Origin of the sequence: Nonomuraea sp. NPDC050680, assembly GCF_040654555.1 — a bacterium.
GTDB lineage: Bacteria > Actinomycetota > Actinomycetes > Streptosporangiales > Streptosporangiaceae > Nonomuraea.
The window spans coordinates 1370071-1426009 of record NZ_JBFAIF010000001.1 but is presented as its reverse complement, the minus strand read 5'-3'; the positions used below and the strand labels follow the sequence as shown (position 1 = coordinate 1426009).

The following is a 55939-nucleotide window of genomic DNA, read 5'->3' as shown; positions in this document are numbered from 1 at the left end:
GAGACCAGCACCGGGATCCCTGAGACTCCCGAGGCGGTGAGGGGCACGCTGATCGGCGCGCCGTCCAGCAGCCGCCGCCATTGGGCCACGTCGACGGCGATGACCTCGGCCCGCTCGCCGCCGTAGCCGATCTGCGCGGTGGCGGTCTGCGCGGGCACGAGCAGGCGTACGCCGGGCACCTTCCGCACCCGCTCGATGGCGTCTGGCGGCAGCTCCACGGGCGAGGTCAGCTTGATCGGCGCGCCGACACTCTGCCAGGACGCCAGGCGCTGCGTGGTGGACAGCTCACCGGAGATCACCGACCCGAACACCGACACGGCCAGCGCGGGCAGCAGGATCAGCACCGGCAGCACGCTGGCTGATCTGGCCCGGGCCGCCCTGGTCAGGCCCAGGAAGGGCACGGCGAGGCGGCCGCGTGCGGCCAGGCGTACGAGCAGCTTGAGGGGGAGGGGATAGCAGCGGATGGTGATCAGTGCGGCGGCGACCGTCAGCGCTACTGGCACGAGCAGCAGGAACGGGTCCTGGCCGCCGGTGGTCAGACCGCGGGTGCGCAGCAGGTACGCGCCGGCCAGCGCCAGGCCGACGACCAGCACCTCCAGGGTGATCCGCCGGGCCGACGGGCGGGCGGCGGCCACGTCGTCGCGGCGCTCGTGCAGAGGCGTGCGGTGCGTCACGGCCAGCCGCGCGGCCGCGTAGCCGACGGCGGTGAGAGGCACGAGGACGGGCCCCACATGGGCGATCCACGGCACCGGCCCCGGCACGAGAAAGGCCAGCCCCCACCCGGCCAGCGCGGCGGGCACCACCGCGATCGCCACGAGCGCCGCACCGGCACCCGCCACCTGCCGCAGCGATCCGCCGCGCGCCCGCGCCAGCGCGAGCGGGTGATCGATCCGCTCGGCCAGCAGTTGTACGGCCAGCACGAGCACCCCCAGGGCCACGACCAGCAGGCCGCCGAGCACCAGGAACATCACGGTCTGCGCGGTGCCCAGTGCGGTCCCGAACCTGTCCAGCAGCCCCGGCAGCTCCGTCTCCAGCCGGTACTGGCTGTCGGCGCCCGCCGGTTGCAGGGTGACCACGTGCCCGTAGTCCTCGATGGCGGCACGCAGCTCGGGCAGGTCGAGAGAGGCGGCCGCGGTGGGATCGACCGGCAGGACCCAGCTGTAGATCAGGTTGCGGTCGGCGCCGCTCAGGGCGGCCAGGCCGGCGGCCGGGATCAGCGCGGTCGTGCGCCTCTCCAGCTCCAGCTTGCCGGGCGGCTGGACCTGCGTGACGTGCAGGACGTCGGTGTCGTGGCTCCAGTAGCGGGCGCCGGGGTCCTTCGCCCTGAACACGCCCACGATCTTGACGGCGGCGTAGTCGCTCTCACCGAGGATCCGCACGTCGCCGATCTTCAGCGGCATCGTGGTGCGGGCCTCCTCCACGATGCCGACCTCGAACAGCGGGATCTCCGTCCCGCTCCAGCGCAGGGTCCCCGGCTTGCCCGGCGCCCGGCCGTCGACCCACTCGATCCGCCGCTCGCTGTCCGACAGCCAGGCGAGGTTGATGTAGGTTTGCCCGCCCGACAGGTGGACCGGCGTGTCGTACGTCTTCGCGCTCATCTGGCCGGGGGCCGAGACGAGCGGCCGCAGCTGTGGTGGCACGAGCGAGCGGAGCCGGGCGTCCCTGGAGGCGAACTGGCCGGGCTCGTGCAGGTCGTTCTCCGATCCGCGCGACCTCGTCTGTACGGTCAGGTCGGCCTGCTGCGCGGACGCGTCCTGGAGGGCCCGGTGGAGCGCTTCGTCGTAGGAGCCCTGCAACACTCGCGGCAGCCCCGCCACGAGCAGGCAGGCGCTCAACGTCAGCAGGGACAGCATGGCCATCGCGCCCAGATACACCTGGGCCAGGCGCGGGATCCTCACAGGTCCTCCTGACGCTGGCCGCGCAGGCCGCGGGCCAGTGCGGCGACGATGCCGAGCAGGACCGCGGCCACCAGCGCCAGCATGGCCGCGGTCGCCGCCCACGGGATGTCGAGCAGCACGTCCGGCGTGACGGCCGCGGCCTGCCCGGTGAGCACGATGTGCGGCACGACCAGGACGCCCACGACGACCGCCAGCGCAGTGCCCGCCACCAGCGACAGCCCGATGACGAACGCCTGTTCGACCGCCAGCAGCCCGAACACCTGGCGGTGGCTCACCCCGAGCGCCCGCAGGATCGTGAACTCGGCCATCCGTTCCCGCGCCGCGACGGTGGCGTTCACCACGAAGCCGAGCGCCGCGAACGCCAGCGCCGCCGCGAAGCCCAGGATCAGCGCCCCCTGCAGCCCGCTGGCCAGCGGGTCGTCCCGCAGCCGCTCGGCGAGCTCGCGCTGGTCGACCGCGGTGACGTCCCACTCCGGCCGCTTCTGCAGCGCCGCGAGCGCGGGTCCGGTGTCGCCGTCGTGGGCGGCGAGCCACCATTCGGTGGCCGGTCTGGGGATCTCTCCCGCCGCCAGCCCGTACGCCTGCAAGGTGGCCCAGTCGGCCAGTACGGCGGGCTGGTCCGCGGCGGTCGTCGGCATCCGGTCGACCAGGCCCGCGACCTTGACCTCGACGATCCGCCGATCCAGGTTGACCCGGCCCACCTGGCCCGCCGAGAGCTTGAGCGAGGCGGCCAGGTCGGTGGTGAGCACCACCGGCAGCGGGCCGGACAACTCGCCGAAGGAGACCGCGACCGGCTGTGATCCGGTCGCCTTAAGCGAGATCGTGCGATTCGCGCTCAGACCGGTCACCGTGACCTGCGCGCTGCCGCTCTCGGGCGGATTGGCGACCAGGCCGCGGACCGACAGCGGGTAGGCGATCTTCCCGGTCCGCCCGGCCGCCTCCGTGAGGTCGAGGTCGATCTGGTTGTCGCCCGGATGGAGCAGGCCCAGGGACAGCTCGCGCCAAACGCCGAGCGCGTCCGAGACCATGATCCGCACCGCCACCGCGGCGTCGGTGCGGGCCCCCAAGGTGAGCGTCGTGGGCCGGCCCGGCAGCTCCAGCGGGGCGCCTCGCGGCCGGCCCGAGCCGAGCACCCGCGCCATCTCCGCGACCGATCGCGCCGACAGGTCGGGCCGCAGCTGGAAGATCCGGTCGAGCTTGCCGGCGTCGAGGCCGAGCAGGACCGCGCCCTCGCCGCTGAGCTGGACCGGGCCACGGAAGGCAGGTGAGGCCGTCGTGACGCCCGGCAGCGCGCCGAACGCGGTGCCGCGCCCGAACGTGCCCAGCTCGGGACCGTCAGGCGGCCCGGAGAGCCGCAGGTCGGCCCCGGCCTGATGGCGGGCCTGGTCCTGCTGGGAGCCGCGCCAGGTGGCGGCCGTGGCCATGGACACGATGCCGATCGCGATGGCCATGGTCAGCAGCAGCGCGGGCCCCGCGTACTTGAGGGGTCGCCGGCTGACCTGCCAGACGCCGAGCGCCGGAGCGAGCGTGGGCCGCCTGGTGGTGATCCGCTCGGCCAGCTTCGAGACGCGCGGTACCAGGCGCAGGCCCAGCATGCCGCCGGTGAGCAGCGCCAGGGCCGGGCCCGAGACGATGAGCGGGTCGATGCCGAGGTCGCCGGCGGCGGTCGCGGTGACGGGCGCGCCGTAGCGCCGCAGTTGCCAGATGGCCAGCCCCGCGACCACCAGCAGCGCCAGGTCCGCCCCGGCCCGCTCGATCAGCCCTCGCCCGCTGCTCCGGCCGCGCGTCGACTGCTCCTCCACGTAGGTACGCCGGGCGCCCGCGAGGGCCGGGAGCATGAGGAGTACGGCCGAGGCCAGGGCCACGCCGATCGAGACCGCGAAGGTGCCCAGGTCGGGCGAGGGCGCCAGCCGTACACCGGAGGCCCTGATCCAGGGCAGCGCGTTGACCAGGGCCAGCAGCGGCGGGCCGAGGAAGGGCGCGACGATCGCGCACGGGACGGCCACCAGCAGCGCCTCGCCGCCCGCCAGCGCGGCCAGCCGCAGCGTGCCGGCGCCGCGCGAGCGCAGCAGCGCCACCTCCATGCGGCGGTGGTCGGCGAGCAGGCGGGCGGTGAGCATGAGCGCGTACGCGGCCAGCAGCAGCAACTGCAGGACCGGGATCAGCATGGTGGAGCGGGCGACCAGGGCGGCGGTGCCGAGCTGGGCGAGCATCTCCGGCAGGCGGCTGGTGGCGGTGCAGCTCGGGCAGCCGTTCGCGCGGAGCCGGTCGCGCAGCTCGGTCACCCGGCCGGCGAACGGCCGCAGCTGCTCCGGCGACAGCGTGCGCAGGTCGGGGACGGCGGTCCAGGTGGCGTTGACGTTCGTGGCGAAGCGGCTCAGGAACGTCTCGCGGGAGACCATCAGCGGGCCGTAGGTGGTGAACTCGCCGGTCTCGACACCCCTGGTGAGCAGCTGCTCGCCGGTCCAGCGGTCGCCGAAGGGGTCGTTGAGCTGGAAGATGCCGGTGATGCGGACGCTGACCGCCTTGTGGTCGAGGCGGCCTTCGGTGGTGATCTCCTGACCCGCCTTGACGCCGGTCGCCGTGGCCGCCGACAGGGAGATCGCGGCCTCGACCTTCTTGGCTTCGGTGGCGCTCGGCCAGGTGCCGGAGATCAGCCTGGCGTGGGTGTCGAGGCCGTCATAGCTGCCGAACCTGAGCAGTTCGGGCCTCTTGCGGCTCTCCTGGCCCGGCCGGACGTAGGAGTCGGAGCGGAAGACGGTCGTGATGGCGGCGGGCGCGCCCGCGTAGGCCCTGGCGAGTTCGGCGCGGATCGCCCGGTCCAGCGCCGGGAAGGTCTCGCCGGTGACGGGCGCGGCGATGGTCGCGGCCACCTGGCCCAGTGGCGCGGTCTCCATCGTGCGGCGCACGCCCACCTCGGCGATGGTGGAGGCGTACATGGTCAGCGCGACCAGGGTCGTGGTGGCCAGCAGGATCGACCCGAACGCGGCCAGCAACAGCAGCGGCTCGCTGAACGCCCGTTTGACGACCAACGGCCCCCGCATGTGCCCCCCTTGCCCCGTTTAGTGAACCTTTGGGCATTCAGCTGGGGGAGGGCAAGGTGATCTTCGCAACGGTGACAGACCTGAGACGGCGGTGTGATATCGAAATCGTGACACAAAAAACGCCGCACCCCTTGACGGCGGTGCGGCGCTCTGGTGCCCTGCTCTTCAGTCGAGCCTGGCTTGGCCTTGCGGGGCCTTACTTGGCTGCCAGGGTGGCGGCCTGCTTGGCGATCGCCGACTTGCGGTTGGCGGCCTGGTTCTTGTGGATGACGCCCTTGCTGACGGCCTTGTCGAGCTGACGGGCGGCGGCCCGCTGCAGCTCGGCGGCCTGCTGGGCGTCGCCCTGCTCGGCGGCCTCGCGGAACTTGCGCACGGCCGTCTTCAGCGAAGACTTGACCGCCTTGTTGCGCAGGCGAGCCTTCTCGTTCTGCTTGTTGCGCTTGATCTGGGACTTGATGTTCGCCACGAAGAAGCCTCGGTAAAGTCTGAGTGATGGATGGGGCGCGCGGGCTCGTGAGAGGGGCGCGCCACACGCAGTTGAACAGGTTACCAATAACCCAGAGGGCAGCTCAAATCAACACCCTGGGAATTGGAGTCTCAGACCAGTGTACGGCCTCAGGAGAGCCACTCGGTGGTGTATTCGCGCCAATCCTCCTCCGTCGCGGCGAAATCGACGTACAGGGCCAGGCCGAACCGCTCCCGCCTGCCGTGCTCCGACAGGGCCAGCTTGGCGCCCTGGGCAGCCATGGCGACGCTCTCGGCGGCGTCGCTCCACCCGATGCCGTGGTCGTGGTAGGCGGGGGCGCCCATGAGGACCAGGGTCGTGTCCGGGACCAGATCGAGGGCGAGAGTAGCCTGCCGTACGACATAGCCCCCGTAAAGCGACTGCAGGGGAGTGAAGGAGTCGTACGTCATGATGGCCACCTGGTCGACGCGGCCGGCGGCCTGCCTGAAGTAGCCGCTCGACCAGTACTTGTCGTGGCCGATGACCGCGCGGGCGGGCAGGCGGATCAGGGGGTACGGCTCGATCTGGGGCGTCGAGATCGACAGCAGCTTGGTGTACTGGCGGGTTCTGTCGAGGAGGTCGAGGAACTCGCGGTCACCGTCACCGATCGGCTCGAAGTTGTAGTGGATGCCGTCGAAGCCGGTCTTCATGATGGCGGCGACTCCGGCAAGCACGTTCTCACGGGACCTGGCGTCGTCGAGGTCGAGGAAGCCGTCGACCTTCTGGCCGAGCCAGGCGGAGATGCGGACGCCGGGGAGGTACTGCCGCCCCCATTGAACGAAATTTCTTGCGCTGGGGTATTTATCGGGATTTAGGTGGCCATCCTTGTCGAACGGGCCCGCGTGGACGTACAGGTCCTTGATGCCCGTGGCGCGCAGGCGTACCGCCAGCCGCTCCACATCCTTCTCCGTACGACGGCCGTCGACCCAGGCGTGGCCGAGCCAGAGAGCGTCGTTACCCGTGCTCTTCGCCCAGGCCGCCGGGGCACCGGTAAACTGGAGGCGGAGCGCGCCGGCGAGGAGGCCGATCAGCGCGACGACGATGGCCAGGGCCAGCGCGACAAGGCGCAGGCCACGGCGAATGGCGGTTCGGGCAATCACCCGGGCATGTCACCATGAAAGACGCTTGACCTCAACCCTGTCGAAACGGACTTCGGTGCGCACTCAGCCTGGCCAGACCGACCCCGCGTTGATCCGCAACTTCTGCATCATCGCGCATATCGACCATGGCAAGTCGACCCTTGCCGATCGGATGCTGCAGATCACCGGCGTGGTCGACGACCGCTCCATGCGTGCCCAATACCTCGACAGGATGGACATCGAGCGGGAGCGCGGCATCACGATCAAGTCGCAGGCCGTGCGGCTGCCCTGGGACGGCCACGTCCTCAACATGATCGACACCCCGGGCCACGTCGACTTCACCTACGAGGTGTCCCGGTCGCTGCAGGCATGCGAGGGCGCGGTCCTCCTGGTCGACGCAGCTCAGGGCATCGAGGCCCAGACGCTGGCCAACCTCTACCTGGCCATGAACAACGACCTGCACATCATCCCGGTGCTCAACAAGATCGACCTGCCCGCCGCGCAGCCGGAGAAGTTCGCCGAGGAGCTCGCTGGCCTGATCGGCTGCGATCCGTCCGACGTGCTCAGGGTCTCGGGCAAGACCGGCGTGGGTGTGAGCGAGCTGCTCGACCACGTGGTGCAGACCATCCCCGCGCCCGTGGGCAAGGCCGACGAGGCCGCCCGCGCGCTGATCTTCGACTCGGTCTACGACACCTACCGGGGCGTCGTCACCTATGTCCGGGTCTTCGACGGCCACCTGGGCAAGCGCGAGCGCATCCTGATGATGTCGACCCAAGCCGCCCACGAGACACTGGAGATCGGCGTCATCTCGCCCGAGCCCAAGGTGTCGGAGCTGGGACTGGGCGTCGGCGAGGTGGGCTACCTGATCACCGGCGTCAAGGACGTGCGCCAGTCGCGCGTCGGTGACACCGTCACCTCGGTCGCCAAGGGCGCCACCGAGATGCTGGCAGGCTACGAGCACCCCAAGCCGATGGTGTTCTCCGGCCTCTATCCCATCGACGGCGACCAATATCCCGAGCTGCGCGAGGCCCTCGACAAGCTCCAGCTCAACGACGCCGCGCTGATCTACGAGCCGGAGACCTCGGCCGCGCTCGGCTTCGGCTTCCGCGTCGGCTTCCTCGGCCTGCTCCACATGGAGATCGTCCGCGAACGGCTGGAGCGCGAGTTCGGCCTGTCGCTGATCTCCACCGCGCCCAACGTCGTCTACCGGGTGGTCATGGAGGACGGCTCCGAGCTGACCGTCACCAACCCGTCGGAGTTCCCCACCGGCGGCAAGATCTCGCAGGTCTTCGAGCCGGTGACCAAGTCGACCATCCTGGCCCCGGCCGAGTTCATCGGCGTGATCATGGAGATCTGCCAGGGGCGGCGCGGTCAGCTCCGCGGCATGGACTACCTGTCGGAAGACCGGGTCGAGATCCGCTACACGCTGCCACTCGGCGAGATCATCTTCGACTTCTTCGACCAGCTCAAGTCGCGCACCCGCGGCTACGCCTCGCTCGACTACGAGCCCGACGGGGAGCTGGAGTCGGAGCTGGTCAAGGTCGACATCCTGCTCCAGGGCGAGGCCGTCGACGCCTTCAGCGCCATCGTCCACAAGGACAAGGCCTATGCCTACGGCGTCGACATGGCCAAGAAGCTGCGTGAGCTGATCCCCAGGCAGCAGTTCGAGGTGCCGATCCAGGCGGCCATCGGCGCCCGCGTCATCGCCCGCGAGAACATCCGCGCCATCCGCAAGGACGTCCTGGCCAAGTGCTACGGCGGCGACATCACGCGTAAGCGCAAGCTGCTGGAGAAGCAGAAGGAAGGCAAGAAGCGGATGAAGATGGTCGGGCGGGTCGAGGTGCCGCAGGAGGCGTTCGTCGCGGCGCTGTCGACCGACTCGAGCGCCGACAAGGCCAAGAAGTAGCTTTTCGGAAGCCCCGCACCCGTTTGTAGGTGCGGGGCTTTCGCATGTCCGCTTGCCTGCTGGCTGAACAGCTGTTTATAGTACTAAACATGTGTTCAGCATCTTCTGATCTGACCGCCCAGGCGAAGATCCGCAATGCGGCCATCACCCACTTCGCCCGCGACGGCTTCCGGAAGACCAACCTGCGGGCCGTCGCCGCCACGGCGGGGGTGAGCGCCGGTCTGGTCATCCACCACTTCGGCAGCAAGGACAAGCTCCGTGCCGTCTGCGACGAGCACGTCCTGCGGACGCTGGCCCGCAAGGGACGCGCCGGCCTGCAGAATTTGGCGCACGAATACCTGGCGGACCCGGCGGAGTACCACCTGTATGTGCGGTACATGGGCCGCGCCATCGAGGACGACTCGCCCGCCGGCGCCACGTTCGTGACCACGATGGTGGAGGAGACGGAGGCGACTCTGCGGTCCGGGATCGCCGACGGCTCCATGCGCCCCTCGTCCGACGTGCGGGCGCTGGCCGTGTTCAGCGTGCTGACCAGCCTCGCCACGCTCACCATGGCGCCGTCACTGGCGCGCGCCCTCGGCTACGAGACCTTCGGCCCGGAGGCCCTGCGGCGGCTCGCGCTGCCGACGCTCGAGGTCTACACGCACGGCTTGTACGCCGACGATTCCCTGCTCAAGGCGGCCCGTGACGCACTGACCGACCCGCGATGGGAAGACGCGCCGACCGACAGCCGACGGGAAAACTCGCCGACTGCCACCCGATGGGAAGAGGACTGACCCATGCCCCCAGAGACCCTTCCGGCGCTCACGCCGCTCCAGGAGACCCTGTGGCTGACGCTGTGCGGCCGGGCCCTCGACAACCGCTTGCCCCGCCCCATCCTCGGCGACAAGATGGCCGACGAGATCGTGCGCGAGGTCGGCTATGACTACAAGAAGTTCGGCCTCATCCCGAGCGCCGCGATCAACATCGCGCACCGGGCCAAGAAGCTGGACGAGGTGGCACAGCGGTTCTTCGCCCGCCACCCCGACGGGGTCGGCCTCGACCTCGGAGCCGGCCTGGACAGCCGGGTGCTGCGCATCTCCCCACCACCCACGGCCGACTGGTACGACATCGACTTCCCCGAGGTCATCGCCGCCCGGCGGCAACTGCTGCCTGCCCGCGCCACACCCCATGGCATCTCCGCCGACCTGACCGACCCCACGTGGCTGGACGCCCTGCCCGCCGACCGGCCCGCGGTGATCGTCGCCGACGGACTGATCGCGTTCCTCTCCCTGGAGGAGATGATCGCCTTGGTGGGCCGCCTCATCGGCCACTTCCCAAGCGGGGAGATAGCCTTCAACGGCTACCGCAGGTTCCACGTCTGGGCCCAGCAGCACCTTCCCATGGGCGCCACCAAAGCCGTCAGGGACATCACCAAGTTCTCCGGCCTCGACGATCCCCGGGACGCCGAACGCTGGCACCCCAAGCTGAAGCTGGTCAGGGAGATCCTGTGCACCAGGGAGCCCGAGGTCGCCCGGTTCCCGCCGGTCCTTCGCTGGTGGACCCGGCTGTGCGCGCCGAGCGCGGCCCTTTCCCGCCGGGGCAACGTCGTACTCCACTACCGTTTTTAGAGACCTTGAGCGTCAACAGCCCCGCGCACATCCCCTGTCCGCGCCCTCTACAGCCCTCGCGTCCTCTACCCATATCGAACACATCCTCTACAGACCGAGCACATCCGGGGTGCCGGCCAGGGCGCGCCAGCGGGCCGCCGGGTCATCCACCAGGCGGCGGGCCGCCAGATCGAGCAGCCCGCCCACGCTGGTCATCTCGGCCGCCAGCCGCCCGTCGGCATGCCTGAACTCCTGCGCGATCCTGAACGTCTTCCCCTCACCCCACAGAAACGCGCACGTCACCTCCACCTCGTCGCCGCCGCGCAGCTCACCGAGGTAGCGGATGGTGTTCTCCAGGGTCACCGGGCCCACGCCCGAACCCAGCATGTCGTCGACCGAGATGCCCGCCGCGCGCAGGCACTCCCAGCGGGCGTGGTCGCCGTACTGGTGATAAACGGCGCTGTTGACATGGCCCTGCGAGTCAAGCTCATAGCCGCGTACGGCGATGCGCACGGAAAAGGTCATGCCCGATCCTCCAGCCAGGTGTGCGACTTCGCGGTGAGGTAACGCAGACCGTCGTCGCGGATCTCGACCCAGTCGCCCCGCGCCCACCCGCCGGTCGTCTGGGGGGCGAACCCATGCCGCTGGAACAGCGCCGACGCCTCCTTCTGCGTCAACCCTCGCCGCCCCCACTCCTCGATGACCCGAGCCGTCCGCTCGTCCTCCCCGGCCTCCTCCTGCGCCTCGCCGAGGGCGGCGGCGAGCTCCTCGAACCCACGAGCGATCAGCCGGAGCGCGGCCTGCGTACGTGCGACATCCATCTCACATCGCCTACCAATCGATTGCGATTGCTAGCCGATCCTATCCGCAAGCTCCGCCGAGCGCCCCCCCACAAGGGGCCTCCGCTTCGCTCCGGGCGTTCTTCTCCCCGCCCGTTACCCGATTCGGTGGTTGGCCGTCTGATGCCCGCCCGCCCCCAACGGCCCTCCGCTACGCTACGGACGTCCTCCCAGCCGGGCTTACGCCCGACCCCTGAAGGGCCTCGCTGCGCTCGGACCGCCTTCCCAGGAACGCTTCGCCGGGTCGGCTGAATGGACTGACCTTGGCGGCAACATCATCGGGACTGGCACCGACTCCTACCGCCTGGCCAAGGCCCGCGCACCGTGTTTGGTCCAACCGAAACCATGTGGCTCTCTTCGCCCGGGCTGCCGCTTCCAGCGCTGCCCCGCAGGCTTTTCCGCACCCCGCCTGAGATTCGTGCTGCCGTTACGGCACATCAGGCCCGTCGGCGTGCTCGTACATGGGCATGAGCTGCCAAATTCGCTTACCCGACCAGAGGTGTGGTTGCGAACTACCTTCGGGGGAATCAGGTGAGCGCTCAGTTCCAGTGCGGCGGGCGGTGGTAGACGGCATCTCCCAGGCCGCTCACCACATCGGGGAACTGGGAGCGCCGCACAATGGCCCCCCCGATGGGGAACCACGCGTCGCTGCACCTGCGCAGGCCGTCCGCGCTTTTGCCAGGCGGGAATACGGCGACGACCCTCGTCTTGGTGCCACGGAACCCGTCGATCTCCCGGATCTTTTCGACCGCCCCGCAGAGATCCGAATCGGCCGACACGAGCATGACGACATCTACCTGCTTGAGGGCGACGTCAGCGACCATGGCGCTCGCGATGGCGACGTCGGTCTTCTTCTCCTCGTAGGACCGCCAGGTGGCGCCGCACTTCCGGCATTTCCTCAGCTGCTCCTGGAACCGGCCGAGCACCACATCGGTCCCGTGAGCCTTCAGCGCGGCCAGGTAGGCTCGCTGTCGTTCGACGGCGGGCGGGTCGGCGCGGACCAGCGTGGTGAAATACATGACCCGCTCCAGCCGTTGCCCGGACCTCAGCAGGTCCTGGGCCATCTTCACCAGGTCGAGCCATAGGTCCCGGCGCCCGCTCAGGGACTTGAGACCGTAATAGAGGTTGAAGCCGTCGACATACACCCCGACGCGCGCTGTTTCGCTGTTTGACTTGTCACCCACGGTAACCTTCCCTAACATGAAGTCATGCAACGCCTGGGGCTACGTTCCCGGGCTCTACGGCCCCCGGCGACGGGGGTCGTTTCTTTTTCGCTCTCATGTTCGAGAATAGTAAACGGTAAGTAACATGGCGATGGCTTTCCGTGACTTCAATGCATTCGGATCGAGAGCCCCTTCCCCGTCGCCCCCTGCCCCGCCTGGATCTTGCACGTCTTGCGGAGCTCCACCTCCCCGTCCGCCGAGGCGAGCTCCTCAGTGACCAGGTGTTTGGCCATGCCGCCCGTCTCCGTAACCCCGCAGTACTTCAGCGGGTCACACAGCGCGATGAAGTCGGAGCGCAGTTCGAAGTCCACGACCGCTCGCCGTCGATGCCCCGCATGCGCGGCACATGCAGGGCAAGTGTCAGGTTGGGGCGGCGCCGGGGCATTCCAGTCAGTCGAACAAGTGGATGTAGAACTGGTCGCTACGGACCACGCGATTGTTCTGCCCCATTGAGTTGGGTTGGCTTCGACGTTAATGCGATGTGCGGACATAGGGATCTATGGGTCATATTTCATCTGACGTGACCGAAAAGCAGGGCGACCCACACGTCATTTGCTGCATGGAGGGACCAGCGATCACTCTCGTGAATGACGGTCTGCCCGGCCCAGAGAGCCGTCCGACGAATGAACCGCAACCCGCCGAGCGTGATCATTTCGTAAACGACCTCGTCGCACTCGCAGGTCCACCGCACAACCCGGCCGCCCGGCTCGCCCCGGCGTGGAGAGTGCCACGTCAGCTGGTCGTAGTGCGGCCGCACGGTTGGCACGTGCGGTGCCGTGCAATGAGAGGGACACCGCCAGTGGCCCACCACCCAGCTCACCTCTTCACCTCCCATCCTCTGGACGCGACCCCGCCACCATGCCTTCTCCGAAGAAGACAGACACGGCCGCACCGGTGAACGCTTCCGCCCAGACCGCGCGCTGCCCCGCACCCAGCAGGCGCACGCCCCACGTGAGCGAGATCTGCTTGACCAGCCACAGACCGCGCCCGTGACAGTCGTCATTGCCGGACACACGCGAGTGGGGAACTGTGTTCGCCCCGTCATCGGTCACCTCAACGCGAACGATCTCGGCATCAACGGCGATGACCTCCACTGTGACCACCCCGCCATGCAGCCCGGAGGCAGTGTGGACCAGCGCGTTGGTGGCCAACTCGCTGACGATCAGCAGCGCATTCTCCACGTCCCGGTGCCCTGCCGCCGCCAGCATCTCCCCGACGCAGTGACGAGCCACCGCCACCGAATGCGCCACCCCCGGCAACACGACTTCGCCCAGAAACCGCTCGTTCACCGCGTCTCCTCCCGGACCTGTGTAACCGCATCCTCGTCGTACGCAGCCACCCACTGACCACGACCATGACCCCATGTGAAGACCCAGCCGTCGCCCCTCGGCGCGGCACACACCCGAAAAGCCCTCCGCGCCCGAGGAAGAGAAATGAACGGCTGGTCCCTTCGAGGCCACCGCACCGCCGGCGCCACCCTGAGCTGAGACAGATTCCACGCCAATCGCATTAAGTGCGCGAATAGCTCCTTATTGTTATCGGAAAATGGCATGTATGGACCTCCCTCACATATCGGGCAGGAGACTCTCCTCGGGATCTCATTCGATTGCCTGTCCCTGATACCTCAACCAGAACGGGCGAGAAGCGGCCTGTGATCACCTGAGGAGGTATCTTCAACAAGCTACAGCCATGATGCATCCAGCCGTATGCAAGTGGCAATATCCAAAATGGATGCAGCAATTTGCTCGTTCATCGCGGGTGCGCAACCCTCAGAGGACTTGCGACCTTGAGGCCGACATCTCTACAGCTTGAGGTGGACAAATGACAGGTGACAGCGGAAGCAGCCCCACGGTGAGGCGGCGCCGATTGGCGGCCGAACTGAGGCGGCTACGCAAGGAATCCGGCCTCACTACCGAGCAGGTTGCTAAACGACTTGAAGTCGCACAGTCATCGGTCAGTCGCATCGAAAGCGGTCGGCGAGGCATAAAAGCGTCCGATCTCCGGCTACTTCTGGAGATCTATGGTGTTGACGGCGAAAAGGTAGAGGAACTGCTCACTCTCGCGCGCCAGTCCCGCCAGCGGGGATGGTGGCACACCTACGGAGACGTTGTTCCAGAGTGGTTTCAAGTCTTGATCGGCCTGGAGGCCGAGGCGGAAGAGCGGCGATCTTACGACGTGGAGCTAATCCCCGGGCTACTTCAGACGGCCGACTACTTCCGCGCATACCTCGCGACCCTGCCAACCAGTTTCGGCAGTGACGATATTGATCGAAAAATCGCCTTTCGGATGGCCCGACAAGAGCGGATGCTGCAAGACGATGCCCGAAAGCTCTCCTTCGTCCTCAACGAGGCAAGTCTGCGGCGGGTCGCTGCTGCCAACATGGGTCCGCAGGCCCAGTTCGCGCGTCTGACTGAGCTATCACAGCTTCCCCACGTGACCTTGCAGGTTCTCCCGTTCAGTGCCGCCATGCATGCGGGAATGGGTGGCGGATTCGTCCTCCTGAGCTTCACGTCCCCTGATCCTGATGTGGTCTACATCGAGAACGAAGTCAGTGGTCTCTACCTTGAAGAACGGGCCGATGTGGACAGGTATAACCTGGTCTATGAACATTTGATGGCAAAGGCCCTCAATCCGGGACAGAGCCGGAGCTTCATCGCGAAGCTAGGTAAGGAAGCCTAATGAGCGAAACCCCCATCACCAGCAATGACGACGCAGCCCTCGTCTGGCGCAAGTCGAGGTTTAGCAACGCCAGCGGCGATTGCGTAGAAGTCGCCGCTTTACCCAGAGGTGGAGCTGCTGTGCGTGACAGCAAGGATCCCCACGGACTACAGCTCCGGTTCAGCGCGTCCGAGTGGGTCGCGTTCATCGATGGGGCCAAGGCAGGTGAATTCGACTTGCCGTCGGCCTGAACAAAGGCGACAGCCGAAGAAGAACGCCCTGGTCACCTGCGTGGCGATCGGGCGCACTTCATGTGCGTGCAGGGGACTCCGCAGAGATTTGATCATGCTTCCGGTGGGGGACGCCGCTCCGGAACGATGGCCTCACACCCCGGGCAGTGCCACAACCGGTGCTGTGGCGGCTCGCCTTGAGGAGTCCTACGGCAATGCGCTGTCAGGGCTCGTGGTGACGATCGACGACGGGTCCGTGCCGGAGGAGTACGTGGCGCTCGTCGACTCGGTCGGGCTCGCGCTCCTCGTCGTCCTAGGCTCGCTCGGGCCGAGCGAGCGGCTGGCCTTCGTCCTGCACGACATGTTCGCGGTGCCGGGCCACGAGGTCGGCCAGATCCTCGCAAGTCCGCCAACGGCCCCAAGATGATCGCCAGCCGCGCCTGCAGGAAGGTGCAGACGACCGAGCGGCCGGCGGACATCGGACACAGGGCAGATGTTCGCCGGCTCGGTCGCGCGTCATCAAGCCGCCCATCTCCGAGCGCGGACTCGCATGCGGGCGGTGAACTATCGCGTACACAACGTGTCTGGCGCTACTACCGTTTCAGATGACGGATCACCCGCCACCGATGGAGCCCCCGCTGTGTGGACCAAACACGCTGCCGTCATCGCCGCAGCCTTCACTCTGACCACCACCCCAGCAGACTGCGGCAACCACAGCACCACCAACCCCGAAGGCCGCCACGGCTGCGAGAACTCCTGGGGGCCACTCACCGCCGTCCAATTCGCATCAGCCGCGCCCCGAGTCAGAGTCAGCCTGCGCGTCACATGTGACCAGGAAGTCCTCACCACGTTCCACGCCCGGATCGCCATCGACCACAAGGACGGCCTATTCGCCGACTGGTACGAGGTGGATCACGACTACTACGAACAGCTACCTGGCCTGGCCAAGTCCTACACCCTCGTGTCCCCATGCCGGGATGGCGGCAGCTACCGCGCGCGTGCCTCCATCGTCGGCACGTTCACCAACGGCGAGCCTTACAAGGTGCAGGACGAGAGTTCCAGCAGCCACGTAGACTGCGACCACCCCGAACCGATCACCTGAGGGCCTGCCGGCGGCCGCTCACCACTCCCCACGGCGGGCACTCGATCACCGTACGGCCGAGCGGCGGCACCACCTCAAACGCCCAATGGGCCGCAACCTCAGGTTTGGCGTGCGGGATGTCCTCAGTGCTGTAGACGGGCATCGTCGTGACGTCCGGCTTCCGGCCGGGCCACACGCCCCAGCCCTCACCCCACCAGGCAACCCGCCAGACGTGCCGCCTCTCATCCAACTCGGCTACGTCAGCGTGGTCCGCAGGCGTGACTCGGCGGCGAGACCACCAGCGCCGCCGCACGAACGCGTGACCGTGCTGCGGGGCGCTCTTGCGGCCAGGAAGGTGCATGCGTTCAGCGTCGCACATGGTGTCACGCTTGTCGCCGCTACCAGCACGTTCGCCCCGTCCGCTGTCACCCTTAAGCGGCAGCCGCCAGTTTTTGGAACCCGCGCGCTTGCGGTTGGTCGGGTCCCCGACGCGGCTGCCCGGATACTTCTTTGGGCGCACGGTCTTTTCGCCAGCCTTCAGCGGAGCTGCTGCGCCAGTCCGACGATGATGCCCTCAGGGCCGCGGACGTAACAGAGCCGATAGGTGTCCTCGTACTGCTCCAGCGCGCCGACGAGTTCGGCGCCGTGGGCGCGCAGGCGGGCAATGACGTCCTCGATGTCGTCGACGGCGAACATGATGCGGCGAATGCCCAGCGTGTTCGCCGGCGCGTCTTTCGGTTCGGGGGTGATGGCCTTCGGCCGGTGGAACTTCGCCAGCTCTACTCGGCCGTGTCCGTCCGGAATCCGCAGCATGGCGATGTCCTGTCGGACATCGTCGAGCCCGATGACGCGCTCCGCCTGCTCCGCCCAACGTCCCTCAAGTGGCCCCCTGCCCTCCAGTTCCATGCCAAGTTCGACGAAGAACGCAATAACGGCATCCAGGTCGTCGACAACGATGAGGACGTTGTCCATCCGCTGAATCGCCATGCTGGGTCTCCTTTGGTGTGGTGTGGCCGCATGTGGCCCTGAGACGGAGCCGACAAGCCATTATCGACACTTCAACGGCTACGGCAGCTTCCATGTCTCGGCCCAGCAGCACGTTCCCATGGCCGCCACCCAAGCCGTCAGGGGAGTCACCAAGTTCCCCGGCCTCGACGATCCCCGGGACGCCGAACGCTGGCACCCCAAGCTGAAGCTGGTCAGGGAGATCCTGTGCACCCGGGAGCCCGAGGTCGCCCGGTTCCCGCCGGTCCTTTGCTGGTGGACCCGCCTGGGCGCGCTGAGCGCGGTCCGATGCCCGCGCCCAGCATGTTGTCGACCGAGATGCCCGCCGCGCGCAGGCACTCCCAGCGGGCGTGGTCGCCGTACTGGTGATAGACGGCGCTGTTGATACGGCCCTGCGAGTCAAGCTCATAGCCGCGTACGGCGATGCGCACGGAAAAGGTCACCAGGACACCATCCTTCTGGCGGGCATCGTCACGGTGCTTGGTGTCATGCCCGACCCTCCAGCCAGGTGTGCGACTTCGCGGTGAGGTAACGCAGACCGTCGTCGCGGATTTCGACCCAGTCGCCCCGCGCCCACCCGCCGGTCGTCTGGGGGGCGAACCCATGCCGCTGGAACAGCGCCGACGCCTCCTTCTGCGTCAACCCCCGCCGCCCCCACTCCTCGATGACCCGGGCCGTCCGCTCGTCCTCCCCGGCCTCCTCCTGCGCCTCGCCGAGGGCGGCGGCGAGCTCCTCGAACCCACGAGCGATCAGCCGGAGCGCGGCCTGTGTGCGAGCGACATCCATCCCTGCGAAGGAGTATGAAACGTTCATCGATCAGTGGAGCCCGCTGGTGCCCCGGATAGCTGCCGGCGCTGTGACCGCTGCCGCGGCGGTACGGGCCCGAACCGAGGTCATGGACCTCTACCGCCGCTTCCCGGTGCTGCCTGTTGTCCTTCTGCCGCCAGAGTGGCCGCGCAGAGGTGCCCGGGGCCTATTTGTCCAGGTCCACGACGGTCTCCTGCGGCCTGGGCAGGACCACGTCCGTGCCGTGGTGGCCAGCGTCGCGGACGGACATTGCCCCGCAATCGAGGCGCCCACGGTCGCGGATATGGCCGCCGGGATTCCTCACGCCGCGGACTGATCCCTCCGCACCACGTCATCTATGCCGGCCGCCGTCGGTTTCCATCGACGTTGACACTTAATCGCACCGCAGTAACACTTCACCCGCCTCAGCCTCACATCCGGTGCACACCGGAGCGCCGGATGTGACAGGCAAGTCACCCTCCACCTGTGGTATCTGAGGAGGCACATCACATGGCAGACGAGGCTCCCCAGCACAGTTCCTCTCCGTCAGATGGCCGTCCTGGGCGACGCGAGCGCGCCTGGCGCGACCACCCCGTGCTGGTGACCCCGGCGGCCGCCCTCATATCAGCTGCCCCGTCGGCGCGTTCTTCGCAGACGACCACACACTTCGAGGCGGCCGGGGCCCGGCAGATCGCCGGCCTGGTCACCACGGCGGTACGCGATCAGCAACTCTCCCTCACCGCTTACCTGCGGCCTTGATCGACTCGCCTCCCAAGGGCGACGTCACACGGCGCGGGATGTTGAGGTCAACATCCCCCTTCAGCCCGTCGGCAACACGCACCGCGAGATTGGGGCAACACCGTGACAAACCATCCGCGTCCCCTCCGCCTAATCCTGCTCAGCGTTCTGAGTGCGCTGGCCCTGGTACCAGTAGCAGCCCTCGCGAGCGCCCAACCGGCCAGCGCCGACACCAGCCAGTTCAGGGGGGTGAACTGGGCTGTACCCGGCGACAACTTCGTCAGAGGCCCGCTCGTCCTCGATGGGCTGACCCAATCCGACAGCTACGCGACCGTCCAGGCCAAGGCGGACGCCATCTACAACGGGTTTGAGAGCCAGCTCGGCGTCAACACCGTGCGGTTACCGGTCAACACCCACACCGTCGGTTCGTCGTGGTGGAACGCCTACCGCGGAACTATCGACGCCGCTACCGCCAGGGGGCTCAAAGTTATCCTCGCCTACTGGGAGGACGCCGCGGCCTCAGGCGGCCGGATAACCGACACGGCCGCCTTCAACGCGATGTGGAACACCGTGACCGCCCAGTACGGCTCCAACGACCTGGTCTACTTCGAGCCGATGAACGAACCCCACGGCTACAGCGCCTCCGAGTGGACCAACTTCGCCGCCTCGTGGATCAACGCCCGCTCGTCCATACCGAAGGGCCGGATCCTCGTGGGCGGCACCGGTTACAGCCAGGACCTCAGGCCGGTCTGTGCCGACAACCGCCTCAGCGGAACGCTGCTGTCCTATCACCACTACGCCTTCTTCTACGGCGAGAAGGACTATGCCGGCTGGGTCCAGAGCTTCCGCGAGCGGCTGGGCACCTGCGCCTCCCGCGCGGTCACGACCGAGTTCGGCGCTCAGATGGACCTCGGCCTCAATTACAACGACGCGGGCAGCACCAACAACTTCGTCCGCTACTTCCGCGCGGACACCGATTCCATGCGGGACCTGCACATGGGTTCTGTCTACTGGCCGGCGCTCGGGGGAAAGAACAGCGGGAACGGCTACGACCATTACTCCATGTTCGCGCTCCAAGGCAGCGGCACCAACCTGACCTTGAGCATCCGCAACGCCACCGGCGCCGCGCGCCTCAGGTACGGCTGGGGCGACGGTGGGACTGGCACTCCCGGAATGGTCACCCTCACGGCATCGAACTCGGGCAAGTGCGTCGACGTCGTCAGCGCGTCCACGGCGGACGGGGCCGAGATCGCCCAATACGGCTGCAGCGGCGGCGGCAACCAACGGTGGGAGTTCCGCGACCTTGGCACCGGCTACTACCAGATCGTCGCCGGGCACTCCGGCAAATGCCTCGATGTGGATGCGGCCTCGACCGCCAACAACGCCAGGATCATCCAGTGGACCTGCGGCAGCGGGCAGAACCAGCAATGGCAGGTACAGGACGCCGGCAGCGGCCGGGTGCGACTGATCGCACGCCACTCCGGCAAATGCCTTGACGTCCCGAGCAACTCCACCGCCGACGGCACCCGCCTGATCCAGTACACCTGCGGCAGCGGGCAGAACCAGCAGTTCACACGGAATGCTGCATAAGCTCAATAACGCCCAGCGGCGCGCCGCTGGGCGTCGGACGGGGGCGAGGCCGTTTCGGCCTCCGCAAACGACCAGCCGTAGAACCGCAGGTAACCTGACGTCTCCTCGCCAGGCGCCGCCTTCAACAGCTCGTTGGCCCGCTCCATGTCGGCGTCCGGCCGACCGCCCGCGAGTCCACAGCCCTGGTTCCCCGTGTACGCCGGGGATTCTGTCGGTGGCGCCCGCTACCTTGCTGTCCGAACACCTGTGCGATAGGAGGATGGCATGATTGCCGCTGAGCAATTCGAGCGTGCCGCTGTTCTGGGGGTCGCCGTGGCGGAGGAGATGCGGCGGTTGCTGAGGCTCCACGCGGTGCCGACCGGGGCGGCGGGTGATGGCACCGTCCTGGTCGACGTGCCCTATCCCGATGCGGCCGTGGTGGTGGCCGTGCTCGATGTGGCCGCCGACTGTTTCGGCGAACGCGGCGGCTCGGTCGAGGAGACCCGCCAGGCCGCGCTGGAGACGGTCTTACAACTGGCAGGCTTTGATGACGAGTCCCAGCTCAACCACATGGGGGTCACGGGTCCGGGTGGACGAGACCGCGGCGGTACGCGTACGTGACGGCCTGCGCGCGGTCTCTCAGACGGGCCTTGGCGAAGAGGTTGTTGATGTGGGTCTTGACGGTGGCCTCGCTGATGAAGAGGCGGGTGGCGATCTCGCTGTTCGACAAGCCGTCGGCGATGAGCCGCAGCACGTCGACCTCGCGTGGCGTCAGGCCGTCGCGTGCGCCGGCGAGCGCTTCCTCGCCGGCGCTCGTAGCCGTGTCTGCGCTGCCGGCAGCGCGCCGTTCGATTGTCGCGTCCGGCCTGCCGGGGGCCGGCAGGGGAGGCTGCCGGAGAGCGGTGGGACCATCGGCGAGGTCAGGCTGTGCGTCCGGGTCGGGATCAGGTCGCACATCAGGGAGTTGGCCTCCATCGGGAGCGGTCCGGTGCGGCTGTTCGTCGCCCCAGGGCCGGCCGTCGCCGGGAGCCGTCATGGCGTCGAGGAGACGGCGTTGGACGGCGGGGTCGAGCTGGGCGTTACCGCATACGACGGTGGCGATGGCCTTGGCGATCTCGTCCGAGTCCGCGCTCTTGGTCAGAAAGCCGCGTGCCCCAGCCCTCAGCGCGGCGAACACCGACTCGTCGTCCGAATACGTGGTGAGCACCACAACCTGGGTGTCCGGGTGCTCGGCGCGGATGCGGCGGGTGGCCTCGACGCCGTCCATGCGCGGCATCCGGAGGTCCATCAGCGCCACGTCGGGTCGCCGCTCCGCGACCAGGCGGAGTGCGGCCTCGCCGTCCCCGGCCGAACCGACCACCTCGATCCCCGGCAGCAGCCCGAGCAGCAGGACCAGCCCCTCGCGGACGACAGCCTGGTCATCGACGACCACGACCGTGATGCTCATGATCCGGTCACCGTAGCCCACCGGTCGAGACCGGCGGGGCTGTCGGACGTGCGGGAAGTCCAGTGGGGACCATGCGGGCGCCAGCCTAGGAGACCGCCGGGGCGGTCGGACGTGCGGAGGCCCTGCGGGCGGCAGCCTAGAAGGCCGGCAGGTGGGCGCGAGTCGCCGTTCATCTCACTCGTCGCAAGGTTCACGCCGGGACCCACAAATGGACGTGGAAACCGTCGGTCGTCTCGCCCGCTGACAGGGTGCCGCCGAGAAGCTCGGCTCGTTCGCGCATGCCCACGAGGCCATATCCTCCCCCAGGTGTGCCTCGCTCGGCTCCGGCGGGGTTGGTGATGCGGAGATCGCATGAGCCGGGCTCGTACACCAGTCTGATCGTGGCCGGAGAGCCGGGAGCGTGGCGCCGTACGTTCGTCAGCGCCTCCTGGGCGGTGCGCAGCAGGGCGAGCTCCGTCTCCGGGGGCAGGCGGTGCTCCGTACCTGAGATCTGCAGCGTGCACGCCCGGTCGGTGGTCGCCTGGAACTCCTCCGCCAGCGTCCGAAGCGCCTGCGGAAGGGCGGGCGCGTCTTCGCGCAGGGCCGACACCGCGCGCCGGGCTTCCTCGAGTCCGGCTTTGGCCAGGTCGCGCGCGCGGACGACGCGGTCGAGCGCTTCGTCGGTCTTGTCCGCGCGGAGCAGGAGCTTGGCGCCCTCCAGGTGTACGAGCTGCGCTGACAGCGAGTGGGCGAGGATGTCATGGATCTCTCTGGCGATCCGCGCCCTTTCGGCGAGTACGGCCTCGCGGGCCTCGGCGGCTCTGGCGGCCCGGCGTTCCTTGACCGAGTACGCCACCAGGAACACCAGGCAGGCGCTGAGGATGAGGCTGAGATCGCGACCCAGCCGCCCGTAGATCGCCCCCTCCACGAGCAGCCCGCCGATGGCCAGCCCGCCGATGGGCACCGAGTGGCGCAGCGGCAGCCTGACCGCCGCTATCCCGAGGCAGTAGAGCAGTACGGCGAGTGCCGGGCCGCCGTCGACCACCGCGTCGAGGATGATCGCGAGAACGACCGACAAGCCGAGCGCGATCGCCATGACAGGCGCCCGGGACGTGATCGCCGCGATGGGAGGTCGGGCCGCGATCGCTCTGACGGACAGGCGGGCCGCGATCGTGATGCGGAGCACGCGGGAGGCGATCGCTCTGACCAGAACACCGAAGGCGACTCCCTTTCGCGACCCACCGACGGGCTCGGACGGGCGTGACGCCATGTGGTCCAGCGGTGGTTGGGGCATCACTTGGTCCTGAGGTGGTCGGGACGGTGCTCGGTCTGACTGGGGTCGAGGCGGCGGTGGGGATGAGGGATGCGGGGCCTTCTGGCCCTGTCGGAGTGTGGACCTCTTGCGGGTCAGGGGGAGTTGGACGACGAGCAGCAGGATCACTATGGCCGCGGTAAGTGTGGTGACCGTCAGGCTGGCGCCGGTCAAACCAAGCGTGGGTTTGGTCCGTATCTGTGCCCATACGAACACCACGATCGCCCCCAACCGCAGGACGAAGGGGACGATCTTTGACGGGCCTGGCATCACTCCACGAAGTTATCCGCCCGCACGGTCGTACCGGAAAGGGCGCGGCCGCGACGGGCGACGAGCAGGGCCTGGGCGCCGATGGTCAGGCCGATGAAGAACAGGATGCCGGAGGTTGAGACGGTCAGGCCCAGGGCGGTACCGGCGAAGTACAGGCCCACGCGGCTCGCGACCGAGGCCAGCCAGGCCAGAAGGGTTAGGGGAGTGGCCTTCGACCAGGTCACCCCGGCCTCGTCCATCCAGACGCGTACGGTCGCGGCGCGGACGGCGCCGAAGACCACGGCGGCGATGGCCTCCACAGCCACGAGGGCCAGACTGAGGGCCAGATGGCCACCGTCGACGAGGCCACCGGTGAGCAGGCCCAGCGCGACGAGGGCGGCCGAGACATAGACGATGCCGTTTCTGGCCGTGGGGCGGGTCATCATCTGCCGGTAGACGACGAAGACGACGACGGCGGGGATGAGCAGTGCGCTCAGCAGGGGATCCATGGGTCTGACGGTAGGGAATGGCGGTGCGGCCGCGGATCGGACCGGGGGTTGAGTCCTGGATCTCCACCCTGGGGTGGAGACCGCGGAGGTGCGGACGCGGCAGGAAGCGCCCAGGACCGCGGACGGTGCGGACGCGGCAGGAAGCGCCCAGGACCGCGGACGGTGCGGACGCGGCAGAAAGCGCCCAGGACCGTGGCGCCGCTGGATCGGGCAGTCAGTGGCAGCGGGCAGACTGGAGGCGTGCCATCCACCCTGCCCGACGGCGACGCCGCGCCCTCTTCCGGCGACCTGCCCGAGAGTGCGCTGCGCGGTCTCGGCGAGCGTCCGTTCGGCTTCTACGTGCATGTCCCGTTCTGCGTGACGCGCTGCGGCTACTGCGACTTCAACACCTACACCGCCGCCGAGCTGGGCCCCGGTGCCTCGCACCGCGACTACGCCGACACGGCCATCGAGGAGGTACGGCTGGCCCGACGTGTCCTCGGTGACGTGGAGCTCCCGGTCGAGACCGTGTTCTTCGGTGGCGGCACGCCCACCCTGCTGCCCGCGGAAGACCTGGGCCGGATCCTCGGCGCGATCGACGCGGAGTTCGGACTCAAGGCGGGCGCTGAGGTGACCACCGAGGCCAATCCCGAGTCGGTCGACCCGGCCTACCTCGGCAGGCTGCTGGACGGCGGCTTCAACCGGGTCAGCTTCGGCATGCAGAGCGCCAGGGAGCACGTGCTCAAGGTGCTCGACCGGCAGCACACGCCCGGCCGGGCGGCGCAGGCCGTACAAGAAGCCAAGAAGGCGGGTTTCGAGCACGTCAACCTGGACCTGATCTACAGCACGCCCGGCGAGTCCGACGACGACTGGCGGGCGTCGCTGGAGGCGGCGATCGCCGCCGAGCCCGACCACGTCTCCGCCTACTCGCTGATCGTGGAGGAGGGCACGCGGCTGGCCGCCAGGATCAGGCGCGGCGAGCTCCCGATGCCCGACGACGACGTGGCCGCCGACCGCTACCAGATCGCCGACACGCTGCTGGCGGAGGCGGGCTTCCGCTGGTACGAGGTGTCCAACTGGGCCACGGATGACGAGGCGCGGTGCCGGCACAACCTGCTCTACTGGACCGGCGGCGACTGGTGGGCCGCCGGCCCCGGCGCGCACAGCCACGTGGGCGGCACCCGCTGGTGGAACGTCAAGCACCCGGCCGCCTACGCCCAGCGCCTGGCCGCGGGCACTTCACCCGCGCACGCGCGCGAAGTGCTCGCCGACGACGACCGCGACGCTGAACGCCTGATGCTGGAGCTCCGGCTGGCCTCCGGCTATCCGGTCGCCGACGTCGCTCCGGGCGCGCGTACGGCCGTCGCGGTGGCGCTGGGCGACGGCCTGCTGGAGCCGGAGCCGTTCAAGACGGGCCGGCTGGTCCTCACCCAGCGCGGCCGGCTCATGGCCGATGCCCTGGTGCGGGATCTGCTCGGCTGACCATGCGATTGCCTTGGTACGGGATCTGCTCGCCTGACCGTTGCCCCAGCTGATACGCGATCTGCTCAGCTGACCATGCGGATGGCGATCGGGTAGCGGTAGTTCTCGCCCTTGTTGGCGGCGATGGCGGCCTGGATGTGAAAGATCAGCGACACGATCCAGATGATGGGGAACAGGATGATCCCGATCAGGACGACCGTCAGCAGGCCCGCGACGACGTAGCCGATGAACATCGTGATCTGGAAGTTCAGCGCCTCGGCCGACTGGTCGCGGACATAGGGTGACTCGTCCCGCTTCATCAGGTAGATGATCAGGGGGCCGATCCAGGAGACGAGCAGGCCGAGCAGGTGGGCCAGCATGGCCATCGTGGTGTCGTCGCTGCCCGGCCGCGGGCCGTAGACGCCGGGGACGTGCGGCGGACGCTGCTGCGGGGCCGCGTAGCCGTAGCCGGGCTGCTCGTAGCCGGGCGGCGGCGTGGGCGACTGGCCGTAACCGTAACCAGGCGGCTGTCCGTAACCGGAACTGGGCTGCCCGTAACCGTAACCGGCCTGCGGCCCCGACCCAGGACCGCCCTGAGGCCCGGAACCATACCCGGGCGTCGGACCGGGGCCAGGCTGGCCGCCATACCCAGGCTCGGAACCATAGCCGGGCTGGCCGTCGGATCCGGTCGCGGGACCGGATCCGGGTTGGCCGCCATATCCCGGCGCGGGACCCGATCCAGGCTGGCCGCCATACTCGGGCGCGGGATCGGAGCCGGGCTGGCCGCCGTACTCGGGCGCGGGACCGGAGCCGGGCTGGCCGCCGTACTCCGGTTGCCGAGGAGGTTCGGGGTTGATGTCCGACTGCGAGATGCGCCGCGTCGCATCATCGTCCGGCGGCGGCTGCGGGGGATCCTGGCTCATGGTGCCTCCGTAACGAAGTCGATCAGTTCCTCGACCCGGCCGAGCAGCTCGGGCTCCAGGTCTGTGAATGCCGAGACGGCGCCGAGGATGCGCCGCCACGCGTCGGCCGGCTCCATCCGCCAGCCCAGGGCGGCGATCACGCCCTCCTTCCACGGCACCCCGCGCGGCACGTCCGGCCAGGCCGGGATCCGCAGCACGGAGGGCTTGACCGCCTGCCAGATGTCCACGTAGGGATGGCCCACGACGAGCACGTGGGGCGAGGTCACCTGAGCGGCGATCCGGCTCTCCTTGGAGCCCGGCACGAGATGGTCGACCAGCACGCCCAGCCTACGCTCCGGCGACGGCCCGAACTCGGCGACGATCGCGGGCAGGTCGTCCACGCCCTCCAGGTACTCGACCACGACGCCCTCCACCCGGAGGTCGTGGCCCCAGATCTTCTCCACGAGGGCGGCGTCGTGCACGCCTTCCACGTAGATACGGCTCTCCTTGGCAACCTTGGCCCGCAGGCCCTCCACGGCTATCGAGCCGGACGCGCTCCGCCTGGGGTTCGACACCGCCGGGGCGGCCGGCCGTACGAGCGTCACGACCTTGCCGTCCAGCAGGAACGCGGCGGGCGCGAACGGGAACAGGCGGCGCTTGCCGAAGCGGTCCTCCAGCGTGACGGCCTCCTTGCCGCAGGCCACCACGGCGCCGCAGAAGCCGCTCTCGGCGTCCTCCACAACCAGATCGAGTTCGGCGGGCACCTGTGGGATCTTGCCCTTGCCCGGCCGCCGCCAATTCCCCGCTAGAACATCGCCCTCGTACACACGGGGACCGTAGCAAATCACCCGCCCGCCGCAAGGCGCTTGCGATGAGAGCTGCGCCGGGTCATCACCATGATGGTCACGATGACGGCGGCCAGCACGCCCAGACCCGGGATCACCAGCAGTGCCGCCACGCCGCCCACCAGGCCGCCCGCGGCGGAGGCGAAGTCGCGGCCGACGCCGAAGCGCACGTTCGTCGGCTCCTGGGTCGTGCAGGTGAACTGGTAGTCGCCCTTGGCCGGCGCGTTGACCACGAGGATGAGCTGCCACTGCGTGCCGTTGATGGTGACCCGCTCGGTGCCGGACGTCCTGGCGAGCCTGGCCTGACCGGGACCGCCGTCGATCCGGCACATGTAGTGGACCTGGCTCTCGCTGGCGAGGTACACCACCGGCTTGTCCGCCGGGTCCAGTGGCACGGTAACGCTCTGGCCCGCCGCGAACGTCTTGGACGGGGCCACCGCGCCCACCGTGTTCAGGATGCCGCTCACGAACACTCCCACCCCGACCAGGCCGGCGAGCAGGGCCAGTCCCCAGGCGACCGCGATCCACCGCAACCGCGGTCTGATCAACTTCGGGTCAACCTGAGGGCCGAACCGCTGCGGCGTGCCGTAAGGTCCGGGCTGGTACGGCTGCTGCTGCCCGTAGGGGCCGGACTGGTATGGCTGCTGGCCGTATTGCGGCGGACCATATTGGGGCGGCGGCGGCCCGAACTGGGGAGGTTGCCCCTGGTACGGACCCTGTCCCGGCGGTGGACCGTAGGAGGGGGGCTGGGAGTCATCGGTCATATCGGCCAGTGTGCGCCCTATGGGCAGCCACTCGCTAGCTCCGGTGTTATCGCACCTTGTGGGCGGGAGCCGTACACTTGGCACTCGGGAACACAGAGTGCTAGACCTGTCGTTTCCTGAAAGGCAGAGGTAGGAGGTGAGCGCGTGCTCGACGATAGGAAGCTGGCGGTGCTCCGCGCCATTGTCGAAGACTACGTGTCCACCAACGAGCCGGTGGGCTCCAGGGCGCTCGCCGAACGCCACAACCTGAAGGTCTCCCCAGCGACGGTCAGGAACGACATGGCCGCTCTGGAGGAGGAGGGCTACATCACCCAGCCGCACACCAGCGCGGGCCGCGTGCCGACGGACAAGGGCTATCGCCTGTTCGTCGACCGGCTCTCGCAGGTCAAGCCGCTCTCCGGGGCGGAGCGCCGGGCGATCGAGACGTTCCTCGCCGGCGCGGTCGACCTCGACGACGTGGTCACCCGCACGGTACGGCTGCTCGCGCAGCTCACCCGGCAGGTGGCGGTCGTGCAATACCCGACGCTGACCCGCTCGACGGTCAGGCACGTCGAGCTCGTACCGCTGCATGATCGGCGGGTCATGCTCGTGCTGATCACCAACACGGGCCGCGTCGAGCAGCGGGTGGTCGAGCTGCCCGAAGTGGTGGAGGACACCCGCATCGCGCACCTGCGCGCGGTGCTCAACGCCTCCCTCGACGGCTGTGGCCTGCTCAACGTCCCCGATCAGGTCGCCGACCTGCCGGAGCGGCTGCCCGTCGAAGACCGTCCCGTGGTGGCCACTATCCTGTCGGTGCTCCTCGAGACGCTGGTCGAGCGCCATGATGAGAAGATCGTGTTCGCCGGTGCGGCCAACCTCGCCGGGGCCGACTTCTCGACCGGGCTGCGCGACGTGCTCGAAGCACTGGAAGAGCAGGTCGTGCTCATGCGGCTGCTCGGCGAGACTTCCACAGACACCCCGTCCACGCTCACCGTGCGCATCGGCTCGGAGAACCCGTTCCTCCGTGGCACGTCGATCGTCGCAACCGGGTACGGTTCTGGCGACAACGAACTGGCCCGGCTAGGCGTGCTAGGCCCCACGAGGATGGACTATCCCGTGACGATGGGCGCCGTGCGCGCGGTGGCACGCTACGTCAGCCAGATCCTGGCTGCATCATAAGAGGTCGATAAGTGGCAAACAGCGACTACTACGCCACCCTCGGGGTGCGCCGTGACGCCAGTCAGGAAGAGATCAAGAAGGCCTACCGCAGGCTTGCCCGCGAACTCCATCCCGACGTCAATCCGGACCCCGCGACCCAGGAGCGGTTCAAGGAGATCACGCAGGCCTACGAGGTGCTGTCCGACGCCAACAAGCGTCAGATGTACGACCTGGGCGGCGACCCCTTCGGCGGCGCGGGCGCGGGGCAGGGAGCGGCCGGCTTCGGCGCGGGCTTCCCGTTCAGCGACATCATGGACGCCTTCTTCGGCACGGCCGGCGGCGCGCGCGGACCCCGCTCGCGGGCCAGGAGAGGGCGCAACGCGACCATCCGCGTCGAGCTCGACCTGAGCGAGACCGCCTTCGGCACCACCCGCGAGCTGGTCGTCGACACGGCCGTGCTCTGCGAGGTCTGCCAGGGCGCGGGCGCCGCGTCCGGCACCCACCCCGACACCTGTGACATGTGCAACGGGCGCGGCGAGATCTCCCAGGTCACCCGGTCGTTCCTGGGCCAGGTCATGACCTCCAGGCCGTGCCCCCAGTGCGGCGGCTTCGGGACGATCATCCGCCACCCGTGCCAGGAGTGCTCGGGTGACGGCCGCGTACGCACCCGCCGTACGATCAAGGTCCGCATCCCCGCGGGCGTCGAGGACGGCACGCACATCCAGCTCGCCGGCGAGGGCGAGATCGGCCCCGGCGGCGGCCCGCCTGGAGACCTGTTCCTGGAGATCGTCGAGCGTCCGCACGAGATCTTCGAGCGGCGCGGCGACGATCTGCACTGCACGGTCCAGATCCCGATGACGGCCGCCGCGCTCGGCACCAACCTCGCCGTGGAGACGCTCGACGGCTCCGAGGAGATCGACGTGCGGCCGGGCACGCAGTCGGGCCAGGTCATCACGATGTACGGCAGGGGCGTGCAGCGGCTCAACGAGACGGGCCGCGGCGACCTGCTCATCCACGTCAACGTGGAGACCCCGCTGCGGCTCGACCCGGCGCAGGAGGAACTGCTGCGCGAGCTGGCCAAGCAGCGTGGCGAGGAGCGGCCGCCCGGGAAGTTCGCCCCCGGGCAGCAGGGGTTCTTCTCACGGCTGCGGGACGCGTTCAACGGCCGTTGAGCAAACGGCCGTTGAGCAGGAGGCGGTCAATGGCCGTTGACTCGTGACGGCACCAGCAACTCGCCCGGGAGGGCCACCCGGGCGGTGATGCCGTGTGGCGGCGACTCATCCAGCCACACGCGCACGCCGAGCCGCTCGGCCAGCCTGCCCACCACGTAGTGGCCGAGGTAGCGGGTGGGGGCGGCGAAGAAGCGCCGTTCGCCGCGGAGCCGGGCGTTGGCGGCCGCGCGCTCTCCCTCGGTCATCCCCACGCCCTGGTCGACGATCGCGATGTGGCACTCGCCCTCGCGGGTGCTGGCCCGGATCTCCACCTCGGTGTCGGGGGGCGAGCAGGTCAGCGCGTTGTCGACCAGTTCGGTCACCAGGTGCGCGATCTCGGCGACGGCCGTGCCCCTGAGCAGGGCGTCGTCCACTTCGCCCAGCACCGCGCGGCCCGACCCGGCCGCGCTCAGGGCCGAGCGGAGCACGTCGCGTACGGCGACGGGATCGGGCGGCCGGCGCGGCCGGCCGGTGGGCCGGTGGGGCTCCTCAGTCGCGGGCTCCGTCGTGTCCGGGGCCTTCCCGGCGAGCCGGCGCGGCGCCGCGCGGGCGATCGTGGCAGGGACGGTGAGCAGGACGGTCAGCCGGGTCTTCAGCGCGCACGGCCAGCGCCGCGCGCGACGGGTGTTCCTGGACATGAACGTCATCAGAATCACCCGTGGATACCCCGGCGTTCACGCCGGGGAGGGAGCGGGAGTGGGAAGGTCCTTGAGGGCTTGAGTGTGCCCTGAGGTTCACCGTTCAGTGGTGTTCTCCTGCCTTGTGGTGTAGCTGTAGCCGTCGGCTCTTTGGAGTAGGCGGATGTGCTTGTGGTTGATGCCTTGGCGGATGCCGGTCGCGGTGGTGATGTTGAAGGAGCCTGTGGTGCGGACGGCGACACGTCCGGTGTGGATTCCGGCGTGCTTGCCTGTGGTGAGGGTGGCGCGAACGAGGTCGCCGGTGGCGAAGCCGTGGACGTGCTTGATGCGGGGAAGTCGCAGGCGGGGGAACCCGTACCGGTCGGTGCGGGTTCGGCGGTAGAGGCCGCGGCCGGTGGCCCGGACCACCAGGACGCGGCCCGGCCACCCGGTCACCTGCCCGAGTTCGCCGACGTGCAGGGCGTCCAGGGTGTGGGACTTCGGCGCGTTCGTGCGGGAGCGGTTCCACTTGGTGCGCCCACCCGAACCGGTGGCCACGGGCAGAGTGGTCGCGGTCAGCGCTCGCCACAGCGCCCAGCGGGTGGCGTTGACCGCCGCGGCATCCCGGAGCGGGGCCTTGGCCTGCTGGAGGATGCGCGCCAGCCGTGCGGGCTTGCTGCGCAGGAACTGCTGCTGGTAGTCGATGCCTTCCAGCGGCTTGCCCGCCGATATGGCGTGGGTGTCGAAGGTGACGCGTTCGACGTGGATGGCGCGCACGGGCGCCCAGCGCCTCTGCCGGGCCACCCACGACATGGTGGTGTCCACGCGGTGCCGCAGGGACGGCGCGAGCCAGCCTTTGGGTTTGGTGCGGTTGAGGAATCGAGGAGCGCGGTAGCGCAGCTTGCGCGACCTTCTGCCGCGCCGGTAGTTGGAGCGGGCGGTGAGCTTGTCGCGGATCACCGTGCCCCGGTAGTCGAGTTGAATACTGTATTTTCCGGTGCGGCTGCCGCCCCGTTCGGTGAAGACGGCGATGCCGGTGTGCCTGGAGCCGGGGTCGAGGCCGACCTCAACCCCGGCGACCGTGGAGTCGGCCACCGTGCGGCCGGTCAGGCGGATGACGAACGGGGTGTGCCGGACCACCACCGCCCGGCCCGCTTTGAGGAACTGCCGGGCCCGGCCGGGCCGGCAGGGCTGCAACGGTTTCCCGTCGCGATCGAGCACGAAAACGTACGGGTCTGTAAGGACCCTTCCGCCCTTCCCGGACTGCTCCGGGTCGGGGTGACGCCCGCCGACTGGTGCGCTACGGCGGATCTCCCCTCGCCCAGCTTCCACATCGGGTGCGCGGCCTGCCGCGCGTCCGTGAGCCGTTTCGTGCCCACCCTCGGGCGTGTCTGCTCCCACGGATTCCAGAGCAGCGAACTGAGGAAGCATTCGCTGGTGGGTCTGCGGTCCTGCGTGAAAGGTAGCCATCTGGATTTGCACCTCCAACGGCGATGACTAGGGCTGGTCAACGCGGGGCTTCAAAGCACCTGGCGGCACCTCAAGCCTTCTCCTTCAGGAGGGGGTCGTTGACCGCTCTAACCCCTCGTAGAGTGACCTCAGGAAGGTGCGATCTCGGCCAACCTTAATCGTTTCGTGATCCTATGGCTACTGAACGTGAAAATCTTTGGGGTGATCGCCGGTGACCGTGCCGGTATTCCTGGCCGACGGCCTCGCCGACCGCACCGGGCCCGAGCTGGTCCTCGACGGTCCTGAAGGGCGCCACGCGGCCTCGGTCCGGCGCCTGCGCGCCGGTGAGCGGATCGACCTGACGGACGGGGCCGGCGCGGTCGCCGAGTGCGTGGTACGTGAGGCGCTGAAGGACGCGCTCAGACTCGACGTGCTGGGCCGCTACGAGGTGCCGCCGCCCGAGCCCAGGCTGATCGTCGTCCAGGGGCTGCCGAAGGGCGACAGGGGCGAGCTGGCCGTCGAGATGATGACCGAGGCGGGCGTCGACGTGATCCTGCCCTGGGCGGCGGCCCGCAGCGTCACCCAGTGGAAGGGCGACAGGGCGGCCAAGTCGCTGGCCAAATGGCGTTCGACGGCCCGGGAGGCGGGCAAGCAGGCCCGCAGGTTCCACCTGCCGGAGGTGGCCGCGCCGGTGTCCACGACCGGGGTCGAGGCGCTGCTCGGCGGCGCGGCGCTCGGTCTGGTGCTGCATGAGGAGGCCGCCGAGCCGCTGTCGGGCGTGACGCTGCCCGCCGGGGGCGACATCGTCGTCGTGGTGGGGCCCGAAGGGGGTGTCTCGGACGCGGAGCTGGCCGGGTTCAGGGCGGCGAAGGCGGTGCCGGTGCTGCTCGGCCCCACGGTGCTGCGTACCTCGACGGCGGGGGTGGCGGCGGCGGCCGTACTCATGGCGCGAACCGGACGCTGGTGAGTAGTGGCGCGAACCGGACGCTGGTGAGCTCTCAGCCGCGAACCGGATGCTGGTGAGCTCTCAGTCGCGAACGGTGCTCACGGTGTGGCGAGGGGGGTGCCGCCGAGGGGGCTGGCGAAGGTGTTGGCCGTTGTGTCGATGTCGGTCGGCGGGCACTCCTCGACCGGGCAGGGCCCACCGGGCATGCTCGTGTCCGACGGCGTGGGGGTGGGCGTAGGCGTCGGAGTGGGCGTCTCCTCGTCCGTGGGGCAGTCCTTCGGCGGCTGCTCCTCGGTGGGGGTCGGTCCGGTGGGGGTCGGTCCGGTGGGGGTCGGGCACGTGGGGGTCGGTGTCGCCTTGGGCGTCGGCTTGCTGGTGGACCTGGCGGTCTCCGAGGCGGGCAGCGGCGCGGAGGTGATCGGGGCGGGCACCACGGCGGGCGGATCGTCCGGCGGCGGGCTCGGCTTCGGAGAGGCGGGCCGGCTGGTCGAGGAGTTGGCCGGCGGCTTGGACCTGGTGTCTCTGACCTGCTCGACGGTCTCCTGCTGGATGACCTTGTGGCGCAGCTCGGGGACGACCATCACGATCGTGCCCGCCACCAGCAGCGCGCTGGCAGCGGCGGCGCCCGCTCGCCACCAGAACAGGTTGCGCACCCCGCGCCGCTCGATGCGAGCGCGGATGATCTCCAGTCCTTCCGGCGAGGGCACGACCGTGTCCGCCTCCGCGCGGAGCACACGGCGCAGGACGTCGCCGTACTCGTCGGGGGACTGGGTCATGACATTTTCTCCAGGACGGATCGCAAGGCGGCCATGCCACGAGCTGTGTGGCTCTTGACCGCACCCTTGCTGATGCCCATGGCGTGGGCGATCTCAGCCTCGGACAGATCACCGTAGTAGCGAAGGACGAGTGCCTCTCTCTGACGTGTTGGCAGGGACCTTAGCGCTTCGATGACAGCGGTGCGTTCGAGCTCGCCGATCGCGCCGTTCTCGGCGCTCGGAGCATCGGGCAGGCCCTTGGGCGCGTACTTCTCGACGACCGCGCGGTGACGCAGCACGGAACGGGACCGGTTGACGACGGATTGCCGCAGGTAGGCAAGTGCTTTGTCGGGATCGCGCAGTCTGCGCCAAGCGCCGTGGATGGCGACGAACGTGTCCTGCACGACTTCTTCCGCGGTTGCCATGTCTCGCACCAGCAACACGGCGAGACGCACTAATGACCGAAAGTGCGCACTGTAAAGCGCGGTCACGGCCATGTCGGCGTCCCACCCGACCGGCACCGCCCCCAGCGACCTGTCGGCCAAGAGGGTTTCGGTGGTCACATCATTGGGACGCGCGGCCTTCCCGGAGGGTTTACGCTCTTGCGGTTCCTTAGAGGGCATTAGCCAGTCGTGTCCTCGCCAGGTGGCTTCGCCCGACCCTGAATCGTCTTATTTTTCGGCAGTCTCGCACACTAACCCTAACCGCGAGGATCTTCGGACGCACGGCACAGCGGATTACCGATTCGCAACGGAGACAGCAGATTCCGTCCGATCTAGGATCGAGGGAGAATGCACCCCCAGGCACCCCGCAGAGCCGCCCCGGCCGCTCGGAGCGAGCGGTTGAAGGACGTGGCTGCCATCGTGACGCCGCTTTGGGCCTTCCTGGGGGCCGTGGCGGCGCCACTGCTGGGTGGCGGCGCGGTCGGGCGCGTGGTGTTCATCGTGGCCGCCGTGGTGATCCTGGTCCTGACCGTTCTCGTGGTGGCGGTTCTGCTCGGCCTCCGGCTCGGCCCGGTCGGGACGGCCGTCGCGTGGCTCGGCACTCTGCTGAGGGCGTTCTTCGGCAGGGTATGGCGGCTGATCGTGTTCGTCGCCCTGCTGGTCAGGGCCGCCGTCGAGTGGGTGAGCCGGCGTACCGGGCCCTTGACGGCCGGGGCGCTCGGGTTCGTCGCCGGGGTGCTCGCGGTGGTGCTCGTGCTGGTGGGCGGGCCGCTGGTGCGGATCGGACTGGGCTGGGTACTCTCCACCCCCTGTGACCAGCCGCTGGAGCTGCGGGTGCTCACCTCCGCCGAGAACGTGGCCGCCCTCCAGGCGGCCGGCCGCCGCTACGCCGACGAGAGCGCCGACCTGCGCGGCTGCCCGCGCGTGCGGTTCTCCGTGACGCCCCAGCCGCCGCTCGCCACCATGTCCCAGGCCGCCAACAAGGAGTGGAACGACCCCGCCTCCTGGAACAGCAGCACCTATCGCGCGCTGATCGCGGTCCACCCCGACATCTGGATCCCCTCCAGCGCGGCCACCGAGGAGTATCTCCGCCAGGCGTTCGCCAACCTGGGCCAGGTCACGTTCGACCGGATGTCCCCGGTGGCCACCTCCGCGCTGCTGGTCGCGTTCACACCCGCGCTGGAGGCGCGGCTGGGCACGCAGTCCCCGCCCACGGACCTGCCCGGGATGCGGGCCTGGCTGGAGAGCGTCGGAGCGCCCCTGGCCAGGCCGCGCGCCGATCTGTCGGAGATCGGGCTCATCGCCAGCGCCGGGCTCTACGGCGCCGACACCTCCAAGGACATCTCCGACGAGATCGCCTACACCCCGCCGAACCTCCCGCTCTCCGACGCCGCCGGCCTCCTCTGCTACGCCCGCGACCGCTTCGACACCGCCAAGGAATCGCTCGCCATGATCGTGCCGGAGCACCTCGTCTACGCGGTCAACAAGCACCAGGACCTGGGCGCGTGCGGTGCGGGGCGACAGACGGCCGGCCTGTCCTGGCACCGGCTCGACGGACTGCCCACCCTCAGCTACCGCTACGTCCGGTTGAGGTGGGCCGACCAGTGGAACGACGCGCGTGAGCGGGCGGCGATCGACTTCCACGACTGGCTCGCCCAGGACAAGCTCGCCCCCTACGGTTACCGCGACTCGGCGGGCGTGTCCGACCGTAAGGAGCCCATGCCCCTTGGCAGGGAGCTCGACTCGGGGCAGGCCGACAGCGTCGAACCGGCCACCGTCGAACCGGCCCGGCTGATCGACCGTCTCGGCAAGGCGCATCCCGAGACGTCGTTCCTGCTGCTGGTCGACGCGTCGGGCTCGATGGGCAATCCGATCACGGGCGGCACCGCGCTGCAGAGGGCCAGCTCAGGGGCCAGCACCTTGCTCAGGCGGCTGCGCGAGGGCCGCGACACGGTCCGGCTGGCCACCTTCTCCGACTCCGGCGGGATCGGCGAGACTCTGGTGACGGGCCCGGCTCAGGTGGCCGGACGGCTGGGGACGCTGGCCGTACACGGGCGCGACGCTCCGCTCGGGGACGTGCTGGCGCAGGGGGCGCCTCTGCTCGCGGACACCCCCAACCCGGTCGTGGTCATGCTGACCGACGGCGGTCACCAGGCGGGCGACCTCGGCCGTACGGTGGCCGCCCTGCGGAAGGTGAAGGGGCTCAGGGTGCGGCTGCTGCTCACCGGGGAACAGCGGTGCGACGCGGACCACATCGAGCGGTTGGTCAAGGCCGTCGGCGAGGTGGTCAAGTGCGCGGCCATCAGCCGGGCCGAGGCCGCGACGCCGTACCAGGACCAGGTCGACGAGGTCGACAAGGAGCTGACGGAGCTGTGGCGGGAGAGCAAGTGACCGTACGGCGATGGCGGGCCGCGGCCGTGGGCGCGGCGGCGGGGGTGCTGCTCACGCTCGGCGTGGCCGGCGTCAAGGAGCGGCCGGCGCCCGCGGAGCAGTGCGTGGACGACGACGTGATCAGGGTCGCCACCGGCGACGACGTGAGCGTCGGCGGCGCGCGCAGGGAGCTGATCCGCCGCTGGAAGGGCCCGCTCGTCCAGATGATCGAGATCTCCAGGGTGGCCGACCTCAAGCGCGACGAGATGCTGGCCGCCGCCCAGGCCGACCCGTGCCAGGCCTACGACCTGCTGATCATCGACATGGCCTCGACGGCCGAGTTCGCCGCCGCCGGCCTGCTCAGCGAGATCCGGCCCGAGGACGTCCCCTCGGGTCTGGTACGCCAGGCGCGCGAGAGCGGTCAGTGGGACGGCAAGCAGTACGCGCTGCCGTTCGCGGTGGACGTGGGGCTGCTGTACCGCAGGGCCGACCTGCCGGAGCCGACGAGCTGGGACCAGCTCTGGCATGCGGCGCGCCAGGCCGGGGCCAGTTATGGCCGCGGCGGATATCTGGCCCAACTCGCCGACTTCGAGGGCAGGACCGTGGGGCTGCTCGAACTGCTCCGCGCCTACGGCGCCACCGTGGTGGACGACGACGGCGAGATCGTGCTCGACCAGAAGCCCAACAGCCAGAAGGCGCTCGACGCGCTGCGATGGATGCGGCAGTGGCAGAGTGACCAGACGCTCGGGGACTCCTGGAAGGACAAGGAGGCCGAAAGCCTGGCCGCCTTCGCCGACGGGGGTGCCGGATACCTTCGGCACTGGCCGTACGCGGATCTGCAGCTGATCACCGACGGCAGGACGCCCTTCAAGCTGTCGAAGCTGCCCGGCCCGGCGACGCTCGGCGGCTCGAACCTCGCCATCACCGCCAGATCCACCAAGTACGACAGCGTCCTCAAGTTCGTGAAATACCTCCTCCAGCCGGACAGCCAGCGGCAGCTGTTCGCCTGCGGCGGCTACGCCCCGGTCGTCGAGGCCGCCTACGAGGACGTGGCCGCCTGCCCCGAGGCCGACGCGCGCGAGACGGGCACCCCGCCGACGCGCGACGACCTCCAGCGACTGGCCTCCGCGATCAAGGAGTCACTGCCGACGGCCACGCGGCCCAAGCTGGAGCACTACACCCGGTTCAGCGAGGTGTTCAGGGCGTGCGTGACGAAGTACCTCTTCGCCGCGGAGGAGCCGACCCTTCACGACATCGGGATCATCGCCGACGAGCTGGAGGCGGCGAAGCTGGGAAGGACCGAGGAGGGCGAGCCCTGTGGGTAGGGTGCTGCCTGTGACCGACTGCCTCTTCTGCAAGATCGTGGCCAAGGAGATCCCGGCCGAGATCGTCCTCGAGAACGACCGGGCGCTGGCCTTCCGCGACATCAACCCGCAGGCGCCCACGCACGTGCTGGTCATCCCCAGGGAGCACCACGCCGACGCGGCCGCCCTGGCCCGGGCCGACGACGGCCTGGCCGACGACGTGCTCAAGACCGCGCACGCCGTGGCCGTGCAGGAGGGCGTGGCCGAGCGCGGCTACCGGGTGGTCTTCAACACCGGGCCGGGCGCCGGGCAGACGGTTTTCCACGTGCACGCCCACGTGCTCGGCGGGCGCGATCTGCGGTGGCCGCCCGGCTGATCTGGCGCGGTGATATTGGCGCGAGCAATCAGCGTCTTCGGTCCCCTGTGTTTACCTAGGTAAAGCGGACATCGGCGTAGTCTCGTCGCGCCCGACCGGGGCCGGGTAGTGATTCGGTGGAAGCCGGAGCCGCGTCCGTCCGGCAAGCCGGGCGGACCGTGGTTTGAGAACCGCGTTGTCGGGGCCTGACTGCGCGCTCCTGGAGGGAGCGCGCCTCTTGGGCAACCGCCCCGCCGGACGCTTTCCCGTTGATGCGGACACCAGCGGGGGCGGGGACCGAGCGCCAGTCAGGCACCCGGCTGTGACAGAAAATTACCGCACGATTACCATCCGTCGCAACAAGCGAGCCGAAGCAATCCAACACCAGTTCTACCGGAAACACCGACTCGCATAGCGAACGCCAGCAAAAGTTCGTACCCTGGTCCCGGCTACGATGGGCGGAGAAGTACACCCGAACAGACCGGGAGGCATCAGGCCGCTGGCCTGCCCATGTCCGAACTACATGAATCCCGAAGAACGGCACCTCCCTCGCGCACTCAAGCCAAGGTGCTGATACCGGACGAATACCCAATGGTCAGCCTCCTGGGCTCCCGTGACGAGCTGCTGCGCGTCATCGAGGGTGCGTTCAGGGCCGACATCCACGTGCGTGGCAACGAGATCACCGTCACCGGCAGCCCCGACGAGAGCGGCGCCGTGGTGCGCCTGTTCGAGGAGCTGGTCGAGGTGCTGCGCAACGGCGGCGAGCTGACCGCCGACGCGGTCGAGCGGAGCATCGCCATGCTGCGCATGACGTCCGACCGCCCGGCCGAGGTGCTGTCGCTCGACATCCTGTCCTCACGTGGCCGGACGATCCGGCCCAAGACCGTCAACCAGAAGCGCTACGTCGACGCCATCGACCAGTACACGGTCGTGTTCGGCATCGGCCCCGCGGGCACCGGCAAGACCTACCTCGCGATGGCCAAGGCCGTACGCGCGCTGCAGGAGAAGCGGGTCAACCGCATCATCCTGACGCGGCCCGCCGTCGAGGCGGGGGAGCGGCTCGGCTTCCTGCCGGGCACGCTCTACGAGAAGATCGACCCCTACCTGCGCCCCCTGTACGACGCGCTGCACGACATGCTGGACCCCGACTCGATCCCCAAGCTGATGGCGGCGGGCACGATCGAGGTGGCACCACTCGCATATATGCGCGGACGCACGCTTAATGACGCTTTCATCATCCTCGACGAGGCGCAGAACTCCTCGGCCGAGCAGATGAAGATGTTCCTGACCAGGCTCGGCTTCAACTCCAAGATCGTGGTGACCGGTGACGTCACGCAGGTCGACCTGCCCTCGGGCACGGTCAGCGGCCTGCGGGTGGTCCAGGAGATCCTCGACGGCATCAACGACATCCACTTCTCACGGCTGACCAGCGCCGACGTGGTCCGCCACAAGCTGGTGAGCGAGATCGTCGACGCCTACGGCCGCTACGACGCGCTTCAGGAGCCGAAGCAGATCCAGCAGCATCGGGGGAAGCGACGTTGAGGAAGAGACGTCGAGGATGAGACGTTGAGGATGAGATCTTGAGGACAAGACGATGAGCATCGAGATCAACAACGAGTCGGGCGCCGAGGTCGGCGAGCAGGGCCTGGTCGAGCTGGCCACGCACGTGCTCGGTGAGATGGGCATCAACCCGCTCGCCGAGCTGTCGATCGTGGTGGTCGACGAGCGCACGATGGCCGAGCTGCACGAGAAGTGGATGGGCGAGCCGGGTCCGACCGACGTGCTCGCCTTTCCCATGGACGAGCTGCGACCGGGGGGCGGGGCGCGCGGCGACGCCGAGACCGCCGCCGACCCGGCGCTGCTCGGCGACGTGGTGCTCTGCCCGCCGGTGGCCGCCCGTCAGGCGGAGGAGGCCGGTCACAGCGTGCGGGAGGAGTTGGAGCTGCTGTGCACGCACGGCATCCTCCACCTGCTCGGCTACGACCACGCCGAGCCTGAGGAGCACAAGGAGATGTTCGGCCTGCAGGCCCGGCTCCTCGAGTCGTGGCGGGAGGTGCGCAGCCCGCGGTGAACGCCTGGTTGCCTCTGGCCATCGCCCTCGTGGTGATCGGTGGCCTGATCGCCAGTGCGGAAACGGCACTGACGCGCATCTCCAGGGTGCGCGCGGAGGAGTTCGTGCGCGAGGGGCGGCGTGGCGCCCCGCGGCTGCGGGCCATCGTCAACGATCCGCCGCGCTATCTCAACCTGCTGCTCCTGCTCCGGCTGAGCTGCGAGCTGATCGCCACGGTGATCGCGACGCTGCTGTTCATCGACCTGATGCACGACCAGGGCTGGGCGTACGTGTGCGCGGCCGCCGTCATGATCGTGATCAGCTACGTGATCGTCGGCGTCTCGCCGCGCACCCTGGGCCGCCAGCACGCCGAGCCGATCGCGCTGGCCAGCGCCCCCATCGTCTATGGCCTGACCCGGATCTTCGGCCCCCTGCCCAAGCTGCTCATCCTGCTCGGCAACGCGCTGACTCCTGGCAAGGGGTTCCGCGACGGTCCGTTCACCTCCGAGGCGGAGCTGCGCGACCTGGTCGACCTGGCCGAGGAACGACGGATGATCGAGCCCGACGAGCGGGAGATGATCCACTCGGTCTTCGAGCTGGGTGACACGCTCGTGCGCGAGGTCATGGTGCCGCGCACCGACATGGTCTTCATCGAGCGGGGCAAGACGCTCAGCCAGGCGCTCTCGCTGGCGCTGCGCAGCGGCTTCTCTCGCATCCCCGTCGTGGGCGAGAACGAGGACGACGTCATCGGCATCGCCTACCTCAAGGACGTCACCCGCAGGGTGCACGAGTCGGACTCGGGGGAGGACGGCGGCGAGGAGAAGGTCGAGTCGATCATGCGCCTGGCCACCTACGTCCCCGAGAGCAAGCCGATCGACCAGCTCCTGCGCGAGATGCAGGCCAGGCAGATCCACCTGGCCATCGTCATCGACGAGTACGGCGGGACGGCCGGCCTGGTCACGATCGAGGACGTGCTCGAAGAGATCGTGGGCGAGATCGCCGACGAGTACGACCGGGAGGCGCCCCGCGTCGAGACCATGCCCGACGGCGGGCTCCGGGTGACGGCCCGGATGCCGGTCGACGAGCTCGCCGAGTTGTTCCACACCGAGATCGAGGTCGACGACGTCGAGACCGTCGGCGGGCTGCTCGCCCACGCGCTGGGCCGGGTGCCGATCGCGGGCTCCGAGGCGGAGATGGCCGGGCTCCGGCTGACGGCCGAGAGCCTCGCCGGGCGCCGTAACCGGATCAGCACCGTGGTCGTCCGCAGGGTGGTTCCGCATGAGGGTGACGTCGTACCCGCCGCCGCTGAGCACGACTGACAGCGCGCTGACCGTTTTGCGATGGATGCGGCAAGTGTTCTACAAGTCGGTTGCAAGCGGCGTACGACAGCCTTAATCCCGACACCCCAGTGCGGTGGGTGTCACTGGGGAAGCATCCGAACGCCGGGTGGGGTTCGCGGCGGGAGGATGCCCCTGGGGGGACGACAGCGTCTCGGTCTGCTAGCCGATCGTGACGTTGCTCGGCGTAAAGGGGGTTCTCGTCCGGTAAGCCGGACGAGAACCCCCTTTTAGCGTTTGGGGCTTTGTTGGTGACTCCGGTGGATTGCCGTATTCGTCGCCTGGGGACATTGCGAACCGGGGGGAATCATGGAACGCGGGATCATCGTCCTGGCCATCATGGGCGGGCTGCTCGCCGGATGCGGCGGCGGGCCGGTCGAGAGTTACGTCGACGCTCAAGCCATGGCCCGGCTGCGCGAGGCACTGAACAAGGATCCGCAGTTGCCCGACGGCTTCTCCGCCCGGTCCGAGGAGCCGTGGCGGGTGCCGTTCGGCCAGGCGGACCACAACTGCCGGGCCGCGCTGGATCCGGCGACGGGGCGGGCGCCGGCGCGGGCGCTGACGGCGCAGGCGGCGGCCAGCTTCGAGGGGGATGAGCTGGGCGAGGTGGCCGGGGTCGGCCTGGCGCGCTACGCGGGCTCGGAGGCGGAGGGGCGCATCGAGGAGCTGACCGAGGCGCTGGAGGCGTGCCGGGCGGTGCGTGCGGGCGACGGCACCCGGTTGCGGCTGACGATGCTGCCGGTCGAGGACGTGGGCGACGAGGCGGTGGGCGCGGAGTTGCGCGGGCGGCTGAACGGCTACCCGTACGCGCTGGACGTGATGCTCGCCCGCTCGGGCGACACGCTGGTGTCCGTCGTGCACACGGGCATCGCCAAGGTGGACCCGGAGCGTACCCGGCAGGTGCTCAGCGCCGCCGTCGGGATGGTCAGCGCCTAACCTAGTGCTTGTGACTCTCGATCCAGAAGACAGCAAGATCATTACGCTCGCGCGGGCGGCCAGGGCGCGCAACGGCTCGGCCGAAGGCGCCGCCGTACGCGACGAGACCGGGCGCACCTACTCGGCCACGAACGTCGCGCTCTCCGCCCTCACGCTCTCCGCCGTGCAGGTGGCGGTCGCCACGGCCATCTCCAGCGGCGCTCAGGCGCTGGAGGCGGCGGCGCTGGTCACGGCGGGCGACGGGCCGAGCGCCGAGGACGAGGCGGTGGCGGCCGAGCTGGGCGTCAAGACGCTGCTGGTGGCCGGGCCCGACGGCACGCTGAAGGGCTCCGGGCCCGACGGCGCGTTGAAGGGCTCCGGGCCCGACGGCGCGTTGAAGGGCTCCGGGCCCGACGGCGCGTTGAGGGGCTGACGTGGCGATTTCCCCCCATCTGGCCGGGGTGCGGGCCAAGGTGGGCTCCGATCTGCTGATGCTTCCGTCGGTCTGCGGCTTCGTGTTCGACGCCACGGGCCGGGCGCTCATGGCGCGTCACGGCGACGTGGGCCTCTGGGCCGCGCCCGGCGGCGGCGTCGACCCCGACGAACGCCCCGAAGACGCCCTGGTCAGAGAGCTCCAGGAAGAACTCCGCATAGACGTCGCGCCGCGCGGCCTGATCGGGGTGTACGGCGGGCCCGAGTTCCGCACCGTCTACCCGAACGGGCACCAGTGCGCGTACGTCATCGCCGTGTACGCCTGCGTCATCGAGTCGGGCACGCCCACCCCCGACGGCGACGAGATCACCGACGCCCGATGGGCGACCGAGCCGGAGATCGCCGGCCTGACCACGACCGCCTGGATGCCGTTGGTGCTGCCCGACGCGTTTGCCTGGTGGCGTCAACAGGGCGTTTGATAGGCCACAATGCACTATGTGACTTCGCCAGACAGCCATCGCGCCGGATTCGCCTGCTTCGTTGGGAGGCCCAACGTCGGCAAGTCCACGCTGATGAACGCCCTGGTCGGCACGAAAGTGGCGATCACCTCATCCAAGCCGCAGACGACCCGGCGCGTCATCCGGGGCATCGTGCACCGGCCCGAGGCCCAGATCGTCATCGTCGACACGCCCGGCCTGCACCGCCCCCGCACCCTGCTCGGCGAGCGGCTCGACAGCCTCGTGCTGTCCACGCTGACCGAGGTGGACGTGATCGGCTTCTGCGTCCCCGCCAACGAGCCCATCGGCAAGGGTGACCGCTTCATCGCCGACAAGCTCTCGGCCGTGAAGAAGACGCCGGTCGTCGCCGTGCTCACGAAGTGCGACCTGGCCTCCAAGGAGCAGATCGCGCAGCAGCTCCTGGCGCTGTCGCAGGTGGCGGAGTTCGCGGCGATCGTCCCGGTGTCGGCGAAGTCGGGCGACCAGCTCGACGTGCTGGCCGAGGTGCTGACCGAGCACCTGCCGGAGTCGCCGCCGCTCTATCCGGGCGGGCAGCTCACCGACGAGCCCGAGCAGGTGCTGGTGGGGGAGCTGATCAGGGAGGCGGCGCTGGAAGGGGTCCGCGACGAGCTGCCGCACTCGATCGCCGTGGTGGTCGACGAGATGATGCCGCGCGAAGGGCGGGATGATCTGCTCGACATCTACGCGCACATGTTCGTCGAACGGCCGTCGCAGAAGGCGATCGTGATCGGGCACAAGGGCGAACGTCTGCGCGACGTCGGGACACGGGCGCGCGCGCAGATCGAGGCGCTGCTGGGCACCCGGGTCTATCTCGACCTGCGGATCAGCGTGGCCAAGGACTGGCAGCGCGACCCCAAGCAGCTGCGCCGCCTGGGCTTCTACGACTGACGGACCCTTTCACGACCCACGGACCCTTTCACGACCCACGGACCCTTTCACGACTTACGGCCGCGGACCAGTGACAGGACGGCGAGGGTGACTGCGGCGAGGGCGCAGGCCAACGCGGCGAACCAGCCGTAACGGATCCCCGGCTCGATCGACAGGAATCCGAGGTCGACGGAGACCCCGTTGCCGACACCAGGCGGATCGACCACGAATCTCACCAGCACGATCGTCGCCAGCGCTCCCGGGATGACGGCGAGCGCGGCCACCCTGGGCCGCCCGAACAGGCCCGCGACCCCGAGCACCAGCGTGGCGAGCCCGGCGATGAGAGCGTAGACGCCGAGGCTGTCGTCGATGCCCCGGATGTCGTTGGACACGCCGCCGATGGCACCGATCCTGGCCTCGATCCCCGTCCACGGCAGGAACGCGCAGAACACCAGCAGCGCTCCGGCGAGCGCGATGACGAACGCGTAGCCGCGCCGCGCCTTGGGCTTCGCGGGGCTCGGTGAGAGAGAGTCGGCCACCCGATCACCTTAGGTCGGGCGCGCGGCTCCTGCCAGGCTCCCGAGGGCCACACCCTCGCCCCACTCCAGACGCCGGCGCAACGCGACGGCGTCGGCGGCCAGCGCGGACACCAGCACACCCGGTCCGGCCAGCGGCAAGACAGCCACTCCTTCCGCGACCACGGCCCCTGAGGCGGCTTCCGACGAGGTGGCGAGGGACGGGGTGGCCGGGGGCGGGCTGATCAAGGTGGTGCCGATGCAGCGGGCGTCGCCGTAGACGGCAGGGGAGGCGTCGATGGCGGGGTCGCCGACCGTGTACTCCTGCCTGAGCAGCGGGCGGCCGTCGTAGGTGGCGTCGAAGCGGGCGTGGCAGCGGCCCGGCGCCTCGCCGTAGCGGCCGAAGACGATCTCCTCGCGCCAGAACACGTGCGCGCCCGCCGCCAGCGTCAGCCGAACCACCAGGCGATGCGCGCAGCCGGCGGCGAGCACTGTCGGCTGTGGCGCGAAGCGGAGCGCGGCGCCCGCCCCGACGCGTGCGGAGATCACCATGACGGACTCGCCGTCGCCGGGCAGCACCAGCGTGGCGGCCACCGAGCCGACCTCGAGGCTGGTGCCGGGTGCCACGTCGAGGTCTAGTTCGAGCCGGTCGCCGCCGAGCGGGCCGGCCGCCGTGGAGACCAGGTGCACGGTCCGCGGACCCGTCTGCCGCAAGGTGAGAGGCGGCATGGAGCTCAGTCTGCTGATGACCGTCCGGCCACCGGCCAAGGAGGTCGCGACGGCCGCCCGAGCCCGCATCCCCCGCCCGACGCTCGTCTGGGCCCGCATCCCCCGCCCGACGCTCGTCTGGGCCCGCATCGCCCCCCCGGCGTCCGGCCGAGCCCGCGTCGCCTGCTGCCCGACGGCCGCGACGGTGCTCGCCGATATGCCCTCCTGGGCGTCTGACGAGGTCTCTGCCGCTGTCTCCGGCGAGCCCGTGTCAGTCCATAGGGCGACGTCCTTCATGCCGCTGAGACGGGCTCGTGGGGCCAGGAAAGGGCCTGTTCGGAGACCCAGGCCGCTACGGCCGACGCCGAGGGGTCCTGGCGGATCGAGGTGAACAGCACCGGTTTGTCGCCGCGTACCGCCGCCGCGTCGCGGGCCATCACGTCCAGGTCGGCGTCCACCAGCGGCGCCAGGTCGGTTTTGTTGATCACCAGCAGGTCGGCGGAGGTCACCCCCGGCCCGCCCTTGCGGGGCACCTTGTCGCCGCCGGACACGTCGAGGACGAAGATCTGCCGGTCGGCCAGGCCGCGGCTGAACGTCGCCGTCAGGTTGTCCCCGCCACTCTCCACGATCACCAGGTCCAGCGGGCCGAACCGGTCCTCCAGGGTCTCCGCGGCGTCGAGGTTCGCGGCGATGTCGTCGCGGATGGCGGTGTGGGGGCAGCAGCCGGTCTCGACGGCGAGGATGCGTTCCTGGTCGAGTACCCCGGCCCGGCGCAGGAAGTCGGCGTCCTCCGTCGTGTAGATGTCGTTGGTCACCACGCCCAGCCGCAGGGAGCCGCCGAGCGCGCGGCACAGGGCGGCGACCAGGGCCGTCTTGCCGCTGCCCACCGGCCCGCCCACCCCGAGGCGGAGCGCTCTGCCGTGGGTGGCGGGCGCATGGTGATGATCGTCGTGGTTGGCGCCCATGGCGTGGTCCTTCCTAGGAGACGAACAGTCTGACCGCGGCCCCCGCGTGCCGTTCGGCCAGCAGGTCCAGCGCGGGGGCGGACCGGGCGGGCAGCTCGGCCCAGAGCCGGCCGTACGGCGGGGCGTCAGAGGCTGTGGCGGTGAGGTCGGATGGGGTGGTGTCAGAGGCTGTGGCGGTGAGGTCGGGGGCCAGGTCGGCGAGCAGGCCGTGGACCGCTACCGGGTCCAGGCCGAGCAGGCGGACCGCCGCCGTGGCCGGGCCGGTGATCGCGTGGTAGGCCGCCGCCAGGGCGGCGTCCTCGGGCGAGGCTCCCGCCGCGTGCGCCGCCGCGCCGAGCGCGATGGGGTGATGGGGATTCGGTACGGCCAGCGCCAGGTCGTCGAGCGCGAGGGAGCGGCGAAGATTCGATCCGGCCGCCAGGTCATCGGGCGTGGGCGACGGCCACAGGCGGCGGGCCACCCGCAGGAGCAGCCTGCCCTGGGTCCTGGAGGCGGCCCTCTGGGCGGGGGAGGCGGTCCTGGCGTCGGCCTCCGCGTCCAGTAGATCCCACGAGGTGTCGGGGAAGCGGGTGGCGCTCATGGCGCAGGCGGCGGCGGCGAGGGCGGCGGCGATGTGCCCGGAGGTGTGCAGGCGGCCTCTCAGGAAGGCGGCCAGGGACGCCACGTCGTGGACCGCGCCCGTGGCGATCGCCGCTTCGGTGCCGCCCGAGTGGGCGTGGCCCCCGGCCGGGAGCCGGGAGTCGGTGAGGAGCAGGAGCGCGGGGTTCATGGTCATCAGAACAGGAAGTAGCGCTGGGTCATCGGGAGAGTCTCGGCGGGCGCGGGTTCGATCAGGTCGCCGTCCACGCGTACCTCGAACGTGTCCGGGGCCACCTCGATCCGGGGCAGCGCGTCGTTGAGCGGCATCGCGTCCTTGCCCCGCCCCCGTACGTCCGCCACGGGGACCAGGCGGCGGCGGACCGCGAGGCGGTCGGCGAGGCCCGCGTCGAGGGAGAGGGGTGAGACGAAGTGCAGCGAGGTGGCGGCGGCCGTGGCCGGGGCGGCGCCGAACATCGGGCGGGGCAGCACCGGCTGCGGTGTGGGGATGGAGGCGTTCGCGTCGCCCATCTGGGCCCAGGCCACCACGCCGCCCTTGAGCACCAGCGTGGGCTTGACGCCGAAGAACGCCGGGTCCCAGAGGACGAGGTCGGCGAGCTTGCCGCGTTCGACGGAGCCGAGTTCGGCGTCGAGGCCGTGAGCGATGGCCGGGCAGATCGTATATTTCGCGATATACCGGCGGGCGCGGAGGTTGTCCGCGGGGCCGGTCAGGGCGCCGCGGCGGCGCTTCATGACGTGCGCCGTCTGCCAGGTACGGATGATCGTCTCGCCGACGCGGCCCATCGCCTGCGAATCGGAGCCGATCATCGAGATCGCCCCAAGATCGTGCAGGACGTCTTCGGCGGCCATCGTGGTGGGCCGGATGCGGGACTCGGCGAAGGCCAGGTCCTCGGGGATCGAGGGGTTCAGGTGGTGGCAGACCATCAGCATGTCGAGGTGTTCGTCGAGCGTGTTGACGGTGTGGGGCCTGGTGGGGTTCGTGGAGGAGGGCAGGACGTTGGCGAACGACGCCATCCTGATGATGTCGGGCGCGTGCCCGCCCCCCGCCCCTTCTGTGTGGTAGGCGTGGATCGTCCGGTCGCCGATGGCGGCCAGCGTCGACTCGACGAACCCGGCCTCGTTGAGCGTGTCGGTGTGGATCGTCACCTGTACGCCGTTCGCGTCGGCCACGGTCAGGCAGGCGTCGATCGCGGCCGGCGTGGAGCCCCAGTCCTCGTGCAGCTTGAACCCCGAGGCGCCCGCTTCGAGCTGTTCGAGCAGGCCCTCGGCGCTGACCGTGTTGCCCTTGCCGAGCAGCGCGAAGTTGAGCGGGTAGGAGTCGAGCGACTCCAGCATCCTGGAGAGGTACCAGGTGCCGGTCACCGTGGTGGCCTTGGTGCCCTCGACCGGCCCGGTGCCGCCGCCGACGATCGTGGTGACGCCCGCGCCGATCGCCTCCTCGAGGATCTGCGGGCAGATGAGGTGTACGTGGGAGTCGACGGCGCCCGCCGTGAGGATCTTGCCGTTGCCGCTGAGGATCTCGGTGGACGGGCCGATGACGATGTCGACCCCGTCCATGGTGTCCGGATTGCCGGCCTTGCCGATGGCGGAGATCCGGCCGTCGGTGACGCCGACGTCGGCCTTGACCACGCCCCAGTGGTCGAGGATCACCGCGCCCGTGATGACCAGGTCGGGCGCGCCCTCGGCCCGGGTCGTCCTGGCCTGGCCCATCGACTCGCGGATCACCTTCCCGCCGCCGAACACCGCCTCGTCCCCGGCCCCCGCCGGCCCCACGGACAGGTCCTCGGTGACCTCGACGAACAGGTCGGTGTCGGCGAGCCTGATGCGGTCGCCCGTGGTGGGGCCGTACAGGGCGGCGTAGCGAGCGCGGGAGATGTCAGCCATCGAGGGGGCCCGCCCATTCCGGTCGCAGGCCGGGCACCACGCGGCGCCCGGCGATCGGCACCAGGGTCACATCGCGCTCGACGCCCGGCTCGAACCTGATCGCGGTGCCCGCGGGCACGTCGAGCCGCATCCCCCAGGCGGCGTCGCGGTCGAAGGCCAGCCCGGGGTTGGCGGCGGCGAAGTGGTAGTGCGACCCGACCTGGACCGGCCGGTCGGCGGTGTTGACGACCCGGACCGTCACCCTCGGCCGTCCCGGATTGAGCGGGATGGCGTCGGCGGGGTGCCGATATTCGCCCGGGACCATCGGCCCGTCCTGCGCGCGGCGATCAGCCTCGTCAGCGGTCACGGGATCAGCGTCGTCAGCGGTCACGGGATCGGCCTCGTCGGTGGTCACGGGATCGGCCGATGTACGGTGACCAGCTTGGTGCCGTCGGGGAAGGTCGCCTCGATCTGGACGGAGTCCAGCATCTCGGGCACCCCCTCCATGACGTCGTCCCGCCCGAGCACCGAGCGTCCGGCCTCCATCAGATCGGCCACGGTCCGGCCATCCCTGGCCCCCTCCATCAGGAACGACGCGATGACCGCCGTAGCCTCTGGGTGGTTGAGACGCAGGCCCCTGGCCTGACGCTGCCGCGCCACCCCGGCGGCGACGTGGATGAGCAGGCGCTCCTGCTCGTGTGGGGTAAGCCGCATGGCCCGGACCTTAAGAACCGGCCGTTTCCGCGACGTTGCCGGGCGATGTCGAGTCGGTTTCCGGTCGGACCACCCGTCTCATGCCACCCGCTCATCCCACCATGGGAAGCGCCTGGGACCGGCCCAGATCGTCCTCCAGCGCCTCGAACACCACCAGCGCCGACCCCGCCAGCTCCCTGGCCCGCTCCGCCGCGCCCTCCGCCTGGTTCACCCGGGCCAGGGCCAGCAGGGCGTAGGCGTCGAGCAGCTGGTCGCCGAGCCGTACGGCGATCCCTCTGGCCGTCTCGGCGGCCGTTCTGGCCTCGGGGACCGCGTGCTGCGCCAGGCGTACCGAGGACAGATCCAGGAGCGTGTCGGCCTGCCGGTAGCGGTCGCCGAGCGCGGTGAGGTGGGCGGCGGCGCTCTGGAGGCGGTCCGCGGCCTCGTCGAGGCGGCCCGCGCGGTGCAGGACCACGCCCAGCACGCGCAGCGCTTCGGCGGCGTCGCGATCGTTCTCCGCCGCCTTCAGGCAGCCGAGCAGGGCGCGCTCGGCCTCGGGCAGCCGGTCGCGTTCGAGGTGGACGCGGCCGAGGCGCCGCCTGGTCTGGTTGACGTCGCGGGTGCGCCCCTCGCGCAGGAACATGCCGAGCGCCAGCCTGAGCCGGTCGTGCGCCAGGTCCCACTCTCGCTCGGCCAGGTGCAGGTCGCCCAGGTCGCGCAGGATCAGCGCCTCGCCCATGGCATCGCCCGCGCGCCGCGCCGACTCCAGCGCCGCCGCCGTGACGTGGCGCCAGTCGTCGAGGAAGCGGTGGCGTTCGAGGTACGGTCCGAGCAGGTGGGCGAGCCGCTGGCAGCCGTCGTCGAGGCCGGCCTGATGGAGGTCGGAGACCAGGCTGACCAGGAAGGCCCGCTCGGCGGCGAGCCACTCGACCGACTCCCTGATGTCCCGGGTCGCCACGAGGGTGCCCGGATCGCCGGAGACCAGCGAGAAACGCGAGAACCGTACCCTGGCCAGGACCACGTCCATCATCCGTACGAGCGCGCCGGGGGCGACCTGACCCGCCTGCTCGCGGGCGAACAGGCGGGTCAGGTCGTGCAGCCGGTAGCGCACCTGCCCGGCCACGTCGACCACGTGCGTCTGCAGCAGCCCGGCGTCGACCAGCGCCTCGGCCTGCCCGCCGAACAGCTCCGCCACCCAGTCCGCGAAGTCGGGCGCCGACAGCTCGCCGAGCCCGCGCAGCGTGGCCTTGGCGGGCTCGGGCAGGCCGTCGTAGCCGATGGCGAGCACGCTGCGCACGGCCTGGTCGCCGGAGCGCAGCCCGTCGAGCCGCTCGTGCTCGTCCTCCAGCAGGCCGACCAGGTAGTCGACGGTCCAGCCCGGCCGGGCGGCCAGCCGGGACCCGGCGATGCGCAACGCGAGCGGCAGCCCGCCGCAGAACCTGGCCAGCCTGCCCAGCGCCTCGTCGGCCACCCGGCCGGAGGTGCGGACGAGCAGGTCGAGCGCGTCGTCCTCGCCGAGCACGCCCACGGACACGCGGGTCGCGCCGGACAGCCCGCCGAGGGAGGAGCGGCTGGTGACGATCGTGGGGCAGGACGTCAGCAGCGGCCGCACCTGGCTCTCGGCCGACGCGTTGTCGAGCAGCACCAGCAGCCGGCGGTTGGCCGCGTACGTACGGAAAAGTCGCTCCCGTCCGTCGAGCGAGGCGGGGACGGCCTGGGCCGGGCAGCCCAGCCAGCGCAGGAAGTCCTCGAGCACCGCCGCGGGCGCCGTCGTCTCGCGCAGGTCGGCGTAGAGGATCCCGTCGGGGAAGCGCTCGCGCTCCCGCCAGGCGGCGTGCACGGCCAGCGCCGACTTGCCCGCGCCCGCCTGCCCGTGGACGACGACCTGCCCGCCCGCCATCGGCTCGACCGCCACCAGATCGAGGAGGTCGGCGCGGCCGGTGAAGCCGGTCACGTCGTGCGGCAGCAGCACCGGCGGCCCCGCCGAGACGTGCAGTGACACGTCGTCGTGCAGCATGCGGTGATAGAGCAGCTGCAGATCGGAGTCGGGCTCGATCGCGTGGCCGTCGTCGAGCGCCTCACGTAACGCCGCGTACGCGTCCAGGGCCTCCGCCCGCCGCCCGCTCCGGTAGAGCGCGAGCATGTACTGGCCTCGGAAGCGCTGCCAGAGCGGATGCTGCCCGGCCAGCCGCCGCAGCTCCGACAGCAGTTCCCGGTGTCGGCCGGCGTCGAGGTCGAGCTGCACCCGGCGTTCCAGGGCGAACAGCCGCAGCTCCTCCAGCTCCTCGCGCAGCCGCCGCGTCTCCGCCCAGCGCTCCCCGTCGGGGTCGAGGTCCTCGAGCACCGGTCCGCGCCACAGAGCCAGTGCCTCCTGGTACGAGCCCCGCTCCACCAGCGACCTGAAGCGGTCGACGTCGAGCTGCTCCTCACTGATGGCCAGCGTGTACGTGCCGGACACCGTGGTGATCACGTCTTTGCCGATGAGCTGGCGCAACTGCCCGACATAGCCCCGGACCAGGGAGTCGGACCGGTCGCCGCCCTCGCGCGGCCACAGCAGCCCGCGCAGCCGCCCCAGGGTGAGCGGGCGGCGCGCGTTGAGCACGAACATCGCCAGCAGGTCGCGATGCTTGGGCGCGGTCGGCGTACGGTCGTCGTCGCCGTCGCGCACTTCCAGCGGACCCATGATGCGAAATTCCACGCGGCCTTCCTCAGCAGAACGACATCGACCACAATTACACACTTGATGATCCCTTTGACTCCCTCCGATCCGCACCGGTTGGGCCGCTACTGGCTCGCCGGGCGGTTGGGCGCCGGTGGCCAGGGCGTCGTCTATGAGGCGTACGGCGAGGAGGGGGAGCGCGTCGCCGTCAAGGTGCCCAGGTTCGACGATCCCGAGTCGCGGGCCAGGCTGGCCAGGGAGGCGGCGGCGGCAGCGCGGGTGGCTTCGTTCTGCACGGCCAGAATCATCGAGGTGGCCGAGCCGTACATCGTCAGCGAGTTCGTGCCCGGCCCCAACCTGCGGCAGGTGATCGCCGAGCACGGCCCCTACGAGGGCGACTCGCTGCGGCGCCTGGCGATCGGCGTGGCGACCGCGCTGACCGCCATCCACCAGGCCGGCGTCGTACACCGTGACCTCAAGCCCGACAACATCATCCTCGGGCCCGACGGTCCCCGGGTGATCGACTTCGGCGTGGCGCGCGAGGCCGGGCCGACGACCACCGGCCCTGCCATGGGCACGCCCAACTACATGGCGCCGGAGGTCCTGGCCGGGCGGGGCGCGACGGCCGCGGCGGACCTGTGGGCGTGGGGGCTGGTGGTGCTGTTCGCCGCCCGGGGCGAGGACGCGATCGAGGTACGCGAGCCGGTCGCGGTCATCGGCGAGGTCATGGACTTCCGCCCCGACACGACCGGCCTGGCCGACCCGCTCGGGCGGCTCGTGGCGAGCGCGCTCACGAAGGATCCGGCCGCGCGGCCCTCGGCGCACGCGGCCCTGCTGGACCTGATCGGCGTCGGCGGCGACCCGCTTTCTCGTGGCGGGGCGCTGGCCGGCCCGCTCAGGAGCCCGGCCGAGCCCGACCTGGGCGCGATCGCCGAGGAGCTGTACGAGGAGCTGTCCGAGGCCGAGCGGGCGGCCGTCCCCGAGGTGCTGCTGCGCATGCTCGACGGCGACGGCTCGCTCAGGCCGGTGACCCGCGAGGAGCTGCCCGAGAGCGAGGCCGTGTCCGCCCTGCTCGCCTTCTTCGAGGCGGCGGGCCTGGTGACGAGCACCGGCGAGTCCTACGAGCTGGCCAAGCCCGCCCTGATCCAGGCGTGGCCCCGGCTGCGGACCTGGGTGGCCGACAACCGCGAGGGGCTGCCGGTGCACCGGCGCCTGGTGGAGGCGGCCGGTCTCTGGGACGGCCACGGCCGTAAACCGGGCGACCTGCTGCACGGCTCCAGCCTCGACCGGACACTCCAGTGGGCCGCCGCCGAGCGCAAGGACCTCACACTGGCCAGGAGGGAACGCGAGTTCCTCGACGCGGCGGCCAAGCAGACCAGAAGCCGGTCCAGGAGGCGCGGGCTGCTCACGGCGGCGCTGGCCGTGCTGCTGGTGGCGGCCCTGGGCGGCCTGGGGACGGCCGAGTACCTGCGCAGGAAGTCCGGCAGACAGCGTGACGACGCGCTGGCCAAGTCGCTCGCGTTGCAGGCCGCTGACCTACGGGAGAGCGACCCGCAGCTGGCGCGGCTGCTGACCGTCGCGGGCTGGCGGCTGAGCCCTGACCTGGCCGAGACGCGCGGCGCGCTGTACGAATCGCTGTCCAGGCCGGCGAGCGACGTCTTCACCGACCCGTACGCCAGTCCGAGCAGTGTCTACGGGCTGAACGACAGCGGACGCACGCTGGCGGCCGTCCAGGAGGGCCGGGTGCGGCTCTGGGACGTACGCACGCACGGTCTTGTCCGCGAGTTCTCCGGCGTAGGCGCGGCTGTGCGTCAGATCGCGCTCAGTCCCGACGGGCGGACGCTCGCCGTGCTGGAGGGCAAGGGTGTGCGCCTCTGGGACGTGACGGCGGGCACGGCGATCGGCGCCACGTTCGGCGGTGGGTTCGTGACGCCCCTGGCACAGGGCCGACTTGCCTTCGACCGCGCCGGTCGTACCCTGCTGGTGCCCGAGGGCACCGGCGGCGCCGAACGCGCCTGGGACGTGGCCACCCGGAAGCGGCTGACCGCCGGATCGGGGGCGGGCCTCGACACGGTGGACCCGGCGCGCCGCGTCGGCGTGGTGTCCACGGGCGGGCACGGCAAGGTCGAGCTCTGGAACTTGCGCACCGGCAAGCGGCTGCCCGCGCCGTGGCTGCCCGCCAAGACTGAGGTCACGAACGTGAGTCTGAGTGATGACGGGCGGGCGCTCATGGTCAGCGAGAATGCGCCACGGCCGGCCGAGCGACGGATGCGCGTCTGGACCGTCCCGGGCGGAGGCGTGATCGGGGGACGTTACGGCGGCGAAGCGGACCGGAATGCTGTCTTCGGCTTCGGCGACCGCTACATCGCGAGCTGGACCTATCCAGGGGAGCTCATAGTATGGCGGTGCGCCGGATGGCCGGTCGTCCTGGAGCGCGACCTGCCCGGGCACGTCAACGACGTCCACTTCGACGAGGCCGACCGTGTGCTGCGCTACCTGTCCGACAATGGCGAGATCGACACCGTGGACGTATCCATGCTGTTCGACCAGCCGCTGGCCATGGGAATCCCTGAAGGGCAGGCGCTGCTAGGGCCGGGCGCGCACACAGTGGTCATCACAGGGCCCGGGGAGATCCGGCTGTGGGACGTAGCGGCCAAGCGCCCGCTCGGGTCGCCGATCGACGTCGTCGGCCGCGAGCCCGCGCTGGCCTTCAGCCGGGACGGCGGGCGGCTGGCCGTCGGCGACAAGTCGGGCACCCGGATCATGGATGCGCACACGGGCCGCGTGCTCGACACGATAAAGGTCGCGGATGTGGGCGACGTGGCCTTCAGCCCCGACGGCCGAACGCTGGCCGTCTTCCCCAACAGGCCCGACGGCACCGGCGCTCCCCTCGAGCTGTGGAACCTGGCGAAGGGCACCGTCACCCGCGCCGCCGTCCCCGGCCCCGGCACGCTCGCCTTCCGCCCTGACGGCAGGTTGCTGGTGGCCGGAGTGGAGCCCCAACCCATCGACCCGGCGACCGGCACCCGGTTGCCGATCGCCGATGGGCTCGGCCGGTTGAACGGCACTCACGCCTTCAGCCCCGACGGCCGGCTCGTCGCCTTCTCGGGGCCCGACCGGATGACGTTGTGGGACGCGGACCTGAAGGCGCCCGTCGGCGCGTTCCCCGCCGTGCCGGGCAGCGCGATCCAGGAGATCGCCTGGTCGCCTGACGGCCGTACCATCGCCACGTACGAGGAAGGTGACCGGGTCAGGCTTTGGGACGTGCCCAGCAGGCAGCCTCTCGGTCTGGTCTTCGACGGCCAGAAGAAGATCCCGCTGGGCGAGGGGTCACTGGCCTTCAGCGCCGACGGCGGCACCCTCTACAGCGCCATGCCCGACGGCGTCGTACGGACGTTCCCGCTCGACGGCGGCAAGACGGCGGCCGCTGTCTGCCGCCGCGCCGGGCGGTCGCTGACCGGGCGGGAGTGGCAGCGCTACCTGCCTGAGGCCGACAGGTTCGACCCTTGTGTCAGCCCATAGCCGCCCACTGCCGGGCAGACTGGATGATCTCCTCCAGGTGGCCGCTGTGGGCGCCGTGCCAGTACACGTGCCCGCACTCCTGGCACCGCCCGTACGCGTCGTAGGCGTGCCGGG

The 55939-nt window shown here is 69.9% G+C and carries 58 protein-coding genes (2 of these 58 running past the window's edge); 26 read left to right on the top strand and 32 right to left on the bottom strand.

Annotated features, from left to right (window positions below):
* The 4 genes from AB0H88_RS06520 to AB0H88_RS06505 form a co-directional block, all read right to left on the bottom strand.
* Nucleotides 1-1898, bottom strand: partial view of an FtsX-like permease family protein gene (locus tag AB0H88_RS06520; protein WP_357641923.1) — the 5' portion only. It extends 703 nt beyond the left edge of the window; the window shows 1898 of its 2601 coding nt (coding positions 1-1898); the start codon lies at nucleotides 1896-1898; its stop codon lies off the left edge, out of view.
* Nucleotides 1895-4942: an FtsX-like permease family protein gene (locus AB0H88_RS06515; protein ID WP_357641921.1), complete on the bottom strand. Its 3048-nt coding sequence runs from the start codon at nucleotides 4940-4942 to the stop codon at nucleotides 1895-1897. The genes AB0H88_RS06520 and AB0H88_RS06515 overlap by 4 nt, the downstream gene beginning before the upstream one ends.
* Nucleotides 4943-5138: 196 nt before the next feature.
* The gene (gene rpsT, locus AB0H88_RS06510; RefSeq protein ID WP_225290724.1) at nucleotides 5139-5408 is read right to left on the bottom strand and encodes a 30S ribosomal protein S20; all 270 of its coding nucleotides are present in this window, start codon (nucleotides 5406-5408) and stop codon (nucleotides 5139-5141) included.
* A gap of 149 nt (nucleotides 5409-5557) precedes the next feature.
* Complete coding sequence (locus AB0H88_RS06505; protein ID WP_357641919.1) at nucleotides 5558-6547, bottom strand: hypothetical protein; 990 nt, start codon at nucleotides 6545-6547, stop codon at nucleotides 5558-5560.
* Between the two features lie 55 nt (nucleotides 6548-6602).
* On the opposite strand from AB0H88_RS06505, the gene lepA reads away from it, so the two are divergent.
* From lepA to AB0H88_RS06490, 3 genes are all read left to right on the top strand, one after another.
* On the top strand, nucleotides 6603-8432 hold the full coding sequence (gene lepA / locus AB0H88_RS06500; protein ID WP_357641917.1) for a translation elongation factor 4: 1830 nt from the start codon (nucleotides 6603-6605) through the stop codon (nucleotides 8430-8432).
* Between the two features lie 89 nt (nucleotides 8433-8521).
* Nucleotides 8522-9208 carry a TetR family transcriptional regulator gene (locus tag AB0H88_RS06495; RefSeq protein WP_357641915.1) on the top strand — a complete coding sequence of 229 codons (687 nt, stop codon included), beginning with the start codon at nucleotides 8522-8524 and terminating at the stop codon, nucleotides 9206-9208.
* A gap of 3 nt (nucleotides 9209-9211) precedes the next feature.
* Nucleotides 9212-10042 (top strand): class I SAM-dependent methyltransferase, encoded by an 831-nt coding sequence (locus tag AB0H88_RS06490; protein ID WP_357641913.1) that lies wholly within the window; start codon nucleotides 9212-9214, stop codon nucleotides 10040-10042.
* Between the two features lie 87 nt (nucleotides 10043-10129).
* Here AB0H88_RS06490 and AB0H88_RS06485 read toward each other — a convergent pair whose 3' ends face one another.
* The 5 genes from AB0H88_RS06485 to AB0H88_RS06465 form a co-directional block, all read right to left on the bottom strand.
* The gene (locus AB0H88_RS06485) at nucleotides 10130-10546 is read right to left on the bottom strand and encodes an acyl-CoA thioesterase (RefSeq protein ID WP_357641911.1); all 417 of its coding nucleotides are present in this window, start codon (nucleotides 10544-10546) and stop codon (nucleotides 10130-10132) included.
* On the bottom strand, nucleotides 10543-10842 hold the full coding sequence (locus AB0H88_RS06480; protein ID WP_357641909.1) for a hypothetical protein: 300 nt from the start codon (nucleotides 10840-10842) through the stop codon (nucleotides 10543-10545). The genes AB0H88_RS06485 and AB0H88_RS06480 overlap by 4 nt, the downstream gene beginning before the upstream one ends.
* A 557-nt stretch (nucleotides 10843-11399) precedes the next feature.
* On the bottom strand, nucleotides 11400-12044 hold the full coding sequence (locus tag AB0H88_RS06475) for an NYN domain-containing protein (protein ID WP_357641907.1): 645 nt from the start codon (nucleotides 12042-12044) through the stop codon (nucleotides 11400-11402).
* A 146-nt stretch (nucleotides 12045-12190) separates the two neighbouring features.
* On the bottom strand, nucleotides 12191-12394 hold the full coding sequence (locus AB0H88_RS06470) for an RNA-binding S4 domain-containing protein (protein ID WP_357641905.1): 204 nt from the start codon (nucleotides 12392-12394) through the stop codon (nucleotides 12191-12193).
* A gap of 513 nt (nucleotides 12395-12907) precedes the next feature.
* On the bottom strand, nucleotides 12908-13372 hold the full coding sequence (locus tag AB0H88_RS06465) for an ATP-binding protein (RefSeq protein WP_357641903.1): 465 nt from the start codon (nucleotides 13370-13372) through the stop codon (nucleotides 12908-12910).
* A 532-nt stretch (nucleotides 13373-13904) separates the two neighbouring features.
* On the opposite strand from AB0H88_RS06465, the gene AB0H88_RS06460 reads away from it, so the two are divergent.
* From AB0H88_RS06460 to AB0H88_RS06445, 4 genes are all read left to right on the top strand, one after another.
* Nucleotides 13905-14762 carry a helix-turn-helix transcriptional regulator gene (locus AB0H88_RS06460; protein ID WP_357641901.1) on the top strand — a complete coding sequence of 286 codons (858 nt, stop codon included), beginning with the start codon at nucleotides 13905-13907 and terminating at the stop codon, nucleotides 14760-14762.
* Nucleotides 14762-14992: a DUF397 domain-containing protein gene (locus tag AB0H88_RS06455; RefSeq protein ID WP_357641899.1), complete on the top strand. Its 231-nt coding sequence runs from the start codon at nucleotides 14762-14764 to the stop codon at nucleotides 14990-14992. The genes AB0H88_RS06460 and AB0H88_RS06455 overlap by 1 nt, the downstream gene beginning before the upstream one ends.
* A gap of 163 nt (nucleotides 14993-15155) precedes the next feature.
* On the top strand, nucleotides 15156-15398 hold the full coding sequence (locus tag AB0H88_RS06450; protein ID WP_357641897.1) for a hypothetical protein: 243 nt from the start codon (nucleotides 15156-15158) through the stop codon (nucleotides 15396-15398).
* Between the two features lie 213 nt (nucleotides 15399-15611).
* Nucleotides 15612-16073 (top strand): hypothetical protein, encoded by a 462-nt coding sequence (locus AB0H88_RS06445; RefSeq protein ID WP_357641895.1) that lies wholly within the window; start codon nucleotides 15612-15614, stop codon nucleotides 16071-16073.
* On the opposite strand, the gene AB0H88_RS06440 is transcribed toward AB0H88_RS06445, so the two are convergent.
* The 4 genes from AB0H88_RS06440 to AB0H88_RS06425 all read right to left on the bottom strand — a co-directional run bounded on the left by AB0H88_RS06440 (nucleotide 16066) and on the right by AB0H88_RS06425 (nucleotide 17843).
* Nucleotides 16066-16413 (bottom strand): hypothetical protein, encoded by a 348-nt coding sequence (locus tag AB0H88_RS06440; protein WP_357641893.1) that lies wholly within the window; start codon nucleotides 16411-16413, stop codon nucleotides 16066-16068. The genes AB0H88_RS06445 and AB0H88_RS06440 overlap by 8 nt on opposite strands.
* A 176-nt stretch (nucleotides 16414-16589) precedes the next feature.
* Nucleotides 16590-17039: a VOC family protein gene (locus AB0H88_RS06435; RefSeq protein WP_357641891.1), complete on the bottom strand. Its 450-nt coding sequence runs from the start codon at nucleotides 17037-17039 to the stop codon at nucleotides 16590-16592.
* Between the two features lie 212 nt (nucleotides 17040-17251).
* Complete coding sequence (locus tag AB0H88_RS06430) at nucleotides 17252-17500, bottom strand: hypothetical protein (RefSeq protein WP_357641889.1); 249 nt, start codon at nucleotides 17498-17500, stop codon at nucleotides 17252-17254.
* A 43-nt stretch (nucleotides 17501-17543) separates the two neighbouring features.
* On the bottom strand, nucleotides 17544-17843 hold the full coding sequence (locus tag AB0H88_RS06425; protein WP_357641888.1) for a hypothetical protein: 300 nt from the start codon (nucleotides 17841-17843) through the stop codon (nucleotides 17544-17546).
* Here AB0H88_RS06425 and AB0H88_RS06420 point away from each other — a divergent pair.
* From AB0H88_RS06420 to AB0H88_RS06405, 4 genes are all read left to right on the top strand, one after another.
* Entirely contained in the window at nucleotides 17827-18180 is a 354-nt protein-coding gene (locus AB0H88_RS06420) for a PaaX family transcriptional regulator C-terminal domain-containing protein (protein ID WP_357641886.1), read from the top strand. The two genes, AB0H88_RS06425 and AB0H88_RS06420, sit on opposite strands and share 17 nt — an antisense overlap.
* A 173-nt stretch (nucleotides 18181-18353) precedes the next feature.
* Nucleotides 18354-18602, top strand: a complete 249-nt coding sequence (locus tag AB0H88_RS06415) for a hypothetical protein (protein ID WP_357641884.1) — start codon at nucleotides 18354-18356, stop codon at nucleotides 18600-18602.
* 228 nt (nucleotides 18603-18830) lie between these two features.
* On the top strand, nucleotides 18831-20171 hold the full coding sequence (locus AB0H88_RS06410; RefSeq protein ID WP_357641882.1) for an RICIN domain-containing protein: 1341 nt from the start codon (nucleotides 18831-18833) through the stop codon (nucleotides 20169-20171).
* A 264-nt stretch (nucleotides 20172-20435) separates the two neighbouring features.
* Entirely contained in the window at nucleotides 20436-20771 is a 336-nt protein-coding gene (locus tag AB0H88_RS06405) for a hypothetical protein (RefSeq protein ID WP_357641880.1), read from the top strand.
* On the opposite strand, the gene AB0H88_RS06400 is transcribed toward AB0H88_RS06405, so the two are convergent.
* The 3 genes from AB0H88_RS06400 to AB0H88_RS06390 all read right to left on the bottom strand — a co-directional run bounded on the left by AB0H88_RS06400 (nucleotide 20728) and on the right by AB0H88_RS06390 (nucleotide 23646).
* Complete coding sequence (locus AB0H88_RS06400) at nucleotides 20728-21597, bottom strand: response regulator transcription factor (RefSeq protein ID WP_357641878.1); 870 nt, start codon at nucleotides 21595-21597, stop codon at nucleotides 20728-20730. The two genes, AB0H88_RS06405 and AB0H88_RS06400, sit on opposite strands and share 44 nt — an antisense overlap.
* Before the next feature lie 190 nt (nucleotides 21598-21787).
* Nucleotides 21788-22870, bottom strand: a complete 1083-nt coding sequence (locus AB0H88_RS06395; protein ID WP_357641876.1) for a histidine kinase — start codon at nucleotides 22868-22870, stop codon at nucleotides 21788-21790.
* A gap of 287 nt (nucleotides 22871-23157) precedes the next feature.
* Nucleotides 23158-23646 (bottom strand): hypothetical protein, encoded by a 489-nt coding sequence (locus tag AB0H88_RS06390; RefSeq protein ID WP_357641874.1) that lies wholly within the window; start codon nucleotides 23644-23646, stop codon nucleotides 23158-23160.
* 240 nt (nucleotides 23647-23886) lie between these two features.
* On the opposite strand from AB0H88_RS06390, the gene hemW reads away from it, so the two are divergent.
* A complete protein-coding gene (hemW, locus tag AB0H88_RS06385; protein ID WP_357641873.1) occupies nucleotides 23887-25107 on the top strand; it encodes a radical SAM family heme chaperone HemW in 1221 nt (406 codons plus the stop codon).
* A gap of 65 nt (nucleotides 25108-25172) precedes the next feature.
* Here the strand turns inward: hemW and AB0H88_RS06380 are convergent, their stop codons facing one another.
* From AB0H88_RS06380 to AB0H88_RS06370, 3 genes are read right to left on the bottom strand one after another with little or no spacing between them, the layout of a single operon-like run.
* Nucleotides 25173-26009, bottom strand: coding sequence for a DUF4870 domain-containing protein (locus AB0H88_RS06380; protein ID WP_357641871.1), 837 nt, complete (start codon nucleotides 26007-26009; stop codon nucleotides 25173-25175).
* On the bottom strand, nucleotides 26006-26815 hold the full coding sequence (locus AB0H88_RS06375; RefSeq protein WP_357641869.1) for a DUF3097 domain-containing protein: 810 nt from the start codon (nucleotides 26813-26815) through the stop codon (nucleotides 26006-26008). Before AB0H88_RS06375 ends, AB0H88_RS06380 begins: the two co-directional genes overlap by 4 nt.
* Before the next feature lie 17 nt (nucleotides 26816-26832).
* Nucleotides 26833-27597 (bottom strand): hypothetical protein, encoded by a 765-nt coding sequence (locus AB0H88_RS06370; protein ID WP_357641867.1) that lies wholly within the window; start codon nucleotides 27595-27597, stop codon nucleotides 26833-26835.
* Between the two features lie 144 nt (nucleotides 27598-27741).
* On the opposite strand from AB0H88_RS06370, the gene hrcA reads away from it, so the two are divergent.
* Nucleotides 27742-28755, top strand: a complete 1014-nt coding sequence (gene hrcA, locus AB0H88_RS06365) for a heat-inducible transcriptional repressor HrcA (protein ID WP_357641865.1) — start codon at nucleotides 27742-27744, stop codon at nucleotides 28753-28755.
* An 11-nt stretch (nucleotides 28756-28766) separates the two neighbouring features.
* Entirely contained in the window at nucleotides 28767-29906 is a 1140-nt protein-coding gene (gene dnaJ, locus AB0H88_RS06360) for a molecular chaperone DnaJ (protein ID WP_357641863.1), read from the top strand.
* Nucleotides 29907-29932: 26 nt separating this feature from the next.
* Here the strand turns inward: dnaJ and AB0H88_RS06355 are convergent, their stop codons facing one another.
* Complete coding sequence (locus AB0H88_RS06355; RefSeq protein WP_357641861.1) at nucleotides 29933-30583, bottom strand: ATP-binding protein; 651 nt, start codon at nucleotides 30581-30583, stop codon at nucleotides 29933-29935.
* Nucleotides 30584-30679: 96 nt separating this feature from the next.
* Nucleotides 30680-31783, bottom strand: coding sequence for an RNA-guided endonuclease IscB (gene iscB, locus AB0H88_RS06350; RefSeq protein WP_357641860.1), 1104 nt, complete (start codon nucleotides 31781-31783; stop codon nucleotides 30680-30682).
* 460 nt (nucleotides 31784-32243) lie between these two features.
* On the opposite strand from iscB, the gene AB0H88_RS06345 reads away from it, so the two are divergent.
* Nucleotides 32244-32978, top strand: coding sequence for a 16S rRNA (uracil(1498)-N(3))-methyltransferase (locus AB0H88_RS06345; RefSeq protein WP_357641858.1), 735 nt, complete (start codon nucleotides 32244-32246; stop codon nucleotides 32976-32978).
* A 77-nt stretch (nucleotides 32979-33055) separates the two neighbouring features.
* Here AB0H88_RS06345 and AB0H88_RS06340 read toward each other — a convergent pair whose 3' ends face one another.
* Together AB0H88_RS06340 and AB0H88_RS06335 are read right to left on the bottom strand one after the other, a co-directional pair.
* Nucleotides 33056-33733 carry a hypothetical protein gene (locus AB0H88_RS06340; protein WP_357641856.1) on the bottom strand — a complete coding sequence of 226 codons (678 nt, stop codon included), beginning with the start codon at nucleotides 33731-33733 and terminating at the stop codon, nucleotides 33056-33058.
* Entirely contained in the window at nucleotides 33730-34209 is a 480-nt protein-coding gene (locus AB0H88_RS06335; RefSeq protein WP_214638568.1) for a SigE family RNA polymerase sigma factor, read from the bottom strand. Before AB0H88_RS06335 ends, AB0H88_RS06340 begins: the two co-directional genes overlap by 4 nt.
* A gap of 354 nt (nucleotides 34210-34563) precedes the next feature.
* Here AB0H88_RS06335 and AB0H88_RS06330 point away from each other — a divergent pair, with 354 nt between their 5' ends.
* The 10 genes from AB0H88_RS06330 (at nucleotide 34564) to era (ending at nucleotide 44324) form a co-directional block, all read left to right on the top strand.
* Nucleotides 34564-36546 carry a vWA domain-containing protein gene (locus tag AB0H88_RS06330; protein WP_357641854.1) on the top strand — a complete coding sequence of 661 codons (1983 nt, stop codon included), beginning with the start codon at nucleotides 34564-34566 and terminating at the stop codon, nucleotides 36544-36546.
* Nucleotides 36528-37850, top strand: a complete 1323-nt coding sequence (locus AB0H88_RS06325) for an extracellular solute-binding protein (RefSeq protein ID WP_357641852.1) — start codon at nucleotides 36528-36530, stop codon at nucleotides 37848-37850. Before AB0H88_RS06330 ends, AB0H88_RS06325 begins: the two co-directional genes overlap by 19 nt.
* Nucleotides 37851-37854: 4 nt before the next feature.
* Nucleotides 37855-38205: a histidine triad nucleotide-binding protein gene (locus AB0H88_RS06320; RefSeq protein WP_357642020.1), complete on the top strand. Its 351-nt coding sequence runs from the start codon at nucleotides 37855-37857 to the stop codon at nucleotides 38203-38205.
* A 489-nt stretch (nucleotides 38206-38694) separates the two neighbouring features.
* Nucleotides 38695-39726, top strand: a complete 1032-nt coding sequence (locus AB0H88_RS06315; RefSeq protein ID WP_357641850.1) for a PhoH family protein — start codon at nucleotides 38695-38697, stop codon at nucleotides 39724-39726.
* A 52-nt stretch (nucleotides 39727-39778) separates the two neighbouring features.
* Nucleotides 39779-40255 (top strand): rRNA maturation RNase YbeY, encoded by a 477-nt coding sequence (gene ybeY / locus AB0H88_RS06310; protein WP_357641848.1) that lies wholly within the window; start codon nucleotides 39779-39781, stop codon nucleotides 40253-40255.
* A complete protein-coding gene (locus tag AB0H88_RS06305; protein ID WP_357641846.1) occupies nucleotides 40252-41553 on the top strand; it encodes a hemolysin family protein in 1302 nt (433 codons plus the stop codon). The genes ybeY and AB0H88_RS06305 overlap by 4 nt, the downstream gene beginning before the upstream one ends.
* Nucleotides 41554-41880: 327 nt before the next feature.
* A complete protein-coding gene (locus AB0H88_RS06300) occupies nucleotides 41881-42507 on the top strand; it encodes a hypothetical protein (RefSeq protein WP_357641844.1) in 627 nt (208 codons plus the stop codon).
* Nucleotides 42508-42517: 10 nt separating this feature from the next.
* Complete coding sequence (locus tag AB0H88_RS06295) at nucleotides 42518-42919, top strand: cytidine deaminase (protein ID WP_357641842.1); 402 nt, start codon at nucleotides 42518-42520, stop codon at nucleotides 42917-42919.
* A gap of 1 nt (nucleotide 42920) precedes the next feature.
* Nucleotides 42921-43397: an NUDIX domain-containing protein gene (locus AB0H88_RS06290; RefSeq protein ID WP_357641840.1), complete on the top strand. Its 477-nt coding sequence runs from the start codon at nucleotides 42921-42923 to the stop codon at nucleotides 43395-43397.
* 9 nt (nucleotides 43398-43406) lie between these two features.
* Nucleotides 43407-44324, top strand: coding sequence for a GTPase Era (gene era / locus AB0H88_RS06285; RefSeq protein WP_357641838.1), 918 nt, complete (start codon nucleotides 43407-43409; stop codon nucleotides 44322-44324).
* 47 nt (nucleotides 44325-44371) lie between these two features.
* Here era and AB0H88_RS06280 read toward each other — a convergent pair whose 3' ends face one another.
* The 8 genes from AB0H88_RS06280 to AB0H88_RS06245 form a co-directional block, all read right to left on the bottom strand.
* Nucleotides 44372-44842: a hypothetical protein gene (locus AB0H88_RS06280; protein ID WP_357641837.1), complete on the bottom strand. Its 471-nt coding sequence runs from the start codon at nucleotides 44840-44842 to the stop codon at nucleotides 44372-44374.
* Nucleotides 44843-44851: 9 nt separating this feature from the next.
* On the bottom strand, nucleotides 44852-45823 hold the full coding sequence (locus AB0H88_RS06275) for an urease accessory protein UreD (RefSeq protein WP_357641835.1): 972 nt from the start codon (nucleotides 45821-45823) through the stop codon (nucleotides 44852-44854).
* Nucleotides 45820-46491 (bottom strand): urease accessory protein UreG, encoded by a 672-nt coding sequence (ureG, locus tag AB0H88_RS06270; RefSeq protein ID WP_357641833.1) that lies wholly within the window; start codon nucleotides 46489-46491, stop codon nucleotides 45820-45822. Before ureG ends, AB0H88_RS06275 begins: the two co-directional genes overlap by 4 nt.
* A gap of 13 nt (nucleotides 46492-46504) precedes the next feature.
* On the bottom strand, nucleotides 46505-47266 hold the full coding sequence (locus tag AB0H88_RS06265) for an urease accessory UreF family protein (protein ID WP_357641831.1): 762 nt from the start codon (nucleotides 47264-47266) through the stop codon (nucleotides 46505-46507).
* A complete protein-coding gene (locus AB0H88_RS06260; RefSeq protein ID WP_357641829.1) occupies nucleotides 47266-48972 on the bottom strand; it encodes an urease subunit alpha in 1707 nt (568 codons plus the stop codon). Before AB0H88_RS06260 ends, AB0H88_RS06265 begins: the two co-directional genes overlap by 1 nt.
* Complete coding sequence (locus tag AB0H88_RS06255; protein WP_357642018.1) at nucleotides 48965-49276, bottom strand: urease subunit beta; 312 nt, start codon at nucleotides 49274-49276, stop codon at nucleotides 48965-48967. Before AB0H88_RS06255 ends, AB0H88_RS06260 begins: the two co-directional genes overlap by 8 nt.
* An 86-nt stretch (nucleotides 49277-49362) precedes the next feature.
* Nucleotides 49363-49665, bottom strand: a complete 303-nt coding sequence (locus AB0H88_RS06250; RefSeq protein WP_214638405.1) for an urease subunit gamma — start codon at nucleotides 49663-49665, stop codon at nucleotides 49363-49365.
* A 91-nt stretch (nucleotides 49666-49756) separates the two neighbouring features.
* A complete protein-coding gene (locus AB0H88_RS06245; protein WP_357641826.1) occupies nucleotides 49757-52342 on the bottom strand; it encodes a BTAD domain-containing putative transcriptional regulator in 2586 nt (861 codons plus the stop codon).
* A gap of 45 nt (nucleotides 52343-52387) precedes the next feature.
* Here AB0H88_RS06245 and AB0H88_RS06240 point away from each other — a divergent pair, with 45 nt between their 5' ends.
* Nucleotides 52388-55825 carry a WD40 repeat domain-containing serine/threonine-protein kinase gene (locus AB0H88_RS06240; protein WP_357642016.1) on the top strand — a complete coding sequence of 1146 codons (3438 nt, stop codon included), beginning with the start codon at nucleotides 52388-52390 and terminating at the stop codon, nucleotides 55823-55825.
* On the opposite strand, the gene AB0H88_RS06235 is transcribed toward AB0H88_RS06240, so the two are convergent.
* A protein-coding gene (locus AB0H88_RS06235) for a Mut7-C RNAse domain-containing protein (RefSeq protein ID WP_357641824.1) crosses the window boundary here: on the bottom strand, nucleotides 55815-55939 show its 3' portion. It continues 607 nt past the right edge of the window; 125 of the gene's 732 nt are visible here — the last part of the coding sequence; the start codon falls outside the window, past its right edge; it ends in the stop codon at nucleotides 55815-55817. The two genes, AB0H88_RS06240 and AB0H88_RS06235, sit on opposite strands and share 11 nt — an antisense overlap.

Excerpts from the sequence above, each read along its gene's own strand:
- ureG (WP_357641833.1), bottom strand. The coding sequence starts at position 46,491 with ATGGGCGCCAACCACGACGATCATCACCATGCGCCCGCCACCCACGGC.
- AB0H88_RS06440 (WP_357641893.1), bottom strand. The coding sequence starts at position 16,413 with ATGCACCTTCCTGGCCGCAAGAGCGCCCCGCAGCACGGTCACGCGTTC.
- AB0H88_RS06355 (WP_357641861.1), bottom strand. The coding sequence starts at position 30,583 with ATGTCCAGGAACACCCGTCGCGCGCGGCGCTGGCCGTGCGCGCTGAAG.
- AB0H88_RS06240 (WP_357642016.1), top strand. The coding sequence starts at position 52,388 with ATGATCCCTTTGACTCCCTCCGATCCGCACCGGTTGGGCCGCTACTGG.
- AB0H88_RS06390 (WP_357641874.1), bottom strand. The coding sequence starts at position 23,646 with ATGGATCCCCTGCTGAGCGCACTGCTCATCCCCGCCGTCGTCGTCTTC.
- AB0H88_RS06260 (WP_357641829.1), bottom strand. The coding sequence starts at position 48,972 with ATGGCTGACATCTCCCGCGCTCGCTACGCCGCCCTGTACGGCCCCACC.
- AB0H88_RS06340 (WP_357641856.1), bottom strand. The coding sequence starts at position 33,733 with ATGACCCAGTCCCCCGACGAGTACGGCGACGTCCTGCGCCGTGTGCTC.
- AB0H88_RS06300 (WP_357641844.1), top strand. The coding sequence starts at position 41,881 with ATGGAACGCGGGATCATCGTCCTGGCCATCATGGGCGGGCTGCTCGCC.
- ybeY (WP_357641848.1), top strand. The coding sequence starts at position 39,779 with ATGAGCATCGAGATCAACAACGAGTCGGGCGCCGAGGTCGGCGAGCAG.
- AB0H88_RS06380 (WP_357641871.1), bottom strand. The coding sequence starts at position 26,009 with ATGAGCCAGGATCCCCCGCAGCCGCCGCCGGACGATGATGCGACGCGG.
- AB0H88_RS06435 (WP_357641891.1), bottom strand. The coding sequence starts at position 17,039 with ATGGCGATTCAGCGGATGGACAACGTCCTCATCGTTGTCGACGACCTG.
- AB0H88_RS06425 (WP_357641888.1), bottom strand. The coding sequence starts at position 17,843 with ATGGATGTCGCTCGCACACAGGCCGCGCTCCGGCTGATCGCTCGTGGG.
- AB0H88_RS06250 (WP_214638405.1), bottom strand. The coding sequence starts at position 49,665 with ATGCGGCTTACCCCACACGAGCAGGAGCGCCTGCTCATCCACGTCGCC.
- AB0H88_RS06395 (WP_357641876.1), bottom strand. The coding sequence starts at position 22,870 with ATGCCCCAACCACCGCTGGACCACATGGCGTCACGCCCGTCCGAGCCC.
- AB0H88_RS06485 (WP_357641911.1), bottom strand. The coding sequence starts at position 10,546 with ATGACCTTTTCCGTGCGCATCGCCGTACGCGGCTATGAGCTTGACTCG.
- AB0H88_RS06315 (WP_357641850.1), top strand. The coding sequence starts at position 38,695 with ATGTCCGAACTACATGAATCCCGAAGAACGGCACCTCCCTCGCGCACT.
- AB0H88_RS06495 (WP_357641915.1), top strand. The coding sequence starts at position 8,522 with ATGTGTTCAGCATCTTCTGATCTGACCGCCCAGGCGAAGATCCGCAAT.
- AB0H88_RS06415 (WP_357641884.1), top strand. The coding sequence starts at position 18,354 with ATGGCAGACGAGGCTCCCCAGCACAGTTCCTCTCCGTCAGATGGCCGT.
- AB0H88_RS06370 (WP_357641867.1), bottom strand. The coding sequence starts at position 27,597 with ATGACCGATGACTCCCAGCCCCCCTCCTACGGTCCACCGCCGGGACAG.
- AB0H88_RS06480 (WP_357641909.1), bottom strand. The coding sequence starts at position 10,842 with ATGGATGTCGCACGTACGCAGGCCGCGCTCCGGCTGATCGCTCGTGGG.
- AB0H88_RS06490 (WP_357641913.1), top strand. The coding sequence starts at position 9,212 with ATGCCCCCAGAGACCCTTCCGGCGCTCACGCCGCTCCAGGAGACCCTG.
- AB0H88_RS06400 (WP_357641878.1), bottom strand. The coding sequence starts at position 21,597 with ATGAGCATCACGGTCGTGGTCGTCGATGACCAGGCTGTCGTCCGCGAG.
- AB0H88_RS06255 (WP_357642018.1), bottom strand. The coding sequence starts at position 49,276 with ATGGTCCCGGGCGAATATCGGCACCCCGCCGACGCCATCCCGCTCAAT.
- AB0H88_RS06335 (WP_214638568.1), bottom strand. The coding sequence starts at position 34,209 with ATGGCCGTGACCGCGCTTTACAGTGCGCACTTTCGGTCATTAGTGCGT.
- era (WP_357641838.1), top strand. The coding sequence starts at position 43,407 with ATGCACTATGTGACTTCGCCAGACAGCCATCGCGCCGGATTCGCCTGC.
- AB0H88_RS06275 (WP_357641835.1), bottom strand. The coding sequence starts at position 45,823 with ATGAAGGACGTCGCCCTATGGACTGACACGGGCTCGCCGGAGACAGCG.
- AB0H88_RS06460 (WP_357641901.1), top strand. The coding sequence starts at position 13,905 with ATGACAGGTGACAGCGGAAGCAGCCCCACGGTGAGGCGGCGCCGATTG.
- AB0H88_RS06405 (WP_357641880.1), top strand. The coding sequence starts at position 20,436 with ATGATTGCCGCTGAGCAATTCGAGCGTGCCGCTGTTCTGGGGGTCGCC.
- AB0H88_RS06515 (WP_357641921.1), bottom strand. The coding sequence starts at position 4,942 with ATGCGGGGGCCGTTGGTCGTCAAACGGGCGTTCAGCGAGCCGCTGCTG.
- AB0H88_RS06455 (WP_357641899.1), top strand. The coding sequence starts at position 14,762 with ATGAGCGAAACCCCCATCACCAGCAATGACGACGCAGCCCTCGTCTGG.
- AB0H88_RS06265 (WP_357641831.1), bottom strand. The coding sequence starts at position 47,266 with ATGACCATGAACCCCGCGCTCCTGCTCCTCACCGACTCCCGGCTCCCG.